The sequence below is a fragment of the Prevotella koreensis genome (assembly GCF_003977605.1).
Taxonomy (GTDB): Bacteria; Bacteroidota; Bacteroidia; order Bacteroidales; family Bacteroidaceae; genus Prevotella; species Prevotella koreensis.
In genome coordinates this window covers 1,307,881-1,365,551 of sequence record NZ_RYYU01000001.1, presented here as the reverse complement: position 1 = coordinate 1,365,551, position 57,671 = coordinate 1,307,881, and the positions used below count along the sequence as shown (strand labels likewise).

The 57,671-nt window shown below is 44.5% G+C and carries 43 protein-coding genes and 1 pseudogene (2 of these 44 only partly in view); 24 read left to right on the top strand and 20 right to left on the bottom strand.

The window, feature by feature from the left end:
- From EHV08_RS05795 to EHV08_RS05760, 8 genes are all read right to left on the bottom strand, one after another.
- On the bottom strand, positions 1 to 77 hold the start of the coding sequence (locus EHV08_RS05795; RefSeq protein ID WP_126678476.1) for a hypothetical protein. The gene continues 595 nt to the left of window position 1, outside the view; 77 of the gene's 672 nt are visible here — the first part of the coding sequence; it begins with the start codon at positions 75 to 77; the stop codon falls past the left edge of the window.
- A 32-nt stretch (positions 78 to 109) separates the two neighbouring features.
- Positions 110 to 3,646, bottom strand: coding sequence for a hypothetical protein (locus EHV08_RS05790; protein ID WP_126678475.1), 3,537 nt, complete (start codon positions 3,644 to 3,646; stop codon positions 110 to 112).
- 3 nt (positions 3,647 to 3,649) lie between these two features.
- On the bottom strand, positions 3,650 to 5,194 hold the full coding sequence (locus tag EHV08_RS05785) for a hypothetical protein (protein WP_126678474.1): 1,545 nt from the start codon (positions 5,192 to 5,194) through the stop codon (positions 3,650 to 3,652).
- A 142-nt stretch (positions 5,195 to 5,336) separates the two neighbouring features.
- The gene (locus EHV08_RS05780; protein ID WP_126678473.1) at positions 5,337 to 5,780 is read right to left on the bottom strand and encodes a hypothetical protein; all 444 of its coding nucleotides are present in this window, start codon (positions 5,778 to 5,780) and stop codon (positions 5,337 to 5,339) included.
- A 3-nt stretch (positions 5,781 to 5,783) separates the two neighbouring features.
- Positions 5,784 to 7,286, bottom strand: coding sequence for a hypothetical protein (locus EHV08_RS05775; RefSeq protein ID WP_203227056.1), 1,503 nt, complete (start codon positions 7,284 to 7,286; stop codon positions 5,784 to 5,786).
- Between the two features lie 450 nt (positions 7,287 to 7,736).
- On the bottom strand, positions 7,737 to 8,852 hold the full coding sequence (locus EHV08_RS05770; protein WP_126678472.1) for a hypothetical protein: 1,116 nt from the start codon (positions 8,850 to 8,852) through the stop codon (positions 7,737 to 7,739).
- A 73-nt stretch (positions 8,853 to 8,925) separates the two neighbouring features.
- The gene (locus EHV08_RS05765) at positions 8,926 to 11,610 is read right to left on the bottom strand and encodes a GEVED domain-containing protein (RefSeq protein WP_126678471.1); all 2,685 of its coding nucleotides are present in this window, start codon (positions 11,608 to 11,610) and stop codon (positions 8,926 to 8,928) included.
- 76 nt (positions 11,611 to 11,686) lie between these two features.
- The gene (locus EHV08_RS05760; RefSeq protein ID WP_126678470.1) at positions 11,687 to 13,102 is read right to left on the bottom strand and encodes a fibrobacter succinogenes major paralogous domain-containing protein; all 1,416 of its coding nucleotides are present in this window, start codon (positions 13,100 to 13,102) and stop codon (positions 11,687 to 11,689) included.
- A gap of 324 nt (positions 13,103 to 13,426) precedes the next feature.
- Between EHV08_RS05760 and EHV08_RS05755 the strand changes: the two genes are divergently transcribed.
- The 10 genes and pseudogenes from EHV08_RS05755 (at position 13,427) to EHV08_RS05715 (ending at position 25,243) form a co-directional block, all read left to right on the top strand.
- Positions 13,427 to 14,245 carry a pyridoxamine kinase gene (locus EHV08_RS05755; RefSeq protein WP_126678469.1) on the top strand — a complete coding sequence of 273 codons (819 nt, stop codon included), beginning with the start codon at positions 13,427 to 13,429 and terminating at the stop codon, positions 14,243 to 14,245.
- A gap of 757 nt (positions 14,246 to 15,002) precedes the next feature.
- On the top strand, positions 15,003 to 15,212 hold the full coding sequence (locus tag EHV08_RS05750; protein WP_126678468.1) for a hypothetical protein: 210 nt from the start codon (positions 15,003 to 15,005) through the stop codon (positions 15,210 to 15,212).
- A gap of 195 nt (positions 15,213 to 15,407) precedes the next feature.
- The gene (locus tag EHV08_RS05745) at positions 15,408 to 17,732 is read left to right on the top strand and encodes an outer membrane beta-barrel protein (RefSeq protein ID WP_126678467.1); all 2,325 of its coding nucleotides are present in this window, start codon (positions 15,408 to 15,410) and stop codon (positions 17,730 to 17,732) included.
- A gap of 443 nt (positions 17,733 to 18,175) precedes the next feature.
- Positions 18,176 to 19,231, top strand: a complete 1,056-nt coding sequence (locus EHV08_RS05740) for an IS5 family transposase (RefSeq protein WP_126678466.1) — start codon at positions 18,176 to 18,178, stop codon at positions 19,229 to 19,231.
- A gap of 147 nt (positions 19,232 to 19,378) precedes the next feature.
- Positions 19,379 to 19,546 carry a hypothetical protein gene (locus EHV08_RS11430; RefSeq protein WP_158676057.1) on the top strand — a complete coding sequence of 56 codons (168 nt, stop codon included), beginning with the start codon at positions 19,379 to 19,381 and terminating at the stop codon, positions 19,544 to 19,546.
- Between the two features lie 170 nt (positions 19,547 to 19,716).
- Complete coding sequence (locus tag EHV08_RS11655; protein WP_238988017.1) at positions 19,717 to 19,911, top strand: SPASM domain-containing protein; 195 nt, start codon at positions 19,717 to 19,719, stop codon at positions 19,909 to 19,911.
- Positions 19,912 to 19,924: 13 nt separating this feature from the next.
- Complete coding sequence (locus EHV08_RS05730; RefSeq protein ID WP_126678465.1) at positions 19,925 to 22,267, top strand: outer membrane beta-barrel family protein; 2,343 nt, start codon at positions 19,925 to 19,927, stop codon at positions 22,265 to 22,267.
- Positions 22,268 to 22,481: 214 nt separating this feature from the next.
- Positions 22,482 to 22,628 (top strand): annotated as a pseudogene (locus EHV08_RS11905) (IS982 family transposase); the annotation flags it as partial.
- Between the two features lie 159 nt (positions 22,629 to 22,787).
- Complete coding sequence (locus EHV08_RS05720; RefSeq protein ID WP_126678464.1) at positions 22,788 to 23,255, top strand: MaoC family dehydratase; 468 nt, start codon at positions 22,788 to 22,790, stop codon at positions 23,253 to 23,255.
- A 221-nt stretch (positions 23,256 to 23,476) separates the two neighbouring features.
- Positions 23,477 to 25,243, top strand: a complete 1,767-nt coding sequence (locus EHV08_RS05715) for a DUF2207 family protein (protein ID WP_126678463.1) — start codon at positions 23,477 to 23,479, stop codon at positions 25,241 to 25,243.
- An 11-nt stretch (positions 25,244 to 25,254) separates the two neighbouring features.
- Here the strand turns inward: EHV08_RS05715 and EHV08_RS05710 are convergent, their stop codons facing one another.
- Together EHV08_RS05710 and EHV08_RS05705 are read right to left on the bottom strand one after the other, a co-directional pair.
- A complete protein-coding gene (locus EHV08_RS05710; RefSeq protein WP_126678462.1) occupies positions 25,255 to 26,940 on the bottom strand; it encodes a LeoA/HP0731 family dynamin-like GTPase in 1,686 nt (561 codons plus the stop codon).
- Positions 26,927 to 28,741, bottom strand: coding sequence for a GTPase domain-containing protein (locus EHV08_RS05705; protein WP_158676056.1), 1,815 nt, complete (start codon positions 28,739 to 28,741; stop codon positions 26,927 to 26,929). The genes EHV08_RS05710 and EHV08_RS05705 overlap by 14 nt, the downstream gene beginning before the upstream one ends.
- Before the next feature lie 222 nt (positions 28,742 to 28,963).
- Between EHV08_RS05705 and EHV08_RS05700 the strand changes: the two genes are divergently transcribed.
- Entirely contained in the window at positions 28,964 to 32,302 is a 3,339-nt protein-coding gene (locus EHV08_RS05700) for a DEAD/DEAH box helicase (protein WP_126678460.1), read from the top strand.
- Between the two features lie 249 nt (positions 32,303 to 32,551).
- On the opposite strand, the gene EHV08_RS05695 is transcribed toward EHV08_RS05700, so the two are convergent.
- The 9 genes from EHV08_RS05695 to tsaB form a co-directional block, all read right to left on the bottom strand.
- Positions 32,552 to 33,433 (bottom strand): carbohydrate kinase family protein, encoded by an 882-nt coding sequence (locus tag EHV08_RS05695; RefSeq protein WP_126678459.1) that lies wholly within the window; start codon positions 33,431 to 33,433, stop codon positions 32,552 to 32,554.
- A 76-nt stretch (positions 33,434 to 33,509) separates the two neighbouring features.
- Positions 33,510 to 34,664, bottom strand: a complete 1,155-nt coding sequence (locus EHV08_RS05690) for an MFS transporter (RefSeq protein ID WP_126678458.1) — start codon at positions 34,662 to 34,664, stop codon at positions 33,510 to 33,512.
- 104 nt (positions 34,665 to 34,768) lie between these two features.
- On the bottom strand, positions 34,769 to 36,664 hold the full coding sequence (locus EHV08_RS05685) for a GH32 C-terminal domain-containing protein (protein ID WP_126678457.1): 1,896 nt from the start codon (positions 36,662 to 36,664) through the stop codon (positions 34,769 to 34,771).
- 531 nt (positions 36,665 to 37,195) lie between these two features.
- Positions 37,196 to 38,605 carry an RIP metalloprotease RseP gene (gene rseP, locus EHV08_RS05680; RefSeq protein WP_126678456.1) on the bottom strand — a complete coding sequence of 470 codons (1,410 nt, stop codon included), beginning with the start codon at positions 38,603 to 38,605 and terminating at the stop codon, positions 37,196 to 37,198.
- A 42-nt stretch (positions 38,606 to 38,647) separates the two neighbouring features.
- Complete coding sequence (locus tag EHV08_RS05675; RefSeq protein ID WP_126678455.1) at positions 38,648 to 39,802, bottom strand: 1-deoxy-D-xylulose-5-phosphate reductoisomerase; 1,155 nt, start codon at positions 39,800 to 39,802, stop codon at positions 38,648 to 38,650.
- A gap of 11 nt (positions 39,803 to 39,813) precedes the next feature.
- A complete protein-coding gene (rimM, locus tag EHV08_RS05670; RefSeq protein WP_126678454.1) occupies positions 39,814 to 40,335 on the bottom strand; it encodes a ribosome maturation factor RimM in 522 nt (173 codons plus the stop codon).
- Positions 40,336 to 40,338: 3 nt separating this feature from the next.
- Complete coding sequence (gene murA / locus EHV08_RS05665) at positions 40,339 to 41,685, bottom strand: UDP-N-acetylglucosamine 1-carboxyvinyltransferase (RefSeq protein ID WP_126678453.1); 1,347 nt, start codon at positions 41,683 to 41,685, stop codon at positions 40,339 to 40,341.
- Positions 41,686 to 41,700: 15 nt separating this feature from the next.
- Complete coding sequence (locus EHV08_RS05660; RefSeq protein WP_126678452.1) at positions 41,701 to 42,312, bottom strand: DUF4290 domain-containing protein; 612 nt, start codon at positions 42,310 to 42,312, stop codon at positions 41,701 to 41,703.
- Between the two features lie 49 nt (positions 42,313 to 42,361).
- Positions 42,362 to 43,051 carry a tRNA (adenosine(37)-N6)-threonylcarbamoyltransferase complex dimerization subunit type 1 TsaB gene (tsaB, locus tag EHV08_RS05655; protein ID WP_126678451.1) on the bottom strand — a complete coding sequence of 230 codons (690 nt, stop codon included), beginning with the start codon at positions 43,049 to 43,051 and terminating at the stop codon, positions 42,362 to 42,364.
- 90 nt (positions 43,052 to 43,141) lie between these two features.
- On the opposite strand from tsaB, the gene EHV08_RS05650 reads away from it, so the two are divergent.
- Positions 43,142 to 44,020: a YicC/YloC family endoribonuclease gene (locus tag EHV08_RS05650; protein ID WP_126678450.1), complete on the top strand. Its 879-nt coding sequence runs from the start codon at positions 43,142 to 43,144 to the stop codon at positions 44,018 to 44,020.
- An 80-nt stretch (positions 44,021 to 44,100) separates the two neighbouring features.
- Here the strand turns inward: EHV08_RS05650 and EHV08_RS05645 are convergent, their stop codons facing one another.
- A complete protein-coding gene (locus EHV08_RS05645; protein WP_126678449.1) occupies positions 44,101 to 45,249 on the bottom strand; it encodes a hypothetical protein in 1,149 nt (382 codons plus the stop codon).
- 203 nt (positions 45,250 to 45,452) lie between these two features.
- Between EHV08_RS05645 and gmk the strand changes: the two genes are divergently transcribed.
- The 12 genes from gmk to tsf form a co-directional block, all read left to right on the top strand.
- Positions 45,453 to 46,028, top strand: coding sequence for a guanylate kinase (gmk, locus tag EHV08_RS05640; RefSeq protein ID WP_126678448.1), 576 nt, complete (start codon positions 45,453 to 45,455; stop codon positions 46,026 to 46,028).
- Positions 46,029 to 46,030: 2 nt separating this feature from the next.
- On the top strand, positions 46,031 to 46,663 hold the full coding sequence (gene nadD / locus EHV08_RS05635) for a nicotinate (nicotinamide) nucleotide adenylyltransferase (RefSeq protein WP_126678447.1): 633 nt from the start codon (positions 46,031 to 46,033) through the stop codon (positions 46,661 to 46,663).
- A 115-nt stretch (positions 46,664 to 46,778) separates the two neighbouring features.
- Positions 46,779 to 47,507: a hypothetical protein gene (locus EHV08_RS05630; RefSeq protein WP_126678446.1), complete on the top strand. Its 729-nt coding sequence runs from the start codon at positions 46,779 to 46,781 to the stop codon at positions 47,505 to 47,507.
- A gap of 312 nt (positions 47,508 to 47,819) precedes the next feature.
- The gene (locus tag EHV08_RS05625) at positions 47,820 to 48,896 is read left to right on the top strand and encodes a BspA family leucine-rich repeat surface protein (protein ID WP_126678445.1); all 1,077 of its coding nucleotides are present in this window, start codon (positions 47,820 to 47,822) and stop codon (positions 48,894 to 48,896) included.
- A 117-nt stretch (positions 48,897 to 49,013) separates the two neighbouring features.
- Positions 49,014 to 50,264, top strand: coding sequence for a BspA family leucine-rich repeat surface protein (locus tag EHV08_RS05620; RefSeq protein ID WP_158676055.1), 1,251 nt, complete (start codon positions 49,014 to 49,016; stop codon positions 50,262 to 50,264).
- A 376-nt stretch (positions 50,265 to 50,640) separates the two neighbouring features.
- Positions 50,641 to 50,853, top strand: a complete 213-nt coding sequence (locus EHV08_RS05615; protein ID WP_126678443.1) for a hypothetical protein — start codon at positions 50,641 to 50,643, stop codon at positions 50,851 to 50,853.
- A complete protein-coding gene (locus EHV08_RS05610) occupies positions 50,846 to 52,264 on the top strand; it encodes a BspA family leucine-rich repeat surface protein (RefSeq protein ID WP_158676054.1) in 1,419 nt (472 codons plus the stop codon). The genes EHV08_RS05615 and EHV08_RS05610 overlap by 8 nt, the downstream gene beginning before the upstream one ends.
- Before the next feature lie 629 nt (positions 52,265 to 52,893).
- On the top strand, positions 52,894 to 54,681 hold the full coding sequence (locus EHV08_RS05605) for a hypothetical protein (RefSeq protein WP_126678441.1): 1,788 nt from the start codon (positions 52,894 to 52,896) through the stop codon (positions 54,679 to 54,681).
- A 779-nt stretch (positions 54,682 to 55,460) separates the two neighbouring features.
- On the top strand, positions 55,461 to 55,922 hold the full coding sequence (rplM, locus tag EHV08_RS05600) for a 50S ribosomal protein L13 (protein ID WP_126678440.1): 462 nt from the start codon (positions 55,461 to 55,463) through the stop codon (positions 55,920 to 55,922).
- Positions 55,923 to 55,935: 13 nt separating this feature from the next.
- Positions 55,936 to 56,322: a 30S ribosomal protein S9 gene (gene rpsI, locus EHV08_RS05595; protein WP_126678439.1), complete on the top strand. Its 387-nt coding sequence runs from the start codon at positions 55,936 to 55,938 to the stop codon at positions 56,320 to 56,322.
- 249 nt (positions 56,323 to 56,571) lie between these two features.
- Entirely contained in the window at positions 56,572 to 57,441 is an 870-nt protein-coding gene (gene rpsB, locus EHV08_RS05590) for a 30S ribosomal protein S2 (RefSeq protein ID WP_126678438.1), read from the top strand.
- A gap of 108 nt (positions 57,442 to 57,549) precedes the next feature.
- A protein-coding gene (tsf, locus tag EHV08_RS05585) for a translation elongation factor Ts (RefSeq protein ID WP_126678437.1) crosses the window boundary here: on the top strand, positions 57,550 to 57,671 show its 5' portion. 877 nt of this gene lie beyond the right edge of the window; only the first 122 of its 999 coding nucleotides appear in the window; the start codon lies at positions 57,550 to 57,552; its stop codon lies off the right edge, out of view.

Here is a 57,671-nt window from a genome sequence, read left to right as displayed (position 1 = left end):
GCAACCGAATATATAACGAAGAATGCCAGTACATAAACTCCTATTAAGAGTATGATGTTTTGACCGTCTTGCTCCATATAAATCTCCCTTTATATAATATAAAATAAAATTAATTCAAGTTCTCAATCAAGTTGTAACGTATAGAACCAACAATGGGATAGAAGAAGAGGGTGTCAGAGATCTCATCGTTATCATTCTTTTCCTCATTGTTTTTCTGTGCCGCTTCCCAGCCCTGTATGAGGTGATGTTCAAGGTCACGGTTGACGAGTTCGCGGAAAGTATTGATGCTCTTCATGTCCACGAGGAATCGGTCGGTGACGTGAATACGGTCGCAGAAGCCCAAGAAGAACTCATTGTATCGTCTCACTTCTTCCACCACTTCTGCCACAATGGTCTGTCTGCGGTTGACATCGGCCATGTCGGAGTAGGTTATTCTTTCACGATTTATTAGCGAGAAATTCGTGCGAATAGTATTATCGTAGTCGGCCAGTTCGCTGTTAATCTCCTTCACCTGCATCATTCCGCTCTTGTCGCGTACCTGATACAATCCGCCTTGACATGTAATCTGCTTCGGACGGGTCTTCTCTTTCACCACGGCGAACGCTCCGTTATCGTATTTCTCTTCGTAGATTTCCTCGATTATCGTCTGTGTGAGCAGGTCGAGTTCTTCTTGCGAGCCAACAATGTCGAGCACTTTCGACCCCGTACCGCTGAACATAACGTTGCGTGGTTTCTGCAATCCACGCTTTTTCATCATATTTGCCACGTAATATATCAGCGTGACATAGAAATATATGAACAGCAACTTGCGTGCAGAGTCGGTATTGAGCAGTTCGTTGTATGAGAATACCGGATTATTCTTCGTGGCCTTGTTGTTCTCTACCGAGAATAGGAAGGCGTTGATGTCCTCACTCTTGCGCTTGGCTGTGATGTCATCGAGGATACCATTCAGTTCGCCGTATTTGTCCTCATCGTTATCGAATAGGTTCTTGAAATAGGTCACATATTTCTTTAACATCGGGTTTGTATCGCCTTGCGGCACATCAGAATAAGCATCGCCGAAGATAGAGTTGGCGGCAAATCGGAACGATGTGAGCAATGTGGGGCGTGCGGAGTTCTCCTGAAATACGGCCACGTCGCTCGTTCCGCCACCTATGTCGATGCTTGCAACAGTTGATGCGGCAGCCTTGAAGCGGTCGGGATGGGTTTTGTAGAAGTAGTAAGGAGCGATAGATTCGGGCATCTGTATGAGATTATCATCGGTTGCCTCAATACCGAACACGCTCTTCATAATCTGTCCCCATGTTCTCTTTATATTCTCTATGTTGCCTTGCTGCATGCTGAGAGGGTAGAACCACACCAGCCTTGTCTTGCGCATGTCACCACCGTCAAGCAGCACTTTGGCTCTGATAAGCAGTGCCAGTTCGGTAAGGTAGCATGATATGCGCTTTTTGTTTGCCGGATCGGTGCTCCATTTGAGGTTCGCTTTTATCCGGTTTCCTATCCCGATGCTCTCTTTTTCGTATATGAACGGAATGTTGGCATCGCCCAATGCCTCTATGCGGTCAATGGTCATGGTGTCGAGACGCTCACATTCGGACAGCACTGTGCGCTGTGGGAAACCGTAATCTTCTCCCATTACCTTTGGTATGAACTCCTGTCTCATCACTATTTCGAACAGATATTTCGTCTGGTCGCTACCATTATACAGCGTTGCTATCAGTCGTTCGCGACTTTCGTTCTCTATTTTCAGAGGTTGTGGCAACTGCTCATCGCGCATGCTTTCTACGTGAGTGTTGGTAGTTCCGAAGTCAACGGCGAAAGTGAATGCCGATGTTCCGCCCTCGCCTTCTATCCACTGCGGTGTCACCAGTCCCTCGGCAATGCGCATTCCTCGGTCGTCGCTTACCACGATGTTCATCAAGTCGAAGTCGGTATCTATGCTGTAGAACGTAGATCCCATGTTCTTTATCCGTTTAAGGCTGCGTTGCCTTGTCACGGGCTCGTCTATACGTTGTTGCAGTCCGTTGCGATAGAACTCCAGCGAGAGGTCGCTCGCAGCGAGATTTCCCAGTGCACGGTCAATCAACTGCACATGATAGCGATTGAAGTCTGCACGTTTCACGAATGGGAAGATGGCGAGCGAGAACGAAACACTTACGAACTTACCATAATTATTCGTACTATCGTATGTCAGGTCGCCGTTCACCGCCTCAACATATGTGCGTTGCAGTGTGATGAAACTGTATGGACTTTTCTCCGTTTTTCGTACCCTTATGCGCAGTATCGCCTTCACCGCCTCCTGTCCGGCAATGCGCAGATGCTGCATTTCGAATATCGGCAGACCGGCAATCGTGCCCGTCATAAGGTCTTTCATCGTGAAATATTTGAAGAATACCGGCTTCAGGGGCAGCAGGAAACTGTTGTTGTCCACGTCACGACTATGTGCTTTTATGTTTCCATCGAAGAAACACTCGTTGTCAACGGGGAAGTCGAGTTTTATCATTGTCGGCCGGAAGAAGTCGTCATCGGTAAGCCAAGGATACTGATGGGTTGTCGATGGCAGAATACGTTTGTTGATGTCTTGCTCCCGAAACATTTCCGGTGTTATAACGGTGGAGTTCTCCCACGGATAGGTAACGTATATGAATGGGTCGCTTGCCAGTGTGTTAAGGTCGTTCTGCAATACCAACGGCCTGCGTGTTTCTGCCAAAGCGTCGGGTTGCGAGGGCACTATAACGAAGTCGCTCTCGGCAATCGCTGCGTTCACATCCTCCTGACGACAGCGGTAAAGCGGGAAACCAAGCACGTTGACACCATTCTCTATCGCAATGTAGTTGCGGTTAAGATACTCGCGAGCCTTCAATGCACTCTCTTGGTCGGATGCCTCAGGGTTGCCGATTTCGGTTATTATCTCGTTCCGGGTCTTAGCATAGTCGAGCCCCATACGCTCCAACATCTTGAAGTTCTCTATCAGATAATTGTTCACCTCGCTGCACATACGCTTCAGTTCGGGGAATGCAGTGAACATGGCATATACATATTTCACGAACTTCGGATTGCGTTCCCATAGGTTTCTCCACTCTCCGAAGAGCACCTTCCCTTGTTCCACCTGTATCTGTTCCATGCAGTTGGCATTGGGCGAAGCCATGAAAAGCGATGCCGGCGACGTGCTTCCCAACACCTGATTGCCATATACGATGAAATAGATGGACATGTTACGTGAGAAATTATATGCCGTGGCATCTTGCTCGATGAACATCTGCAGCGTCTCGCCAAGCAGTCTGTGGGCAGGGTCATTGAGCAGCATTTGCAGGTGTTGCATGTTCCATTCCACGAGTTGCAAGCCATACATGGACTTCATTTCATCGAAGTTATGGAACATCTGCGCAATGTCCAAGGCCTGCGAAACAAGTCTCATGTCCATGCGTGTTCCTAACAGTCGCGGGTCTTTCGCTATGTGTTCGAAGGCGTTTTTTACAAGGTCGAGTTGCGCGAACGGACTGGGTATCGCCGTCTTGGGATTCTCGGCTTGTCCGCCATTCGGGTCTTTTATTGCCTTGATGTCGTCCTCGTTATATTGTCCTGTCAGCGGAAACCAGTCCTCGCCGTTGCTTTTCCTGTTGTATGATAGTACGTTGTCCATGTCCTATACGATTGAGTTGTACTTCTTGTCGATGATCTTATCAGTCGCTCTGTCGAGCAAATCCATCAGTCTGAACATCACGTTGGCATTGCTGTAGCGTGCTTGTTGACTTGCCGCTTTCGACTCGTTGTTCAGTGTTTCCTGCATTGTCTTATACGAAATCTTGCTCTTTAGGAATCCTGTAACGGGAGCAATGTCCGAAAGACAGTCGTAGAGTTCGCGGGTATATAGATTGAAAGGAGCAAACTGTCGCTTGTTCATTGCCATTTCCTGCAGCCACTGTCGGTATGCCGTGAAGAAACTTCCTGTGAGCGAACTATATCCCGATGTGCTGAGGAACGAGCGTTGTATCTTTGGTGTGTCGTCGGTGTAGGCCATCTTTCCGATGTCTTCGCCGAAAGAATATGTGAGATACATGAACGCGAGGTGGAACTTTATCAACTGTCGGTTCACCACGAATCGTGTGCGTTCGCCAAAGTCCATCAACGAAAGAACCATCTTGTCGTTACGCAGTCCGTATTCCTTGAACGCTGCGTTTCGCACCCTGCCGTTGTCTGTTCGCAGTTTCTCATCGCTCATCGACAGGAAATCGAGGATAGCCGTAGCACCCACATATTCCACGAAGTGTGCATCGTTGCGCTGTCCGTTCTGTCCAGGGTCGTTCTTATAAGGATTGGAAACTACCTCGTCGCCGAGATAATAACAAGCATTAACGCTTGACCCCAACATTCCGTCTTTCGATCCGGTGAGATTCACTCGGTAGTAATCGAGAGCCGATTTCGTTTTGCTTATGAAGTCGGCAATCGTTATCTGACTGTTCTTGTCTTGCTCGATGTTGAAATAAGGCAGTACGGTAAGAGCACCAATCTTTGCATCGACGAGTGTCCCTTTGTTTGCCACGGTATGATTGTTCACAGCGTTGCGTATGTTCTTCACTATTATTGGATAGCCTGCAGCACCTGTTCCACCGAAGATACTGCTCACGATGAATACGCGGTCCCCGGCACTTAGCACGTTGGCAAACTGCTTGAACTCTTCCGAATCTTTAAACTGATTAAGTGCCACGCTGCCTATATTGGGACTTCCCACGAAGCCGATGTCCATCTTGGTTTTCAGTTGTTCGTTGCTGAAAAGCATGCTGCACAGGGCTTGGTTGGCACTGTCAAGGGTGTTGTAACTTATGAAGTCGCGGAATTCCTTTGACGCGATACTCTCCAGATTGAACACGAACGAGTCGTTGAGAACCGTATCGCGGTTCAGATCACTAAGCGTAGAAATCCTCGTAGCGAAGAAACCACGTTCCACCTTATCGCTACTCGCGTCACCATAGATGCTGTTACGTATGTCCTTATACCAGCGCAGCAGGTCATCGGTGCGTTTAAGATCTTCGTTGGCCTTGTGCGGATCCATTATTATCGGAACCACTTCGAGATTTTTTATTGCGTTCCCGTTCTCGTCTATCGGTCGTATGCCTGCCGCGAGTTGCATTATCAGTGGTTTCAGCACGCGCGACCCTGTGCCGCCCACGAGGAAAAGAAATAGTCTCATTGTTTCATTTTTAATTTTAACAGAGTTCGCGTTTACATGACAGTTTGTCCACTTATTTCATTTCTTATGACTATAAATGAGAGCATTGTCCGTACTCCTCAACTCCTAATACTCCTAAACTCCTTAATCCTCAACTCCCTCTTTACTGTGGTATCGGTGTATGTCTGCAGTTGCTGCTCCACCACCTCATGGCGTATGAAGCAACGATGAAGAGAACAACCTCCACCATTATGTTAAGGAATGAGAAATGTATCAGTTGCATGGTGTATTCGTAGTCATACTCATTGAACACGCTGTTCGGATAAACAAAGGTTGCCGTGGTAGCGAACAGCACGGTAATACCGAGGAATATCAGCCAGTGATACCAGCGTGCGAAGGCCACGGAGTTAATGGCATAATAGTAGATTGCAGCCACCGCCCATGCCAATATCGAGGTTATCAAGGCCACAGCGAGATACATGTTCTCTTCGTACATGGCCTGCGAGAACTCCGTCTCATAATACAGGATTTCGTATATTTGCATCGAGAAAACGATGTATAGGATTGTAATCACAAGTCCCGTAATAAGAAAAATACCGTTCTTCATTTCTTATCTTTTCATTTTTAGTTTCAAATCAAAGTAATAAGGTTCGCCGTCAGACAGTTTCTTGTAACTGTCATATATTCCCTGCAAAAGATATTTCAAACCGAATGTGGTGTTTGGGAAGTCGGCCGCAGCGAAGTTTGTGTCATCTTCCGACGAACTCTCGGCAATCCATTCGGGCAGTCGGTTGAGCAGTCTGATGCTCACTTCTTGGTCTTGTTTCATGGCACTCATCTTCAGAGTGATTATATGTGTGGCTTTATCGAGATATTTCTTGTTGTTTGAGTTGCGGTCATCCGAACCTATTACGCGAATCGATTTTATCTCTATCGGGTCGTCGCTTTTCACCAAGTAGTTCTTCGGATTCGTGAGATAGTCGTTCTCTATGAGCATCGAACCGAGGTTTACGGCCACCTCTATCTGCAAGTCGTCAGAGTTACGGTCGGCCTTCACGTCCTCTATGCTCGTTATGCGCTCCGTCTGCCCTTTGGTGGGGCGGAATTCTCCGCGACTCTCCTTGCCTCGCAGCATCACCGTGTAGAAAGGCTTATAAGCATCACTGGCATCGAAAAGGTATTTGTGCTCAAAGCCTTCAAGTTCGCCGAACCTCGCGAATGCCGCATATTGCGGGTCGTTGGTGAGACGTGCTATGTCGTCGTTGTCGCCCACGATGAGCACGTAATATGGTCGTTTACCGTGATATTCTTTGCCGTTCGATGGAGTGTTGTACGGATAGTAGTTTCCCGAATATGTGCCCGACATTTTCATTATAAGCATCGACTTGCGCCTTGCTTTTTCCTTGAAGACGGCATTTGCCACTCCCTCGGCCTCGTTCAGCACCTTCTGTTTGTTCACTGTGGCAAGGTCGCGGGTCGAATATATCATGTCAGAGACAAGTATGCTCAGTTCGTTTGACTCGTTCTTGTTGAGTATCGAGTCGAGTATAAGGCCGAAATCGGTATATTTCGGATCGCCGATTCCCTCTGTTGTCTTGAATATATTGTTGTCTTTGACGAATTCCTTGTACGACTTTGGGTATTTATAAACAGCATCGTTCACTACGAATATTGTGTTGTCATCGTTCTCCGAAGGCAGCGAGTTGAGCATCTTCACGATGGCTTTCTTGAACTCTCCCGCGGTCTGTGGCGAGTCGTAATTCACCATACTGCCCGAACGTTCAAGGTAGAATTTCACCGTGAGGAATTTCTTGTCCGCCTTACCCCAGAATGTTATTTCTTTCTGGTCTTTCCCTTTCGAGAACAATTTCCTTATATATTCCTTAACTGCTTCCTCGTCTGGCTTGCCGTCTTTATAAAATTCCTTCATGTGAGCCTTGTTGGCATCCATGAAGTCTATAATCTTCCGCCAGTCGTCACTGTCTATGGTGGCATCGTCTTCGGCCAGTTCTCGCACGAGCGAAGCCAGTTCTTTCTTACTGCTGTCGGTACAAGCCGTTACCAAAGGCAACATTATCGCCACGGCAAGGGCAATATTGAAAATTCTTCTCATTATGGTTTTCAATTTGGTTCGCATCAGAATATAATATGTATTCAAATTGCAAAAATACAAATTTTTACGTTCCAAATCAATATTATCAATGCTATTTTTTGTTAAACATCTGCTTTGAATCATATTCCACGTTCATGTTCCACAGCCCTGTTTATCAGTTTTCCTGCTTTCGTTTTACTTCTTTTTCTATACCTGTCAGACTCTCATCTTGATGCTTATTCTAATTATGTTGAAAATCCCGAGAAGACAAGACTCGCTTTATAAAATCCTATCCGCAATGAGTGTTTATCGGCATTGCGGATAGAACTTTCTGCTCTTTATATTTTTAGCGGACATAAAAATATTTGTCCATACAAATCTTACACTGAGTAGCGATATGCGCAAATAAAAGTCTGCAACCGTTTGTATGCTGCTTAATACGGTTGCAGACGTAAAAAAACGAGAAGAATATCAATTCGTGTTCAGAACTCTATAGGTTTTATTACCTATTTTGACGATGTATATACCTCTGCCAGGAAGCGTGATATTGCCTGTTCCTTCACCGACAAGCATACCTGTTGCATTGTAAACCTTGACAGGTAACATAACTCCTTCAAGATGGAGAATTCCACCCTCGATGTATATTCCTTTGTCTTGAGTTAGGCATTCAATGCCACTTGGGTCTTCGTCGAGATGAACTCGTTGCGAGTCATAACTCACCTTTCCATCCTTGTAACTTGCCACACTGAATGCGTATTTCTCTGTTGGAGCAAGTTCGGTAGTGTTGATGTAGAGTTTGGCGGCTGTAGGGTCATTTGCAAAGTTTGCGTCGGAATATATGGCAGTTGCTTCTTCTCCTGATTTAAGTTCCTGCCATACGCGCAGGTCGTCGAAAAAGTAATAAAGTGCTTCTCCATTGCCGGCGTCGCAACCTTCGAAATAAATATCGCAGTGTTCAATTCCGCCTTCAAGCGTGAACTCATGCTCTACCCATTCCGTTGTAACGGGTACGGTATGGGAATTGATGGCCACATTGGGAATTACATCGGTATTTCTGATCTGAACTATCAGGCTCTTTGCCCTATTGTCCCCTTTGATTTTGAACTTTACCTTTACTTTTCCGTCGCCATTCCGCAAGTCGAGTATCGGAGAGACTAAGCTTCCGTTGACAATAGCGTGATACCAGGCATTGTTAAGCCCCAGTACTCCATTGGCATAGACGGCATTCATTGTTCGCCATCCACATCGATTTGTCACTTTCAGCACGTCCATCTTTATTTCTCCCTGTGTCGTCCCGTTGTCGTCGGGATTGTCGGTTGTATAGTCGGAAACAATGAAACTGAAATCGGTGTTGATGTAATCGAATGCCTCTCCGTTGGTTTCTGCCTTGCAAGTGACAAAAGTCTTCACGAGATAGCCAGCTACATTTGAGACAGGATTCCAATTTGCATTGAATCCATATTCGGTAATGTCTGATGCTGCGCGAGGTGTTGGTACAGGCAGTTCCGGATCTATTATGTATTGAGCAGTAAGGTTCGTACTATACATGCCCAATAAAAATGTAAGAATTAGACTAAATTTTTTCATAAGTAATGTTTTTTGAGGTTTAGGCGAGAGGGGAAATCTTATAGCAGCAATAAGTTCCCCACTCTCTATTTTTTTATTTTATCATGAATTTCCCAGATGTAGAACTGTTATCTTTATAGACGGCCTTCACGATGTATATGCCTTGCTGCAATCGGCTTATATCAATACTTCTTGCATCATATTCTATAGCGAGCATGGTGCCACACATGTCGAATATAGCCATATAGCTGATGGGCTTTGATGAAGTTGAAGTGAGTTGACGGCCGGGTGTTATGCTGAACATCGGTGTGTCGATTCCTTTGAGCATAGTAATGTGTGAAGAATCCGTCGAACGTAGATAAACGGGAAGTTTGAACAACGAGGCCAGTGGGTCGTTAGTTGTTATCTTAATGCTTGCTTCATAGAGATTGTCTTTCAAACCATAGGTATTGATGTGCAACTTCACGTTATTGTTTTGTCCGGCTGCGAGTGTCAATTCTTGTTTGTCGAGATTGAGCCAACTGACAGCAGGCGTACGCTGTCCGGTGACATTGCCTCGTATAAGGATATTGCAGTCTGTTCCCAAATCGGCCAGCGACCACCAATAGTTGCTGTTTTCTATGGAAATCATGTCGCCGAAACCTATACTTGCCGGTCCTTGATCGACTCCCACAAGATAATTGATACCTTTGCAACCTTCCAGTGCTACGCCGATCCATAAATCTTGGTCGGCTATATTGACAGGATGTTCGAGTACGATGTGATTCCAAGAGTTGGGCTGTGGAACGAATTGTTGTTTCACTATAGGTTCACCATTTGTATTCTGGGTTCTCCCTTTCCAAACTACAACGAACGACTTTCTTGCCGCTGATGCGATATAGACATCAATGCTCGAAAGTTGCATACCTGAGATGTTTGCCAGTGCAGTGCCGGGGAAATGTTGTGCAAACGATACATATACATTGTCTGCTCCGACATTGCTGCTATAATCGCCTCCGTAACTGAGTACGATATTCGTATCTTCGGTTGGTTCCTTTGGATATCCGACAGTTTGGCATCCCTGTCTGCCGACCGAAAGCACAGGTTTTTGAGTCTGCGTAGGATTGCATGTCGGAGATTTATATACGGGCCTGGTATCAGGTGAGAAAGGCAGTCGATAGAGTACGGAAATATTTGCGTGCAACGTTTCCGAACCGTCATTTTTCATATTCAGAGTATGCTCGCTTGTCTCACCGACGTTCATCTCAACATCTAATTCCTTGCTCCCTAACGATAGTGCAGGGGTAAAAGCAGGACGGACTACGGTCAGAGTATAATCTTCCGTCTCACCATAGTAATAGTTACCGCATGGTGAAGTATCCGTATTGCTCAATACTATTCTCATACACTTGTCACCTGGCTCGGCATATATCTCTTCGGGTATCTTTATGTCAATTGTGTTTTGAGTGACATAACCGATGAATTCGCCCACGTCATCAAACAGTCCGTTACCATTCCAATCCACCCATACTTTGACAAAGTAACCATTTCCGGCAATCCGGTCTATCGTCATGGTAAGCTTTTCGGAGGGCTTTATCTCGGTTTTCAGATTACGGAAGTCGGAATATTGCGACCATTCGGAAGGGTTGTCTATCGTTCCCACCGTGACCCGCTTTATGTACTTGTATTTCTTGTCGTAAAGACTCTGTGAACTACATACGTCCTCAATGTTTGTTGTAGAGAACGCTATTGTTTGCGGAGCGAAGAGTTCATCGCCTGGGGTAATGTTCCGTAACGTATAGTGATGTGTGCCGATAGCCGAGCAGTCTATGCGATTTTTGAATGTGTATTTATATGTATCGCCTTGTCGAATAGTTGCATCAACAGTTTCTGTATGCAGCAAGCGTTCGTTTTCATATAGTTCGAGCATAGCATCCGATATGTCCGTCGTGCCATAATTCCGCAACTCTACCTGAACTTTGGCAAACTTTCCGCGTTCGGTCTGAGACGGACTCAACATTCGGGTGAACTTCAGTCCCTTTTGGGCGAGAGGCTCGTTCTGACTGCCCAGAAAGCAATAATTGAACCCGCCGTTGAACCATTTAATCGGTTGTCCTTCCTGCTCGTAGGAGATTAGCCCGGGATGCGAGATTGATGAATCGTGAATCGTGCAGAATGAACTTTGCGGATGGTCTCCCATATCAACAGCGCATACACTGACGAAGCCGCTTTCCATCCTCACTTTTTCTTTCAGGTTCATCTTGAAAGCGTAGATAGGACCGACCGGTTCGCGTCCCTCCACGCCCCAAGTAGCACCGGTTTTCTCTCCTATAACGTCAATCTCTTCTCTGTATATCAAGTTCCCTGGAAGGCCCGTTGGTGCAATCTCCCAAAAAGCAACCTCGAGACGTATCGGTTCCAACATGTTTCCTTCTGAGTCAAGATGGAGTCTTTCGGTAGAAAGTTGAAAACTTCCGTCGGCAAAGATACCGAATACCTGCACACCATGAATGAGAAACCGATTGTCGGAAAACGTTTGATAGTCTCTCGTTTTTCCGTTGACATATCCCTGATCTGATCGGTTGATGCCTTTCATTCGCGCGTTAGGGTCGAAGGCTTCAGAGTGGATGGTGTTTTCCGGACAAAGAAGATCTCCTGTTACAGACGATTTAAGAATGGTTGATGAACGACCAATCGTTATCCTGCGTGATACGGGATTGTCATTTTTTGCTGTAAGCTGACTGGCAGACAATAGAAGTAAGCCTGCCAAAATAAGTGTATATAGTTTTTTTATTTCCATACGAATAAGTTCTTGGATTTAGAAATAATATTAGTGAAAATCCCTACAATATTCGGAAATTTATCCACAAACGTGTTTAATCGGCTACGCAACGAATAGAATGCGCAAAGGCTCGGTTACCCATTGCCTTTACCGTCAGGAATCTCGGATCGAGTTGGAAAGCGAGACGGAAAGCTATAGGCGAGTTGTCCATTCCGAAGAAAGGATCAGTAACATATTCTGCGGTGGACGACCATACAAATACACCTCCTCTACCGATTATATTGCATCCCGAGTCAAACTCTCTACCGCTACCCGAAGCAGGCCACCAAGCCGTGTTTCCCTCAAATGTATAGGTGGCACCGCTCAAATCTTCTTTTGTAACCAACTTCTCCAAAGGCTCCTCCCAGTCCGAGGTCTGCGGAACATGGTATCCGGCCGGACTCGGGTCATAATCCGTCTTCACTGCACCCCACAACTTAAGATCAATCGTATTGTTCCAGTCGCACGATTTCGGGTCACAGAAAAACATTGTTGGTTGGGCGATTGCCTCGTCTATATTTACGGCATGATACTCGAATTTCCATTCAAGTCCATATTTGGGATTGAGTATAGTCCACTTGCGCGACTCATTGAAAGCATCTGCTTTATTCCATTCAGTTTCTTCATATCCGCCAAAGAACGGAACTATGCGACCCCATTGCCACAGCAGACCCCATGTCTTCTTTCCGTCGGCCGGATCTGCGCTGAGCGCACCAAGGTTACGATCCATGAAGACCTTTCCGTTTTCATATTTCATTGTCTTCGGTATTTCCGTACACCAAATATGCCATACCCAGACGATTTTTCCCGTTGTATCGAAAGCTGCCAAAATGATGCTCCCTCTCTCACCTGTTGCATCGAGAAGCACGCGCTCTCCATCGAACGAAACATTTTTCAATAATTTTTGTTCATTGCTCTCACCTACCTTTGTCGACCATATCCAGTCTACCTTGTCGATGTTTGCAATCGGCTTTCCGCTAACGTGCAGTGGCACGAAACTATACTTTCCTGCTTCAGGGACGATATAGCAGTTCGCTCCTTCGCCCAAATCCTTCGCCGGAATCTCAGTAGTTTTGAATTCGGCACGATACGCCTTTGGCGTAGAAAGCTCATCTTTCATGAATACTACAGCCGTATAATCCATATTCGCAGCAAGCGTATCTGGTGTGAAAACAGACGCTCCCTTACTGGGTGTAATCATTGTGTTAGGGGACGAAAGCAATCTGATAATCCCTGCATCGTCCAAACCCTTTAACATCTCGGAACGCACGACTTTACAGAAATAGTAAATGTCTGTGTTCGATGGTGTAACAGTTACCTTGGCACTGTTCGACGTAACGTCTGTTACATTGATGGTAAAATTAATCGGCACCTGTGGTATTTCGGGCGAATCGTTGTCGCTACAGCCCACAACCATAAAACCGATAATTAAACTGATGACTAACAAAAGAATTTTCTTGTGGTTTTCCATAAGATAAAAAATTTAAAGATTAGATACTAAGAAAGATTAGATATTTTATAATAATGTGCGATTATCTTTTTTGTATTATTAGATAGTTTCATCACGAAACCGCTGCAAATATATAAAAATATTTTCTATGCCACAAATTTTTTGCGCATAAATTTCGTTTTTTTTATTCGTTTGTATTCTCGATTGTAGTGACTCCCCTGCAAAATAAGCACCTTGTCAGAGATCTTCGATTAGTTTTGTATAAGTTAATATTTGTCTGATCTTTTCGTTTAACTCGTTATATTTTTGTAATTTTGCAGCGCTTTTTAAGCCAATGAATACATAATGACAAAGAAACAGATACTTCTCATCAATGACCTTGCCGGCTACGGAAAAGTGGCCACGGCGGCCATGCTGCCCATACTCTCATATATGGGATTGCCGGTTTATAATCTCCCCACTGCACTTGTCAGCAACACTCTCGACTACGGAAAGTTCAACATAATGGAGACCACCGACTATATGGAGGGCGTGTTCCCTGTGTGGAAACAACTTGGTTTCTCTTTCGATGCCATTGCCACGGGCTTCATTTGCAGTGTCAGACAGGCACGAATGGTGGCATCCTATTGTCGCGAACAGGCAGCATCGGGTACCACAATCTTCGTTGACCCAATCATGGGTGATGAAGGGAAACTGTATAACGGAGTGACACCGGAACGCGTAGAGTGTATGAGAGAAATGGTTGAGGTGGCTCATCTCATATTCCCCAACCACACCGAGGCGGCATATCTCACCGATACACCGTATAAAGAAGAGGGTGTCACGCCGCAGGAGGCGCGCCAATTACTCGATGCTCTACTCGCAATAGGCACTCGTTCGGCATTGATAACGAGCATAAAGGTTGACGGACAGCCGTCGGTGGTGGGCTACAACCATGCCGATAACGAGTATTTCTGCCTGCCATACAACGAAATTCCTGTGCATTTCCCAGGTACCGGCGATATGTTCTCTGCAATTCTCATCGGTCATCTGCTTAATGACAAATCGCTGAAACAGAGCACTCGCGAGGCAATGGATGCACTGTCACGACTGATAGAGGCCAATAGGGAGAACGAAGACAAAAACAGAGGAATACCGGTAGAGAAGTATCTCAACCTACTGTAATCCCTTTACCCCTTTCAACTCCACCAAATATTAACGACAAATTCATGTCTCATTTACGGACATTTACGTTCAAATCTTCAACGTAAATGTCCGTAAATGCTTTAAAACAAGGATTGTTACGCCAGTGCGGGGTAAGAAAGTTGTTTAAAAGTTGGTAATCATCGCTTATTATGCTTGTAATTATTTATAAATCAGCAATATAAAGTTCTAACAAGTTTCATTAATCACCAAATTTACAGACACTTATAATTCATCGATCTCACGTTAAGATAAGAAGTCGCGCATACTCTGCACTCATTTCCCATTAACAATGACATAAGTAATCGTATATAAGCCTTCATGGAGCATTACGCCACCAACTTGAATGTAATTTGGGCGAAATTGGTCAGCAAAATCGCCCATTTTAGTCAGCAATTTCGCCCAAATTGCTTTCCGAAACATGGCAAAACGTAAAACAGTCATAGATATTGAAAAGAAATATAAATAAAAAATTGTTCGTATGTATTTATTCGTGAATTCCAATTAGAAGTGCAACATTTTGCAGTGAGACGCAAGTTTTCAAACTATGAAAACACCGCGGAGGTTTGTCATGCGGCCGGAGACGCTATGCCTCCAAAGAGCATGCCCGGGTTTAACGACGAATAAAGAAAGAGATAGAAACATTTGTTCCTCTCCCCAAGATTAATTAATTTTGTATTGCACCACTAGTAATGAGCGACCAAGAGATGGGTTTGGTGAAAGCATTGATAAATTGGAAGTGGATATCATAGTAGGAAAAGACAGAAAAGGAGTAATCGTCACATTTGTTGACAAATACAGTTCACTGCTTCTAATGAGAAAACTTGAGACGGAGAAAAAGGCAGCCCCATTGGCACAAACTGTAATAAAAATGACGAAAGAGGCAAATATACCGGTCAGAAGCATTACAACGGACAACGGAACAGGGTATGCCGGACATCAGGAATAAGGCAGATTCAGGATAAAATAAATGGAATACCAAGAATAAAGATAGAATTTAGGACACCAAATGAAGTCTTTTCAGAATATTTTCTTTAATTTTGCACTTGCTTCTTGAATCAGCCTATACATATCCTATTTTATAAAATAATATTACAAACAAAACGCAATATAAAATCGAACAAAATTGTTATTGAATACGCCCATGCATTATAAAGTTATTTTTTTGCTTTTCTCTACAATGGTATCAACATCGTCTCTTTGGGGACAAAATATATCCGGAAAAATTGTGGGTGATAGCAATACATCTATCGAATATGCAAGTGTTATTTGTGTATCACTTTCAGATACAGCTAAAGTTATCACCTCTACCTATAGCAAGGATGATGGGACCTTTATTTTAGACTGTTCTTCACACAAGAACGAAACTTTGCGCTTGAAGATTAGTTCTGTGGGGTTTCATGCTTTTCAAATTGATGTTCCCTCTGATTACGTTTTTGAGAATCCAATAGTTCTGAAAGAGAATGCAATAGCATTGCAGGAAGTTACCGTTTCCGCATACAAGAGAGCTATTACTATGACGGAAGGAAAGCTTGGTATTGATGTGGGCAAACTAACCTTAGGTATTACCGATAATGTTATGGATGTACTCAAGAGAACTCCTGGTATTGTGATTTCACCTGAAGGCATAAAGGTTCAAGGAAATGACCCACTTGTTGTCATTGACGGAGTAAAACAAAGAATGCCGATGAGTACCCTTCTTAACTATTTGAAATCAATTCCTGCATCCCAATTGAAAAAAATCTATATAAAAAGTGTGGCAACAGCAGAAAATAGACTCTCCGGAGAAAATGCGACTATTGAAATCCTGACAAAAGAAAGAGTGAAAAGTGGTTTTAATATAAGCAATACGACACACGGAACACTTCTGCGTAATGAGGCATACAAGTGGGGAGATTATATCGATCTACGAGGTAAATATGGAGACTTGTCGGGAAGTGCATCTTTGGGATATGCGAAATCTTCTCTTCTCACAAGAACAAAGGATTTATGCTCTTATGAACAAGTTGATAAATTACTGAATCAGAAAGAGACACGAAACAAAGATGCCTATTTTGGGGTACTGAATCTTACTTGGACACCTAAAGCTTTAAATGGAAGTTTGAATTATTTTGCATCTTACTATGTAGATGATTTGCATCACAAAAGTCAAGAAACATACAAAACGGGGGAGATTTTAGATAAATCAACATCTCGTTGTATAAGGGATTGGACAGATTTGCTTTCTACTAATATAGAGTACCTGTCAGCAGACACGTTGAAGCATCAATTTAAAGTTTCATATGGTTTGCTTACTGGTGGCGACAACTATAGTCAAATCTCAAATAACAGCTTGGGAAATTCTCTTATGATTGATAAAAAAATGGGAGGATATAGACATATAGTAGAAGCCCAATATAAAATGAAACTCCCGAACTTTGTATATACTATCGGTAGCCAGTCTTATTTCTCTAAAATGAGTGAAACAGTTATATCTCAAAAAGAAACTGACTTTACTGTATGGGAAACCATCATGGGGCTATATATGTCAGGGAGATTTAGATTTCACCAAAATTTGTCGCTGTATTTGGGACTACGAGCAGAGTATGAGCATTATAAATATATAACAACGAATATATCAAAAAATAGAGAATGGAACTTTGCTCCATATCTAACCATGGATTGGAAAATAAGTAATAATTTCAGCACTTCTTTATACCTTACAATGAAGAACAACCGTCCGGGATATTTCTCCATGCTTCCCGGTATTACTTATTATAGCGACAATGAGTATAGTCTTGGAAATCCTTACCTAAAATCTTCCATGCAGTACGACTTTAAAATACAAAACCTACTCTTTAAATATGTTGTTGTTTCATTAGGAGCACGTTTAAACTCCAACACATTCGGAACGACCTATAATTTAGATAACAATGGAATAAGATATACTCAACCGAAGAATTATGCCGACCTATTATATCTCTATGGGGATATTTCTGTACCATTTTCTTTCATGCAAGGAAAACTTAACGGATCGTTGTATCTTTACCTAAGAAATCTCAGTTATCATGATGTGATAAAAGAAATCAAATCGTCAGAATCCAATCCAAAGGCCAATTGGTATGGAAGTGGTAATTTGTATGTTTCCTATCAAATAACAGACAATTTTGGCTTTTACATTAATCCTTTCTTCAAAACACGAAACAATTTATTGCAAGTAAAAAAGAAAGGCTCAATGAGCATAGATATGGGTATGCAATATACCTTGCTAAAAAATAAAAATTTAGCCTTTGCGCTCACAGTAGAAGATCTTTTCAATCAACTAAAACTCGAATCTTTATATAATTATGGCCAAGACATTCAGGTTATAAACACTATTGCCCCGAATACTCAGTGTGTTCGTTTGTCTATAACTTATAATATTGGTCATGACAGTAAAAGTATTCGTGTAAATAAAAATGAGAATGACACTTCTAGATTTATGAAATAAGGACATTAATGGAGAAAATAGATTATACATTATTGAGAAATTATATTGAAAGTATTAATAGTCTTTATACTTGCGAATATAATTCTTCATTTAATAGTTTACATGAAGGAATAGGAACATGCATGCTATTAAATTATTATCTTGGATGTTTGTTTGAAGACGATTCGTTATTGATAAAATCTCATCAACTTTACGAATGGTCAATCGCTAAAACAAACGAAGGAAATATTAAAAATTTACACTCTTTTGCGGAAGGGCTACCAGGGGTTTGTTGGCAGATTTCATATTATTCAAAACTTATTCATGAACCTATAGAATATGATAATACCATAGATGAACTAGTAGCTATATCTGCCCTAAATTCAATTAAGCATAATAATGAGACCTCTGCAAAACTCTTCATTTTCTTTGCTCATATCAAATATTTTTTGTACCTTTATGGCATGAAACAAAAGATATCCTCTCCAAGTTTTGCTGATATATTTCTTGGCCAAAGAAAGGTTAAGCAGACATTCTTTTCCCAAATAAACACAGTTATTGATTGGGCACCTATTCGTGCTATAATCGAAGCAGCTTACACCAAAGGCTATAAGTCTACCGGTCGTCCCGGCTATGACAGTCTTGTTTTATTCAAGATAGAATTGCTTCGCACCCGGTACGGTCTGAGTGACGGAGAGGTTGAAGATCAGGTTAACGACCGGCTTTCCTTTAGCCGTTTTGCAGGTCTCGGAATGGAAGATACTGTTCCTGACAGTACTACCGTGTGTCGTTTTCGTAATGTCTTGGTTGAGGCGGATTTATATGACACGCTCCTTGACGAGTTTAACAGGCAATTGGAAGTTAAAGGTGTCATTGTCAAGCATGGCGCAATTGTTGATGCAAGCATTACGAACACCCCCCGTCGTCCCCGCGGATGTAAGAGTTATGAGGTCGTTGAGGATAGAAAAGATGATGATAACACGGAGGCTTCGGAAAAAGCAATGGTCAAAGAAATCGTCAAGCCGAATGTGGATGCGGAAGCCCGTTGGATAAAGAAGATGGGAAAACTCCATTTCAGTTACAAACGTCACACGTTAACGGATGAAAATGGGATGGTACTTGCCGAAGAAACAACAGCAGCCGATGAAAGTGATATTAAACACTTGGAAACTCCTTTGAAGAAAGCCAAACTACCACGAAAGGCACTTGTCTATGCGGATAAAGGATACGATTCTACAGAGAATAAGGAAACACTCAAACGTATGGGACTCAAAAGCCGCATCATGCATAAGGGAACAAGAGGACATGAGATTAGCGAAAGACAGAAGGGGGTCAATATCGCTATAAGTAAGATACGCTACAAAGTAGAGCGTACCTTTGGTTCTATGCACAGATGGTTTGGTGCAGGAATAGCAAGGTATGTCGGACTCTCAAAAACACATGCACAGCATATAATGGAGTCAATTGCCTACAACTTATACAGGACACCGGGGATTATTGTGTGCAATTTTATCAAATAAGAGGAAACACACCCATAAAAGAGTGTGTTTACACTAAAGTTGCCTCATAAAGACATCCGTTGTTTATAAATATTCACTCATTTAAAGTTATAGAGATGAAAGTTGAGTGAGTGAAAGGTTTTGCAGAGGTCTCAAACTGTAATAAAAATGACGAAAGAGGCAAATATACCGGTCAGAAGCATTACAACGGACAACGGAACAGGGTATGCCGAACATCAGGAAATAAGGCAGGTTCAGGATAAAATAAATGGAATATCAAGAATAAAGATAGAATTTAGGACACCAAATGAAGTCTTTTCAGAATATTTTCTTTAATTTTGCAATTGCTTCTTGAATCTTCCGTGTGTAGCAACTTGCTCTACTGCTTACGTTGTAGAACCATTTGGAGGACTATACAAGTGTTGTAATGATATGGGAGATGAAAAAATGATTGTAGGCAAGATTGCTAATGAAAAGTTAATAAGACAGACCTCTACAATCAATATATGGTAGAAGGGCAATGGACTTCTGATGACGAATGCAAGAAATGCTTTTTCCTACCAATATGTAGTGGTGGATGTGCTTGGCAACGAATTAGAAATAAATTTCATGGAGGCTTGTATAACTTTTGTAGTATTTATAAAGAGGGTGGAATAGACAAGTTCTTAAAGGTCTATTATAATAAAAATCCTCTGAGTTAAAAAACAAATAACTATGAGAACTTTTCTTTTACTGATATTTGTCCATATCTGCATTGTTGCATTTCCTCAAGCATTCTGTATAAAGGGGACAGTAATTTCTGAAGACCAAAACCCGATAGAGTTTGCAAATGTTGCTCTGTCTGATAGGGACGGTAACATCCTTAAAGGAACCATTACTGATAGTTTAGGATTTTTTTGTCTTAGTTTGGATGGTTATAGTCAAATGAAAAATATTTTTCTGAAAGTTTCTCATATTGGTTACGAGAGTCATAAGCAATTAGTTGATAAAGAGGATTTTGGTATAATATTACTGTATCCTGTTAGCAAAGAGTTGAAAGAAGTTGTTGTAACTGGAAAGAAATCTCCATATACAATGAAAGCAGGTACGCTTACCGCCAATATACAAAACAGTATTTTGAAAGATGCAGGAAGCGCAATGGATGTTCTTAAACAATTACCATTAGTAAATATTAAAAATGACATTATCAATATATTTGGGAAAGGAAATGCACTGGTATATATTAATAATAAAGAACTTCATGGTGTAGAAGAACTGCTTAAACTATCTTCGAAAAGAATAAAAAAAATAGAGATTATTACCACGCCGGGGGCACAGTATTCTTCCTCAGTAGGTGCTGTTGTAAAAATATTTACAACAGAGTCTGCCGAAGGCTTTTCTGGGATAATTCACACAAGAGTGTACAGAGGAAAAGGGTGGAGTGAATCGCTTTTAGCCAATGCAGCATATTCAACAAAGAAATTTTCTTTTTTTGCAGACTATTCTATGCAAGATATTAGAAAGGAACAAACTCAACAGACTGAAGTGTCTATAAATGGGTTGTCTCCAAATCTTATTTATTCAAATAATGAACTAACCTTAAGAAGGCAATCCCATAATCTTGGCATCGCTGCAGAATATCGTGCATCAGAAGATCATCTGTTAGGAGTAAAATACAGTCATTCCTTTTTAACTGATGGACACTATAAAGTATATGGAGCAATAACGGCTTATTCCGACTCAAAAAGAAGTGCTGATTACAATCAAAAATCCAATTACTATCCTGATGGAAATGGTGGAAATATAAATGTATTTTACAAAGGTAAAGTTTCAGAATGGAGTATAGACCTTAACTCGGACTATATGTTTGGACATACAAAAACTTTTGCCTCTTATGACAATACTGAGTTTATCAGCAACAAACATAATATTGTCAATAGTAATAGTGAAAATAACTATCGTTTAGGAGCAATCAAATTGGAACTATCACGGAAAATCAGGAATTCTACAATTCTATTCGGAACCGACTATGCGAAAACTCGAAATCAATCATTTTATAGTAATGATAATAATAGTGATTTACAAAACGATTTGCCACAGACCTCTACCTTAAATAATCAAGACTTATTTGCGCTATTTCTTAATTACAAGTATAGTATATATCATTTTGATGTTGAAATGGGCTTGAGGTTTGAATTTATCAATCAACGTTATTATATAAATGAAAGACAACAAGAAGACCAGACAAAAAAATATAGTAATCTTTTTCCCACACTCGTTATCTCACGCTCACTTTTTGATGAAAAAGTGAATATGTCGTTAAGTTATAGAAGGGTTGTAAACAGACCATCATATTACCAATTGAGAGGTGACATTCAGTATAATTCTCCATATTCTTATGAAGTTGGAAATCCTTTACTGAAGAGTACTTATGTTGATGATATAAACTATACCGTGTCATATTCAAATTTGAATTTTATGACTTCCTATAAATCATACCATAACAAAACTTTGTTTACAATAGATCAATATGAGAATAAAGCCATAACCATGTCAGGTTTCACAAACGTGGATGGTTTTAAAAAGCTCAGCATTGTTTCAATCTGGGATCCTACGTTCTTTAAGGTCTGGAATCCTGAACTGGAAGTTGGATTTGAAAAGCAATTTTTTAAACTCAGAAATAAAAGTGTCGTGAATACTTACAATCGCCCTTATTTCTACGTCAGCTTATATAATATATTGAAGCTGCCCCTGGATTATTCTTTTGTCGTTCAAGCAAAATATTGGACATCATACAATTCTGGAGTTTCATATGAATACAGTGGAATGTTTGTTGATGCATTTATTCAAAAATATTTTATGGATAAAAAGATGGTTATAAAAATAGGAGCGGAGAATATTTTTAATACAAGTAAAGAAAAATGGGAAATGATGTATAATAGTATAAACTATAAAAAAATAGCCTATAACGATAATAGATTTATCTACATTTCGTTTACATATAATTTTCATAATACAAAAAAATATGCAGGAAAGGGAACCAAAAATTCTGAACAACGTCGCTTGAATACCCTCTAAAATGATAATATTTAGAAAACAATCAGACTCTATGGATTGTTGGGTTGCCTGCGTTGTTATGATTACGCCAGTTCGGGATAAGAAGGTTGTTTTAAAAGTTTGTAATCTTACTTGTTTTTCGTGACTTTATAGTTGTAAATTAATCAATTACAAACATTATAAGCGATGACTACCACCGACATAATTTTTCACTTCTTTCAAGGAAACTCCAGAGATTTTTTGTGTTATAGATGAGTTTTGCAAGAATTTAGATGCAGAGTTGAGTAAAAATCTTCAGATTGCCCCCACCGGTAAGGGATATAGGCATTTTCGACATCGTAAGGGACGTATGTCTGAAAATGAGATTATGACCATTTCTTTAGAACAAATCTGATGTATTGCCGGTATATATCGAAAATACAAAACTGTTGGTGTTGTTTTAAAAAAACTTATCCCGAACTTGCGTATTATTATGGGAAATAATATTGAATATCAGAAAAAAATGTTATTTTTGCATCAGAAAACAAAAATAAAAATTACAATGGCAAAACTTATAGTAAAATCTTACGACGAATTCGCATCTTATTTAGGGAAAGAACTTGGAACTTCCGAATGGCTTGAAATAGGTCAGGAGCGCATCAATATGTTTGCTGATGCCACGCTCGACCACCAATGGATACATGTGGATGAGGAACGAGCAGCAAAGGAAAGTCCTTATAAATCTACGATTGCCCACGGTTATCTCACGTTGTCATTGCTGCCACACCTTTGGGAGAAAGTGATAGAGGTGCAGAACATAAAACTACTCGTAAACTATGGCATGGACAAGATGCGCTTCGGACAGCCTGTGAAGACCGGATCGCGAATAAGACTGAAGGCATCTCTGCACAATATAAACAATCTTCGTGGTGTGTGCAAGACCGAGGTGGCGTTCAAAATAGAGATAGAGAACGAACGAAAACCGGCCATAGAGGGCATTGCCACATTCCTTTATTATTTCAACAACTGATACATTGGTATCGGATATACCTGCACATAACTTTAAATGATAGTGTCATCTATGACATCGTTACTATTGGAAACTTATCCCGGAATAGAAACGGAGCATGATATGTTTACCGATGCGTGGCTTTTTTTTCTTAATAACCCAAATGTTGTACTGATAATCTTGCATGTCGTGGTTATCATGGTGGCATTCTTTGCATATAAATTGTTTAAGTATTAAAGAGTATGCAGAAAAGAAACCGCCGGATATTGTTACTCATGTTGCTGGTATGCGCTCTTGCGTTGCCGGTAATGGCAGGGCGCACGGTAAGTGTCAACATTGATGTTGAACTGCTTGACAACGGAGATGCCCTCGTCCGCGAGAAACGAGTGGCAGAAATAAATGAATTTGGTACGGAAGGATATATCTCGATATTCAACCTTAGGCGCGGTATGTCTATCACAGACCTTTCTGTGAGCGACGAGACAGGGGAGAAATATGAATTTGAAAAAGTGTGGAATACCGAGCGTACACGCGACGAAAAGAAAAACCGATGTGGCTATAACTATACCGAGAATGGTGTGGAACTGTGCTGGGGAATAGGTGATGAAGGTGAGAGAACCTACTACATAAACTATCGTATCGTTGGACTGGTAATGGGTTACTACGAGAGTGACGGATTCAATCACTGTTTTTTCTCTACCGATGCGAACGGAACTGACGAGGTAAAGGTGAAGATATTCCGCAAGGGAGTTCTTTTCAAACGCTTCGAGCCTAAGGTGTGGATGTTCAGATGTTACGGCGACATCAATGTTGTTGATGGACTGGTGGATGCTCATACCACGGAAAGAATTTCAGGTGATGAAATGGTGGTGGTGATGTTGGAGTTCCCGAAAGGGGAGTTTCATCCGGATGTCAATGTCACAGGCAGTTTCAAGACAAATGTAAAGGACATCGCCATTGCGGGAAGTACATACGAGATGGCGGAACTTGAGAACAACACCTCGCTCTTTGAACATATCTCCAGAGATTCGGAAATATGGTTATTGGCTCTCGGTGGTATTATTTCGCTTTGCTTGACCATATTTGTCAGTGGCGCAATCGTATTTGACGAATTGAAACGAAAACTCAGACTCAAAAAGTTGTTAGGTGGCAGTAAGAAGAATATTATGTGGCGGCGTGATATTCCTTTGAATGGTGATTTGCTGAAATCGCGCGATGTCTATTCTGTCATAGAAGAATCTTCCATTACTGATAATGATGTCATTTCTGCATATACTCTGCGACTGATGTTGCAGAAAGATGTTGTGATAAGGCGACTTAATAATGCCGATGGGAGTGGGTATAAATATGTTTTGCTGATCAACCAACCTGTCGCCAAAGCACCGAAGGAAACTCTTGACCGTAACGAAAAGATGGCATTGTGTCTGCACCAACTTTTCTATGAGGCAGCCGGTGAAGACCATATCCTTGAAATTAATGAGATACAACTCTATTTCAAGAGATACCCTGTGGAATATCGTGAGAAAGTACGTGAGATTTATTCTCTATTACATGAAAGTAATAATATTAATCTTTTCACCTTGACGTGTGAAGAAGTGCGTAGCGTGATGGGATTCGACAGATTCCTGCGTGAGTTCACTCTCCTTAGCGAGCGCGATTTGATAGAAACAATGCTTTGGAAAGAGTATATGGTATTTGCCACAATGTTCGGTGTGGCAGGGCGCGTGAGAAAGGAGTTGCGCAAGTTGCTTCCGAAGGTAAGTATCCAAGATTACGAACTCTATAACTCAATCTCCGAAACTCCGATGTATCTCAATGCCGCAACGTCTATCTATGCCGGAATGAAGTATGTGAGAGAATATAAAACTTATGAAGAGAGAATGAGGGAAAAAGAAGAAAAGCGTAGAAGGGCAGAAGAGCAGCGCAGGCGTTCGAGCGGCGGTGGTGGCAGTTCGTCGTATAGCGGTGGTGGTGGTTACTCCGGTGGTGGTGGCAGCGGTTTCAGGTAAGACTTACGAACTCACCTGACAATCTCTGCGTCTGCGATGTCATGCTCCATCCATTGTCTGATGCGGTCGCGGTAGTTTCCCAAACTGTCGCTTTGTTGTTGCATCTGTTGCAGTTCTTCCTCGCGAGTGCCAATCAGTCGCAGCATCTCGGGGTAACTTGGAGCGAAAGTACTATAATAACTCTCATCGCTGTCGAACATCTTGAATATTCCGGAGAATATCTCGTTGACACTCTCGCGTAGCGTATGTTGCAGTTCGGCTACTCTTTCATTGCGCTGTTTCGCCTCGTACCAATCGTATAGTTCCATTGCAACACCGAGTGCAACTCCGGCGTTTCCTATCCATCTGCCTGCTTTGGTCTCAAACTTTGCCGCCCGTCCTACGGTACTTCTGAATGTTTGTGAGAACAGGTTGTAGGCATGACTCACCACGTCGAGTTTCGACTTCACTTCGCGCAGCACTTTCTGCGACTCTTTCAGGCCGTTGCCCAATATGTCGTTCTGTGCAGTGAATCGGCTCTCGAACTCTATTTCTTTGCGTTCGAGAGAGGTGTTGTTGGCCTCGGCACATTCCGACAAAATTTGATTGATGTTTCTGTTCAGTATATAGCACGTTACCTTTCCGTGTTCCATACCGATTTGTTCTTCAACCACCTGCACGAGTTGGTCGGCCGATTCGGCATGCCGAATTTCACTCAACACTCGTAGTTTCAAGTCGTTCATGCGGTCGGTCATAGTGCCCCGACTGCTGTTCAGTTCCTGTCGGAGTATCGCACATTCGTTCTTCATGTCGGCAATTTCCTCACGACACCGCATCAACGGGTCGGCCATGCGTCGGTTTGTAATGTCGATGTCGTTGCCTATGCCTGCCAGTACGTCGCGCACCACCGCAATTCCGGAGCCTTCGGCCAGTTCGGCAGCGGTGGTCTGTCCCACTAATCGTTCCACTTCCTGTCTCAATAATGATATGTGGGAGCGTCGTTCATATTCCTCTCTGCGTTCCAGCCAATATTCAAGTCCACGCCCTTTCGGGTCGGCCGCGATGCACACTATGCGCAATCCTTCTCTCTCATCGTCGGTAAGTGTGAGCGTGTCATCGAGACGTTGAACAAAGGTGGCGCGCTTCACAGCAGCGTGTTCGTTGTAGTCCTCCTCGTCTGTCATGTCTGTTCCTGCCTCATCCATTTTGTTTATTGCGAATATCGTAACCGGAAGTTTCCCGAAGTCACGCAACACCAGTCGCAGGCTATCCCTGTGAGAGTCTTTCAATGGCAGTACGGCATCGCAGACATATATCACTGCCTCGGCTTCGGAGATGTATTTACGAGTGAGTTCGGAACATCTTATCTGTTGTCCGTCAATCTCTTTCTCCTTTGTCCCGAACAGTCCCGGAGTGTCCACAATCTCATAGTCGTGCCCCAAAGAGTCGAGATGATATACCGTCAGTTCGTCTGACGACTCTTCCACGTCAATCTTCATCGACTCGTGCAGCCTCCCCATCATTCCTGCCACGGCACTCGTCTTTCCGTCGCTGAACGAGCCAAGCATCACGATGCGTGTCTTTCCGGCAGTTGCATTTTGTATCGCAGAGTCAACCTTTTCGGCCACCTCGCCGAGTTCGAGTCCCAGTTTCTGTCCTTGTTCCACGATGCTCTTCAGTTTTTGAAGACGCTCTATGCTGTTCTCATATCGTGCCATATTCCTTTGATTTTATATCTTCTATGAATTTTGTGATAGCCCTTTGGGTATCTTCTATTATACGCTCGATGGTCTGAAGGTTGTTCATTTCATGCTCTATTGCCTCTGTCATTCGGTCTCTGTTCTCGGCAATACGTTCGTTTATTCCCTTTGTCAGATTCCGGAGTCTTATATTGCTGTCAATCCTTGCTTTCTCAATCTGCCTGCGTGCCACCTGCTTGGCCTTGCTTCTGCGCTCGTCTCCGAAGATTGTCTTGCGTGCTATGTGCGACAGACCACCGAGCATTGCTCCTACCGCCGTTGCTACTCCGGGAGCGATAAAAGTGAAGAAACTACCGATGGAAGCCCCTCCCGCCACTGAAACAGCAAAGCCGCCAACGTCGCCGATGCTAAGATTCAATGCCTCCTCTATGCGCTTTGTGCTTACGAAGAACGAGCCCAACCGTTTCTGTGGGTCGGCAATGTTGAGTTGTTCGGCAAGTGGGATATAATCAATCTGCTGTTTCCGTAGGTTGATGTAGTCGTTCATCTCGCCGATATTGCGTGCCACCACGTCGTTCATACCGTTCTCTATACGCCCCGGTACGACAGCCTCCAACTGCTCTATGGCGAATTTCCGTTGCGCATCATTAAGCATTTTGTTGTCTATTGTGGCGCACACCTTATCTTTCAAAGCATTGTATTCCTTGTCGTTAACCTGCTTTATGTCGCGTTCGATGGCAGTCTGCGTTTTAGTTGCTGCAGCCCTTATGTCGCTTTGTAGGGTGTGCAGCAGTAGTCGTGTGCGGCGCGTTGCCTCCTGTTGTTGTTGCAGTTCTTCGGCTATTCCGTGGTAGGCGGTTCGGGCAAGCGAAATCATCTTCTGTTTGTTGGCCTCGACAATCTCTTCGAGGAAGTGGTCGGCCATGTTGTCGATAAGTTCGGTGAGCGCGAACATTCGGCTGAATCGGAACAGAGTGTTGCTGTCGCCGAACAGTTTTTTCAGTTTTGCTTGAGTGCGCAGCAGGTCGTTACGGCTCTCTGCGAAGTCGGCAACGGAGCACATTGCGAGCAGTCCTTGCAGTGAAATGTTACCTTTGTATCGCTCGCCGAGAATATCGCTGAACGTTCCGGTGATTAGAGTTTCGGTCTTTACGGTTTTCTCTGTCATCAGCGTTTCACGCTCTTCCGGTTCGTCATAGTCGCCCGCTCCACCTCTTATATTATATATCGAATACACGCTCACCCAATCTTTCAGGTAACGTTTTATCTTCTCTGCCGTTGCCGTGTCTGGCTGTTTGTTGTGTCCCTGCACGTAGAAAATGCTGTGAGCCTTGTCGAGTGCCCGCTTAATATCTTCGGAATAGTCCTCCTCCCGGCCCTCTATTCCCGGCACATCTATCAGCGTGAAAGGCTTGCCGTTAATCTTCAGGTGGTATTCGCAGTACACTTTCGTGAAGTCGGCACTACCGTCGCCCACAATCATTCCGTCATGTGCCGAACCGGTTCGTACACGTTCCATTTCGCGTGTTTCCTCGTTTGTGAGAATACGCATTGTCTCTATAATGGTGCTTTTGCCCGCGTTGGTTTCTCCGAAGAATGCAATGACGAGTTGATCCCACACCGTTGAGCCTATTGTTTGCTCTGCCTGTGTGTTATATCCGCTTATCAGTCTTTCCATTGTTGAGGCAAGAGCATCGCGCGTCTGAGTCAGCACGGCATCACGCCCGCTTGCCCCACGCATATCGGCGGCCGCCTGTTGCAGTTCTGCCACTATGCGTCGGTATTCGCGTTCCACTCTGGCTCGTGCGTTCTCGTTCATTGTTCCAATAGATTTTGCAAGGGCAAAAATAGGCATTACTTATGAGACTGCAAAATGTTTCGTCCCTTTTTTATCTACGTGTCGCAATGCCGTTGCCGCCTGCGAAGCGCGTACAACTTCGGCTTTTATGGATTATTAACCTCGGGTGTTTGGTGAAACGGCAGTCGTTTCGTAATTTTGTAATTTACTATACACTCAGATTACGAAACGAATAATATATAAATGACCTCCGAGGAATTGTTTGACAGGGCGGCCGAAATAGCCCATGCCGTGCACAGCGCGAACACTACTGACGAGTATTCACGCCTCTGTCCGAAACTGCTCAGACACATGCACGAGACGCTTGTCATGGCATCTGCCGCGGGTGTTGCCGACACCGAACAGGCTTACGGCAATCTGTTCTCGCAGGTTGGTTACTTATGCAAACGACACAGGGTGGCTGTGAGCGATGTCGTTGATATACAGGCGATGCGCCGCCACAGCAACAAGGCAGAGACAATCACGCCGGAGCAGTTGCTTTATGATGTGCGCTCTCTCTGTATCTTCGTTTCGGCTGTGTTCTCATGCCCTATTCCGGCATCGATAATAGGACTGGTACCACAGACCACACAGGAGAAACTCTCGCGCCGAGAGGAGGCGAAACGCGAACGATACCATTACGTCAGATGTATCGTTGACAGCATTGCAGACACATCTTTCACGGCCGTTGCCGACAATATTGGTGATGCTGCGAGAATCGAGGTGGACATTTCGGCAGAGCATTTGAAATATCTCCAACCGATACTTCGCGTCGGCATGCAGGTAAATCTGATTGACAGCCGTGCATCGGAAACCGACAGTGAAGAGATGCATTGCCTTGAACCGTCACTCATTGTCATCGAGCCCGACTTCCTTATAGACATCAGTACGATAGCATCTTGCTTCAAGAGTTACGGTCGCAGTCCGCTGAACTACATCGTGAAGCGCTTAGGAGCACCGGCAAACACACAGCCGATACTGCTCGGAAACCTTGCAAGCGCAGTGCTCGACAATACCATAAACGCCCCGGAGACAACCATCAACGACACCATACGTCAGAATTTCCGCGACAAGGCATTGGCTTTCAGTACCTGTGAAAACTTTAATGCCGCGACATTCGTCAGCGATGCGCGGAGGCAGGCTACGAATATCGCGGCGGCGATAAAGGTGATGAAGCATGATAAGGTAGCACCGTTACACACCGACAAGGCTTTGATAGAGCCATCGTTCGTGTGCGAGAAACTCGGCATTTCGGGTCGCGTCGATCTGATGAGTGCCGATATGTCGGTGCTGGTGGAACAGAAGTCGGGAAAGAACTGGAACATAGAGACGCATCGCAGTGGCAGGTATGGTGTGCAGTTGGAGGAAAACTATGTGCAGATGCTGCTCTATTACGGTGTGTTGAAATATAATTTCCAACTCTCCGGGAATAGGATAAACATGCACTTGCTATACTCAAAATATCCACCGAAGGACGGACTGGTGTCTATGAATTTCTATCAAGGACTGTTCCGGGACGCAATAAAGATGCGCAACCGCATGGTGACACTCGACATGTTGGTGGCAGAGCGCGGTTTTGCAACGATAATGCCGATGCTGAAACCGGATATTTTGAACGAGAATAAATGTACAGACACCCTATATCTGCGATTCCAAAAGCCGCAACTGCACGCCATGCTCGACCCGCTGCACACGCTGTCGGAACTCGAACACGAATATTTCTGTAGGATGATGACATTCCTTTTTCGCGAGCAAAGGGTGGCAAGACTCGGACTGCAAGAGGGCATCGGCTCATCGGCTGCCGACCTTTGGAACATGCCTCTTGCCGAAAAGCGAGAGACGGGGAATATATATACGGACCTGAAAATAACTGCGAAAGAGAAGAGTGAGGCATATCGTGGGTTCGACCTCATAACGCTTGCCGTGCCAAGTCAGGGTGATGATTTCCTTCCTAACTTCAGAAGGGGCGACGCGGTGTATCTTTATGAATACAAGGATGTGCCCGATGTGAGGCGTAGCATACTTTATAAGGGCTTTATAAAAGACCTTTCCGTAAATGAGGTTACGGTGGCTTTGGCCGACGGTCAGCAGAATGATGCAGTGCTTGTGCCACACTCTGATGCGGCTTACGCCGTGGAACATTCAGCCGGCGACCTGTCGCAAGGCAGTAAGATACATTCACTGCATAACTTCATAACGGCTCCGAAATCTTTCCGTGACTTGTTGCTGGCGCAGAGAGAACCGCTTGCGGACAGCAACGTGAAAGACGATGACATAACTGCTCGGGCACTGTCGTCAAAAGACTATTTCCTACTCGTAGGCCCGCCGGGAACGGGCAAGACATCAAGGGCATTGCGCAGTCTTGTGCAGGGAGAATTGGCTGCCGGCAGCGATACATCGTTGCTGCTAATGTCGTACACCAACCGAGCCGTAGATGAGATATGCTCGATGCTGAAAGATGCCGCAATAGACTATCTCAGGATTGGCTCGCCCTACCGCTGCGACCCGCGTTTTCACGACCGACTGTTTGCAAATGCCATAGGTGATGATGCCACATTGGCGAGCATGAAGCAACTGCTTGCAGGTACTCGTGTCATTGTGGGCACTACCACCACTATCTTGTCGCACGAGGAACTGTTCTCACTGAAACGTTTTTCGCTCGCCATTATAGATGAGGCAAGTCAGATACCTGAACCTGATATTGTTGGACTGGTGGGTTGGCATGATGCCGGTGGCAATATGGGAGTGGGCAGATTTATTCTAATAGGCGACCATAAACAACTGCCGGCGGTTGTGCAACAGAGTCGTACAGACAGTAGGGTGGAGGAGGAATGCTTGCGAAACATCTGTCTTGATGATTGTCGTAACAGTCTGTTCGAACGGTTGTTGCGAATAGAAAGGCAAGCCGGGCGAGAACGTTTTATCGGTGTACTGAACAGACAGGGGCGCATGCACCCCGACATAGCACACTTCCCTTGTAATATGTTCTATGCTCGCGAGAAGATATTGGAAGTGCCGTTGGAACACCAACTTGAACCATCAGATCGCTGTCGGCGCGTAGTTTTCATTCCCTCGGCCGACTGTCGTGAGCCGGGACGGTCTGACAAGGTTAATACAAGCGAGGCAGTAATAGTGGCGGAGCAACTGAAACGGATATATGATGAGCACCGCGAGGATTTCAATCCACAACAGACTGTAGGTGTGATAGTGCCCTATCGCAACCAGATAGCCGTGATACGGCGCGAGATAGAGTTGCTCGGCATTGAGCCACTGAATCGGATTTCCATAGATACCGTGGAACGTTATCAGGGTTCGCAGCGCGACATAATAATCTATTCTTTCACTATACAGAACCCATACCAACTCGATTTCCTCACAGCCAACTGCTTCGAGGAGGACGGCGTAATAATAGACCGAAAACTGAACGTAGCCCTGACAAGGGCGAGAAAACAACTTATAATAACCGGCAACCGCCGCATCATTAGCCGTAATGATATATTCAGACGGTTAGTGGAGAGTATTGAGGATGGATGTGTCGGATGAAATCAACAGACAAGATTGAGGATAAAGGAATCGTCATAGAGACAAATCAAGTAGATGAAGCCTATAAGCGTGTTGGAGATAAAAGTAGAAAGTTGCTTTTTGAAGAACGAACATTGTTAATGAAGGCATAATGGACATTTGGTGGGCTTAAACCTCTCGAATGTCCATTACGCCCAACTATTAGAATGAATGTACGGTTTTGTTTCTTCCCAAACCAGAAATTAATACGGCATTGGGAAGTAGCAATCATTATTTGATTCTATCAATCAGTTTCTTAGGGAGTTTTGGCATAGCACCGTTCTGCGTGCAGACATAGGCACTTACATCTACCGCCAGTTTGTGGGCTTCCGTAATTGGCATACCCGCCAATATGGCTGAAGCAAATGCTCCGGTAAAGGAATCACCGGCACCAACCGTATCAGCAACCTCCACCGTCGGTGTTTCCCTGAACGACTGGAGGTTTGGAGCAAACACGTAAGAGCCGTTCACACCACAGGTCAGTACGAGCATATCCAGATTGTACTTTCCTAAGAGCAGCCAGCACTTGTTCTCAATGTCAAGTCCCGGATAACCGAATAGACGACCTATGGTAACGAGTTCTTCATCATTAATCTTGAGGATATTGGCATGCTTGAGCGAATTAGTGATAATCTCCTTTGAATAGAAATTCTGACGTAGGTTAATATCGAATATCTTCAAACAGCCCTTGGGTGTGGCTTCAAGGAATTTCTGTATTGTCTGACGGCTTACGCTGCTACGCTGTGCCAGTGAACCAAAACACACGGCACGACAGTTCTTGGCAACGGTCTCAATTTCCGGAGTAAACGGAATATTATCCCATGCCACTCCTTCCTTTATATCATAGGTAGGCACACCCTCTATGTCGAGTTCAACCTGTACCGTTCCTGTCATATAATCCACTTCCGGCATGAGGTATTTTACTCCTTTTTTATCGAATTCATCAAGGGTTTCCTGTCCCAACGGATCATTTCCAACTGCACTGACAGCAAGCGAGTCATGACCGAACTGACCTGCATGATAAGCGAAGTTTGCAGGTGCGCCACCGAGTTTCTTCCCTTCCGGAAGACAATCCCATAATGCCTCTCCGAGGCCAACGATTACTTGTTTCATATATTTTTTGTTTTCAGTTATTTTCATAGAGGACTTATTTGACCAATACGGCAACAGAGCCAACTGGTAAATAGTCCTATTTCATCCTTGGAATATAAGAGAAAAGATAGAGCACGCCTATTGTCATAACCAAAACGGCACCAACCTGTCCGAAGGCATCGCCGGCAAAGCCCATCAAAAGAGGGAAGATGGTACCGCCGAAAAGACCCATAATCATAAGTCCGCTCACCTCATTTTGCTTATCAGGCACACTCTGCAAAGCACGTGCGAAGACCATAGAGAACACATTGCTGTTGCCATAACCGACAAGGGCAATCGCTACAAAAAGAATTGCTTTTGACGTTCCAACTGCCAGTCCGAACATTGAAAGTGCCATCATTAAAACAGAGATAATGAAGAACACTTTGTTGTTCATCACCCGCAGGAAAAATGAGCCTGTCAGACATCCGATGGTACGGAAGATAAAATAGAGTGAAGTTGCAAAGGCAGCATCGTTTAATGACATATTGAATCGTTCCATCAGAATCTTTGGTGCCGTGGTGTTCGTGCCAACATCTATACCCACATGACACATAATACCAAGGAAACTAAGAAGGACAATGGGTTTACCCAACAGACTGAAACATTCGGCAAATGAACTTGGCTTGCCCTCAATCGGTTCTTCTTCGATAGACGTAGAGAAGAGCAGCAGCGTGGCAAGGACTCCGATAATAAGATAAACAGGAAAGAGAACGCGCCATCCGAGACCAAAGGCCGGAATGCTTGCCTGCGCTCCCCATATAGCAATATAAGGTGCCATAAAAGAGGCTATGGCCTTGACAAACTGCCCGAAGGTAAGTGTTGAAGCCAAGTTCCCTCCTTTCATTACCGTTGAGACCAGTGGGTTCAACGATGTCTGCATCAAAGCATTGCCAATACCGAGCAGTGAGAACGAAACGAGCATCAAACCGTATGACTCACCGAATATCGGCAAGAGAAGGGATAACAGAGTAACGACAAGACTGATAAGCACAGTATTTTTACGGCCAATCCTGTTCATCAGCATCCCTGTCGGCACGGAGAAGATCAGGAACCAGAAGAAAACAAGAGACGGAAAGACATTGGCTGTGGAATCTGACAGATGCAAATCGTTCTTTACGTAATTGGAAGCAATGCCTACCAAGTCAACGAAGCCCATTGCGAAGAAGCAAAGCATTACGGGCAATAGCGCGAGTTTGTTTGTTTTCGACATAATGTATAAATTATTAGTTTGACCATTTTAATCTTCTTGATAACGGTTGCAAAGATATGTCTTTACAACGAAACAGACTTTCATATTCGGTTCATTCACCGCAACTACAGCCCTAATTCGCTCACCTTGATATTCTTGAAGGCAGTTTTGTTTCCGTCAGAATAGAACTTGATGGATGTATATGGCTGTGTAGGGAAGACAAGGTTTGTCATTGCGATGCGACCGCCATTTACAAAGATTTCAATCGAACACTTGTCAACAAAGATGTCCAAGTGATAGGTATCGGCATCACAGAGGGTCAGAGGAGCCCACGTTCCGAGGGCAAAATCATTCTTATAATTTACTGAATTCAACTTACGGAAAGGCTCCTTAATCTCCGGATGCTCGTGAAGATCGAATTCCTTTTCAATATTGTGGGGCTCGGCCTGCTCACCGAAATTGACCTTACCGCTTTCAGTACGATCCATAATAAGTCTGCCTTTCTTCATATCGAAATAGATGTCAACCTTCTCACCTTTATTGTTATAAAGTATGATTCCGGTCTTGGTCGCCTGTCCCGGCATCACGTTCATCTCCAGTTCAAAGGCATTCTCCTTGTTGGAAGAGACATTTGCAACATCCTTTTCGTGAGAGATGAGCAGGTCGGGCAGACTATTGCTATTCCTTCTCAACAAGCCGACTTCAGGTGCAACATTGGACGACATATATATTTCTCCATCCTTCCCTGTAAAGAGTTTGAACTCACGTGGGAGAGTATTGGCACCACGATACTGACGGATTGGGGTGACATTGGCATACTGCCAGTTGCTCATCCACGCGATACCCAGCACACGATCTTTAACGCCGGAGAAGGTCACTGTTGCATAATGATCCTTGCCATAGTCAAGAAACTTGGCAACAGATGGCTTACTGTCGAAGACAAAGTTATTTCCATCAAAGTCACCTACAAAGTACTCTGTAGCACTACCACCGAAGAGACAGCCCGGATTAATGTTCACAATCATTACCCATTTCTTCTTATTCGTATCGCCATCGACAGGAAGTTCGAAGAAGTCGGGACATTCAAACTGGTTCGGTTGTACACCATAGCCTTCACCGAAAGCACTTACATAAGTCCAATCCTTCAAATTGGGTGATGAGTAGAAACGCATCTCTTTGTCGGCAGACACTATCATATACCACTTCTTCAGCGGTGCATACCAGAACACTTTCGGGTCACGGAAGTCTTTGAGTCCGTCGAAAGGAGTCAGCACAGGATTCTTTTCATACTTATGGAAGGTATAGCCTCCATCAGTACTGTATGCCATACATTGTATCTGGCCATTCTCATCGCTGGCTGACGTATATAGTGCAACGATGGTATTCTTGCCATATCCCGCCGTACCATCAGTATCTATAACAGCACTTCCGGAGAAGATATGCCCCATCGGGTCGCGTGCTATCGTAGGGTTGACCTCTTCCCAATGTACAAGGTCGCGACTGACGGCATGCCCCCAGTGCATATTACCCCACTTTGACCCATATGGATTATACTGATAACAGAGGTGATAGACACCATCTTTGTAGAACATACCGTTAGGATCGTTCATCCATCCATACGAAGGTGTGTGATGGTATGAAGGGCGGTAGAAATCGGTGTTGGTAACATCCCACACGTTTGAAAGTTTCATCTCTCCTTCCTTGAGAGTCAGGGCATCGGACTTCAGGTTGAGAATCTTGATGACCGATGTCTTACCCATATTGAGTTTGAAAGGCACATAGTAGTCGGTCTTGTCTTGTGCCAATCTTATATACATCCATGTATCTGTTGGCTTTCCTTCGTCAAGTTTCACCTGTGCCTCATCTTTATCTTCCTGAACAGGCAGGATAAGGAACTTTGGTGACTTGTCAATCTTTACAATTGTGGTATCACCAACTCGCGTGATATTCATTTTCTGTGCCGTAGCAGACAGTGAAAGCCCTGTCAATGCAGCACAAAGGATGACATTTCTTTTTTTCATAGGTGTTTATGGTTAAGGCCATTTCCAGTCTCAACGCGGACTTTTCGGAGCAAGCCTGATAATGTTTATATATTGTTTATGAACTCATCCACGGGGCACTCAGCCTGTAGGCAGGCTGTAGTAAGATGCTGAATCACTTTTTACCATTGCTTAAGAATGTATTCGGCCAAGTCCAAATGCAGAACTGTCAACCATCTTTAGTGTACGTAGTCAGAAAAAAGTGCACAACTGCAAATATAGTTATTTAGTTTGATATTTCATCATTTTATTTTCATAAATTCTATTATTGGTTGATTTTTGTTTTATTACTGCCCGCTAAACCATTTTAGTTTTTACCCTCAATCTGTCATTAAGGAAGCATACCGGTAATAACAAATCTAAGCAAATGCGTCCTAATGACCTATTGGTAAAAGATTAGGGCTGAACTCCTATCTTGGAATTCAGCCCTTTTAGTTACCTCTGTCTTGACCACAAAACAATATAACCATGGACAAAGGTGTACATTTTACCTGCCAGTAATAATTTATATATTTACAAATATCCCAGCCAGCGCAGAATGTCGTTGAGATTGGCTACTACCATGAGAAGTATCAGCAGTCCGAAACCGATGTATTCTGCGTAAATTAGGAATTTCTCTGAAGGTTTGCGGCGTGTTATCATCTCATAGAGCAAGAACAATACGTGACCTCCATCAAGTGCCGGAATGGGCAGAATGTTCATGAAAGCGAGGATTATAGACAGGAATGCCGTCATCAGCCAGAACGAATGCCAGTCCCATGTCGGTGGGAACAGACTTCCGATTGCTCCGAATCCGCCAAGCGATTTTGCTCCTTCTGCCGAGAAAATGTATCGCATGTCACCAACATAACCTTTGAGAGTGTTCCAACCGTATGCAATACCTGCCGGTATGCTCTCAAAGAAGCCGTATTCCACTTTTATCGGTTTGTAGTATTTGTTGATGCTTGTTTGTCCCACGCCGAGCAGCAATTCGGGTGTCATCGTCAGATTTGCAACGAGCGTGTCTTGCTGCGATGTTCCCTTCAGTACGCTTACTGTTACGTTACGCACTTTCATTGAATCGGCACTCGTCTCCGCTGCGGTAAGCATATCTGTAAGCACTCCCCTCTCAAAGTTGAACTCGTTCCAAGAATCTATAGCCTTTCCGTTTATTGCAATCAGACGGTCGCCTTTACTAATCCCTGCTTTCTCGGCAGGAGAGCCGGGCATTACACTGTCTATTTCTGCCGGAATGAACGGACGTGCGAACACCGGTTCGCTCTTCAGCATTGTCAAAAGACTAATGTCTCCCGGTGTTTTGATGTCAATTTTCTTGCTTCCTATAATATTTCCTGCGGAGTCAGTGGTGTTTCTTATCACGGTGACGGTGTGTGCATCGGCAATGTTACGATATACGTCAACGTTGAATTTGCCGAACTCTTTTCCGTCGTATGCCACGAGAATATCATGGTCTTGAAATCCGAGTTTCTTTGCCTCGGTGTTGAATTTCCAACCCATTGTGAGGTCTTTTGTCTCGAAATAAGAGTCACCCCATGTGAAGAGTACCATAGCATAGATGAACAATGCAAGAATAAAGTTCACGAGTACTCCTCCGAGCATTATCAGTAGTCTCTGCCATGCCGGCTTCGTTCTGAACTCCCACGGCTGTGCCGGCTGACTCATCTGCTCTGTATCGAAACTCTCATCAATCATTCCCGAAATCTTACAATAGCCTCCAAGCGGCAGCCACCCGATGCCATACGTGGTTTGAGAGTTCTTTGGTTTGAACTTGAAAAGGTGGAACCAAGGGTCGAAGAAAAGAAAGAATTTCTCTACCCTAACGCCGAAAAGTTTTGAAAAGAAGAAATGTCCTCCCTCATGGAGTAGCACCAAGAGTGATATTGCCAGCACGAACTGCAGCAATCTGATCAAAAAAACTTCCATATATTAAAATGATGTGTTACGTTGTTATTTTATTTTTATGTTTTACAAAAGGTCTGTTGCGATGCGCCTTGCCTCACGGTCGGTCTCGATATAAACATCGTAGTCTGGCGAAGCACTGAATGTCGCGCGTTCCATGGTGCGCTCTATTATCTCCGCAATCTGCGGGAACGAACAGCGGTCTTCGAGGAAAGCGCGGTTCACTATCTCGTTTGCGGCATTAACGATGCACGGCATATTTCCTCCGCGACGTATCGCCTCGAAAGCGAGGGCGAGGCAACGGAATTTCTTCATGTCGGGTTCGAAGAACTCAAGTGGTTGTTTGAAGAGGTCGAGACGATTGCCGGTGAGCGTCAGTCTGTCGGGGAACGAGAACGCGTATTGTATAGGCAGACGCATGTCAGGCACACCGAGTTGTGCTTTTACCGAACCATCGCAGAACTGCACCGCACTGTGAACTATAGACTGCGGATGTACAAGCACTTCGATGTTGTCAGCCTCTACGCCGAAGAGCCATTTCGCCTCAATCACCTCAAAGCCTTTGTTCATCATCGTAGCAGAGTCTATCGTTATCTTTGCTCCCATGTCCCATGTGGGGTGTTTCAGAGCATCGGCTTTCGTCACACCTGCTATCTGCTCGCTTGTCATTAGTCTGAACGGTCCTCCCGAAGCCGTTAGGAGAATCTTGTCGATGGGATTGTCGCCTTCGCCCACGATGCACTGGAATATTGCCGAGTGTTCACTATCAACCGGAAGTATCGGTGCGTGGTTCTCGATAGCAAGCCTTGTTATCAGTTCGCCGGCAACCACGAGTGTCTCTTTGTTTGCGAGGCATATTTTTTTCTTTGCCTTAATGGCGCGGATTGTGGGTGAAAGACCTGCAAATCCGACCATTGCCGTGAGTACCATGTCTATTGGTTCGGCCTCCACTATCTCGTCTATGGCACGCGCTCCGGCATACACTTTCACTTCCGGCATGTCGCTAAGCATTGCCTGCAGTTCGTCATATCTCGCTTCGTTGGCAATGACCACCGCCGCAGGGCAAAACCGCCGTGCCTGTTCGGCAAGTTCTTTTACACGGTTGTTAGCCGTGAGACAATACACCTCATACAGGTCGCTGTGCTCCTCTATCACTTGCAGTGCCTGAGTACCGATACTTCCTGTCGAGCCTAATATCGCTATCTGTTTCTTGGTTTCCATTTTCTTTATGTCTATAAGTCAAGCAGACCCTCCGGCAGAGCCATTGTTATGGTGTGGTTGTCGGGGTCGATTTCCTTTATCAGTTCCGGCGATGCCGGTATCAGCATGTTGCTTCCTTCGCCGGTTGTCACCTCGAAGAGTGTATTCACCGTCGTATCGTCTATGCCACAGACGGTTCCTATCACCTTTTTATATATATAGTCCTTAATTTCAAATCCCACCAATTCGTTCAGTGAGAAATCGTCATCGCTGCTGTCGGAGAGATGTCTTGGGAAGAACACCTCGCAGTTTGTCAACCCTCGTGCCTGCTCCTGAGTGTCGATGTCGCAGAACTTCACTATTGCCGTTTCGTCCGAGCGGAAGCGGTATTCCTCGAAGAAGAACGGCACGAGTATGCCTTCTGTCTTCAGTATGATGTATTCTGCATCTACGCGATCGAACACATCATCGTTGAACATCATCGTCACCTCGCCCTTCACTCCGTGCGGTTTGCCGATTTTTCCTATTCGATATACCTCTTCTTCTCTTATCATCTCTTAGTTCTCCACTCGCGTTATTCGTGCTCCGAGAGCGTTGAGGCGCACCTCTATGTTCTCGTATCCGCGGTCTATCTGTCCGATGTTGTCTATTATACTGGTGCCTCCGGCCGTGAGAGCGGCTATAAGCAAAGCAATTCCTGCACGTATGTCAGGACTTGTCATTCGTCCTGCTCTCAACCGTTTCGTGCGGTCATGTCCCACTACCACGGCACGGTGTGGGTCGCAAAGTATTATCTGCGCTCCCATATCAATCAGTTTGTCCACGAAAAACAGTCGGCTCTCGAACATCTTTTGATGTATGAGCACCGAACCGCGTGCCTGAGTTGCCACAACGAGCAGCACCGAGATAAGGTCGGGAGTGAGTCCCGGCCACGGCGCGTCGGCAAGAGTCATTATCGAACCGTCGATAAACGAGTCCACCACATAATGTTCCTGTCGTGGTATAATGAGGTCATCGCCCTCAACGAGAATCTCCACTCCCAAACGACGGAAAGCATCCGGTATGATTCCGAGATTGCGCAGAGACACGTCTTTGATGCGTATGCCGTCACCAATCATCGCTGCCATTCCTATGAACGAGCCGACTTCAATCATGTCGGGCAGTATTCTGTGTTCCGCACCGCCGAGCGAATCCACGCCTTCTATTGTCAGAAGATTGCTTCCGATGCCTGAAATCCGTGCTCCCATGTTGTTGAGCATGGTGCATAGTTGCTGTATGTATGGCTCGCAAGCGGCATTGTAGATTGTTGTTGTGCCTTCGGCGAGTGTAGCGGCCATTATTATATTTGCCGTACCCGTCACGCTGGCCTCGTCAATCAACATGTATGTTCCGTGCAGAGAGTTGCACCGTTGTTTCTTGTTTCCATTGTCATCGGGCAATGCCTGTATCTCATAAACGTTCTGTTTGTCGTTGAATTCGAAGTGTGCACCGAGGTTTTTGAATCCGAGGAAGTGCGTGTCGAGTCTGCGACGACCTATCTTGTCGCCTCCGGGTTCTGCCACAACAGCCTTTCCGAAGCGTGACAGCAACGGTCCTATCATGAGCACCGACCCTCTCAGCGCAGCACATTTATGCACAAACACGTCACTGCCCAGAAAATCAAGGTTCAAATTTGCGGCACAGAAAGAGTAGTCACTCTCTCCCTGTTTCTCCACCTCTACTCCGATGTCGCGCAGCAGTTGAATGAGGTTGTTGACATCAAGAATGTTCGGCACGTTGCTGATTCTCACCGTCTCGACAGTCAGCAGTGATGCGCAAATCACCTGCAGAGCCTCGTTCTTTGCCCCCTGCGGTATGATGGTTCCGCTGAGCGTGTGGCCTCCTTCGATTATGAATGATTGCATGGTTTTCGGTTTTTGTTACTTCCTTTTTCTTTTCTTTGCCAGTTGTCCTTGTGGAATTTGCTTCGTAGGATAGGGAGTATTGAACTTGAATGTGGCGAGGTCAAGTTGTATCACGCCATCTGTGAAGCGTGCGAGATCGCTCGCAATCTTCTCATCGTCAATAGAGCCTTGACTCCATTGCATAAGATTTTGCTTCATTTGGTTTGCTGTGAGTCTTGTCAGTTCGTCCCGTTCTTTTCCCTCCGGCATGCTCTTCAGTTTGTCGAAAATCTCGAACATCATCTTCCCGTAGTGCCTTACCGGTATCTGTTCCATAGGATAAGGCATAGGTTCGGGCTTTGCGGCAATTTTTAGTGCCGAAGAAACGTCGAAAGGATAGTCGATGTCGAGTTTGAAGTCGCTCATAATAGCGAGGTGATCCCACAGTTTTCGTTCGTGGTCGATGCTCTCCCTGCTCTTCAATGTCATCTGTCCCATCACCTTTATAATGGCGTTGGCACAACGTTGGCGTTCCTGTTTTGTTTTCAGAGTCATGGCATGGTTCACCATATTCTGCACTTCGCGTCCATACTCCGGCATCACAAGTTTCTCGCGTTGCGTGTTATAGTCAAGTCCTTCAATGTTCATATACTAATTCTTAATTCCTTTTTTCTTTTTTATAAATTCTGTTCTCCTATCAGATTAGTTTCTTGGGCATCTTTGCCACAAAGTCCTTCAGATAGAATGGTACGTAGTAAGCCAGATCTTCATATTCCTCCTGTACCCATTTTCGTTCTGCAAGCGGGAACATATATTTTGCCAAAGGCTCTATTCCCTCTATCAGTCGGGCGTTGGGATGATTAATCGTTTCCATGCACTTTGCCGCTCCATTGCCGAAGAAATAAACCGGTCGGCGGTCGAGATATTCCCGATAGGTGTCGGCATCCACAACGTCGGCACGTGTCTCGCGTTGCTCTTTCAGTGCTCGGTTGTATATAGCGGAATATACTTCCATGCGGCGCGCGTCAATCATCGGACACAGCAGAGTATCCTCTTCTATCTCGTGATTCAGCAGAACCGGCACGCACATCACTTCAAGCGTTGGTACCGCGAGCAGTGGAACGTTTCTTCCGTAGCACACACCCTTTGCCATAGATACGCCTATGCGCAACCCTGTATATGAGCCCGGGCCGCAACTAACGGCTACTGCGCCAAGAGGAATGGCATGGTTGTCGGTGAACGACAGTGCCTCGTCAATATAAACGCCAAGACTCACGGCATGGTTGGGACCGCCATGGTCTTCCTGTTTGAAAATGCATTGCCCGTTCTCGCTCATGGCAACAGAACATACGTCAGTGCTTGTCTCAATACTTAAAATACACGCCATAATCCTATTGTGGTATTAATAATTTTGCAAATTTACTCATTTTCCAAGAAAAAATATTACTTTTGCAAAAAATTAACGCGAAAGAATGATATGATACAGTCAATGACAGGTTACGGCAAGGCCGTTGTTGCTTATAAGGATAAGAAGATTAATGTTGAGATAAAGTCACTGAACTCTAAGACTCTCGACCTCTCCACACGCATTGCACCCATATATCGGGAGAAAGAAATGGAGATGAGACAGGTGGTGGCGGCGGCACTCGTGCGTGGAAAGATTGACCTTAACGTGTGGGTGGAGAAAGAGGCCGGCATGGATGCCACACCGATAAATGCTGCTCTCGTGGGCAATTATTTCAGTCAGATAAAAGAAATTGCCGACAAGGTTGGTTTTCCTTTGTCGCCGGAGACATTGCTCCCCACATTGATGCGCCTGCCCGATGTGCTGGCCAAGATCGAGATAGAAACTCTCGGCGAGGAGGAGTGGGCGGCCGTTGAGAAAGCATTGACCGAGGCTCTAAATGCCATAATGGAGTTCCGCAGACAGGAAGGGGCTGCACTTCAGAAGAAATTCAGTGAGAAACTCGATAATATTGCAGCCTTGTTGGCAAGCATAGAGCCGTATGAAACATCAAGAGTGGAGAAAATACGCCAACGCATTGTTGAAGGACTGAAGGCTATTCCTGAAGTGGAATATGACAAGAACCGCCTGGAACAGGAACTCATTTACTACATCGAGAAACTCGACATCAGCGAAGAGAAGCAGCGTCTTACCAACCACTTGCGTTATTTCCGTGAGACAATGGAGCAGAGCGACTGCCAAGGTAAGAAACTCGGGTTCATTGCTCAGGAAATGGGACGTGAAATAAATACCACCGGTTCGAAGAGTAATCTTGCAGAGATGCAGAACATCGTGGTGCAGATGAAAGACGAACTGGAACAGATAAAGGAGCAGGTGCTCAACGCATTATAATCCTCTCATGCTTCAGTAAACTTACCGATACGGCGGCTTCACATTAATGAAGCCGCCGTATTCCGTATTTTTTACGCGTCTCATTGTTTCTTAGGGACGATGATAACCTTTTTTGCACAGTCCATTCCGTTGGCTCCGGGGAGATCCATGTGTTTGCCGTTTGTCCATAACACACCACCGAAGTCAATGTTACCGCAGGCATAAACGTTGCCTTCATCCACTACGATGGATGAAACGTAGCCAAGTCCTTTTCCTTGATCGATCTTCATTTCCTTGCCGTTTTTCCATATTCTGGCTAAACTTTCGGTCTCAATGTCCTTACCCTCAACACGCTTGTTTTCGCTTCCTCCAACATAAACGTCATTGCCATTGATGGCGATGCAGTGTGCTATTGGAAGATCTCCTCCCCTCACTAATGTTTCCACGGGTTTGCCGTTCTTCCAAAGCGTAAGGTCGCTGGTGTTCGGGGAGTCGGAGTTACATACCATTGTGGTATATATGTCGTTGCCTGAAACACCAATTGTCGTGAATCCATACATTGTCACTCTGCCACCGGGGGCGGTATATGTGGTCAGTTTTCCATTCTTCCATATTGCTCCCACTCCTTTCGTATTGTCGTCATTATATACTCTTCCGCAAGCATATACGTCACCATTGTGGGCAAAAGCACTGTGCAGGTCGCAGTTGGAATATCCTTCCATATCCAATGTTTTCTTTTTTCCGTTATTGTCCCACATAACGGGGATTGAGATAATGTATCTTTGGCTACCGGCCTTTTCGGTACAGCCAACGACAGCGACATCCCCTCCGATGTCAACCAGTTTAGGAGTGTTTACTTCCGAACCACCGTCAAGTTCCCTGAATCTGCCGTCTTTCCAAATAAAGAAAGTACTTTCATTTTTAAGTTTGTTGTAGGCCACTCCGAGATAAACGAGTTTCCCGTTTATGGCAACCATGTCCCATACCGTAAACATATCGTAGCCATCGGGTGTGCCAATCTCGTCAGAGATGTTTTTTGCGATGCCGTTTTTCCAATATACACTTTTATATATTCGTCCCTCAGGGAATTCGGCATTCTCGTCTATAAATGTGGTGTCTTGCACATATCCCAATACGTAGATGTCTTTACCTGCACCTTCATCTTTCCTGTTTTCCCCAACATTTGTCTTTGTCTTTGTCGTGCACGCCATGGCAATTATGGCAGTAAGGATAATAATAATTCTTTTCATAATCGTGTTGTTTTATTAAAGTGTCTTTTGCAAAGGTAGGTAAAAAAGATTTGGAATGCAAATTTTTAAGTTAAAAAAAATGAATGTCAAAGCACGCGAATTTAACGCAAATATCATTGCAGCATAGCGTATTAAACTTTCAGATAGGTGAAAAGTGGCCGAAAAGTTGTTGTCGTTCAACAGATTTTTCGTATCTTCGCGCCATGAAAGAGAGCAAACTTATAATTTTCTCGGCTCCCAGCGGCAGTGGCAAGAGCACCATAGTAAACTGGCTTATGACCGAGCATCCGGAACTGTCGTTGGCTTTCAGCATCTCTTGCACAAGTCGCAAGCCACGCGGAGCGGAGCAGCACGGCGTGGAGTATTTCTTCATTACGCCCGAAGAGTTCCGGCAACGTATTGCCGATGATGAGTTCCTTGAATACGAGGAAGTGTATGAAAACCGATTCTACGGCACGTTGAAATCGCAGGTGGAACGTCAGTCGGAGGCCGGACAGAATGTGGTGTTCGATGTTGATGTGAAAGGTGGTTGCGCCATAAAGCAATTCTACGGCTCGCGTGCGTTGGGCATATTCATACAACCGCCATCGATAGAAGTGCTTCGTGAGCGACTCGAACATCGCGCAACCGATTCTCAGGAGGTAATAGAACAGCGCCTGCAACGCGCCGAGTTCGAACTCTCCTTTGCCGATAAGTTTGACAGAACGGTGATAAACGATGATTTGGAGAAGGCAAAACACGAGACCTTGGCGATAGTACGTGAGTTCCTTAATATATAATAATGTGGAAAGAAACAGACCCTTCTATTAAAAATCTCTTTCCCGAAAGGAAAGGGTCGAAGACACTTTGTGGCATTTTCGGTGGCTCTTTCAATCCGATACACAATGGTCATGTGGCTCTTGCAAAGGAGATTTTGCGCAAGGTTGGGCTTGACGAGGTGTGGTTTCTGGTTTCCCCGCAGAATCCGTTGAAACCACAAGGAACGTTGCTCGATGATGACCTGAGACTCGAAATGGTACGGTTGGCTCTGTCCTACGAATCCCAACTTGTGGCAAGCGACTATGAGTTCGGACTCCCACGCCCGTCCTACACTTACGACACGCTGCGCCAACTCTCGGCCGACTATCCGCAGCACTGTTTCGTACTGCTGATAGGAGCTGACAACTGGCATCTCTTTGGCGAATGGCGAAACGGCTCGGAGATCCTCGCTAACTATCCCATCGTAATCTATCCCCGCGAGGGCTACGCCATCAATGCCTTGTCACTGCCACCCGCCGTCCGCCTCGTCGATACCCCTCTGTACAATATTAGCAGCACCGCCTTGCGCCGCATGATAGCCGAAGGCAAGGACATCAGCCGTCATGTTCCATCTCGAGTAGCGACATTCATTGTGCAAAATCATCTTTACAGATAACTCCTTTGGTCATGTCTGATAATGATACGAGCGATTTGGATTGCTCGTAGGTTACCAAATATTATGATGAACTTTTATCCCTAACTCGCGTAATCATAGCAAAGCAGTCATAAAAATGAAAAGAAAAATGGCGGAACAATTACAACGAGGCCTCCAAAATGAGGGCTTGCCAACCACCGAAATAAGTGAGTGCAATGAACAACATCTTGCTACGTGTTCGCGTGAAATAAGTTTTACGGCAACTGAGTCAAAACAGAATGGCAAGCAAGGAAAGAATACACGAGGCGGAAACAGGCGCAGAAGCAAATCACAAAGACCAAGACAGAGTTTGCCGGAACGCATACGCGAACAAGGATGTTGCTTGGTTTACGGCATTATTGGTTTATTAATTTTTCTTGGTTTGTTTTTTCTGTTAGGCGATACCTGTGAGGGTTATACGGGCATAATGCGCTTGTTGTGCATCGCGTTTGTAGTTGGTTTAACTGCTGTTGGTGGCTATAAAACCCTCTTTTCAAAGAAAGATAAATGGCACGAGCGCCTTTTGGGGGCAGTGTTTATGGTTGGGGGCGGTGTGTTTGTGTCGTTTATAGTTGGAATGGTGGCGATGGATCTCTTTGTTAATGACTTGTGTGTGTATCAAGGTGAGGTGAATGTTGAGACGCATAAGCCTAAATGGAAAGGGATTTTTGCCACGTATGAAATATCGTGGGAAGGCGACAACACCTATTGGTGGACAACACACAACATCAGTCACAGCACCATGAAACGGATGGTTTATCATAATCATGCTCGCGTAACGTATTGGAAATACACTGGCATAGTGAAGCAAGTGGAGCCGATTTAGGTAGCAGCAATATTTAAGACAATATTTGATAAAAACAGTTTTTTATCAAGTTCGGTATTAAAATTCATGATAAACTCGTTGGTAATACAGAAAAAATCCATAACTTTGTCCTCGGTAATTATAGTGAGTTATGTTTGTATTTTAGTGATTTACAATACTATATATATACAACAAATTCCGTAGGTTATCCAACTTTATTATGAGTTTTTATCCTGAACTCGCATTAAAATAAACTCGCACGCCCGAGCCCGATATGAGGCGTTCCTATCCCGACACACATGGGGTGGGACAGCAGGAGGGTATCAAATACTTATGAAAAAGATACGAACATTGTTTTTACACACACTCCTCACCGCAATTGTGGCGACAGTGATGCTTGCCCTGCCGCAACACGCGCAGGCTCAGACTAAGGAGGCATACGTTGTAAAAAGTGCCGACGGCAAGACTCTTACCTTCTATTACGACACACTGAAGGCTTCGCGTCAAGGCATAGTGTGGGGCATCGACAGTATGCAGACAGATAAAAACGGCACCTTTCCGATTTGGGCAGGCACTTTTGCGAATCCTGACTATACTCTCGATAAGGTGGATTTCGACCTTTCTTTCAAAGACTTCCGCCCCAAGACCACATCCGGTTGGTTTTTTAATTGCAATGCCTTGAAACAAATCGTGGGTATGGAGAACTTAAACACCTCGGAAGTAACCGATATGAGTGGGATGTTCTGCGGTAGTTCATCCCTGACCGAACTCGATTTAACCAACTTCGATACAAGTAACGTAACCGATATGCGCTGTATGTTCTTAGGCTGTTCATCTCTGCCCGTGCTCGATGTTACCAAGTTTGACACAAGTAACGTAACCAACATGGTTGGTATGTTCAAAAACTGCTCATCGCTGACCGAACTCGACATAACCAAGTTCGACACAAGTAACGTTACGGATATGACCTGGATGTTCTCCGGTTGCTCATCGTTGCCCATGCTCGATGTTACCAAATTCGACACAAGCAACGTAACCAACATGGTTGATATGTTCAAAAACTGCTCATCGCTGCTCGTGCTCGATGTTACCAAGTTTGACACAAGTAACGTAACCAATATGTTTGGCATGTTCTTCGACTGCTCATCGCTACCCGTACTCGATGTTACCAATTTCGACACAAGAATGGTAACTAACATGTTCGGCATGTTCGGTGGCTGCTCGGCTCTGACCGAACTCGACTTGACGAGTTTCGACACAAGCAACGTAACCGACATGCACTACATGTTCTTCGGCTGTTCATCGCTGACCGAACTCGATTTAACCAACTTCAACACAAGTAAAGTAACCGACATGAGCGACATGTTCTACGGTTGCTCATCCCTGACCAAAATCTACAGTAACGAATAACATATAGGCAAACTTAAGGAAAAACTTATGCACATAATAAATCCAAACGCCCGAGCCCTCTATGGGGCGTTCCCACTCCCCACACGGCGGTGGGACAGCAGGGGGCATCAAATGCTTATGAATAAGAGACGAACTTCAATTTTACGCACTCTCCTTACCACCATTGTGACGACAGTGATGCTTGCCATGCCGCAGCACGCACAGGCGCAGAGCAAGGAGGCATACGTTGTAAAAAGTGCCGACGGCAAGACTCTTACTTTCTATTACGACACACTGAAGGCTTCGCGTCAAGGCACTGTGTGGGGCATTGACAGTGTGCAGACAGTTAAAAACGGCACCTTTCCGATTTGGGCAGGCACTTTTGAGAATCCGGACTCAACGCTCGCGAAGGTAGTTTTCGACCTTTCTTTCAAATATTTCCGACCCAAGACCACATCCTGTTGGTTTTTTAATTGCAATGCCTTGAAACAAATCATGGGTATGGAGAATCTCAATACCTCGGAAGTAACCGATATGAATAGGATGTTCAGAATGTGCTCCTCGCTGACCGAACTCGATTTGAGAAGTTTCGATACAAGGAACGTAACCAATATGAGGGAGATGTTCGCCGACTGTTTGTCTTTGACCAAGTTAGACTTAACAAAGTTCGACACAAGTAACGTAACCGATATGAGCGAGATGTTCATCTGTTGCTTGGATCTGCCAAGTCTTGATTTGAGGAGTTTCGACACAAGTAACGTAACCACCATGAGCGGTATGTTCTCCTATTGCAAATCCCTGGCCGAACTCGACTTAGGCAAGTTCGATACAAGGAATGTAATCAAAATGGATGAAATGTTCTCCAACTGCAATTTGCTGACCGAACTCGACTTGAGGAGTTTCGACACAAGGAACGTAACAAAGATGAATGGTATGTTCTTCGGATGCTTGGCTCTTACCCGACTCGACTTAACTCGGTTTGACACAAGGAACGTAACCAACATGAGTCACATGTTCTTCTACTGCTTGGCTCTGCCTGTGCTTGATGTAACAAAGTTCGACACAAGGAACGTAACCGACATGTTCTGCATGTTCGGTAGTTGCATGTCTCTGACCCATCTCGACGTAAGCAAGTTCGACACAAGGAACGTAACCAGAATGGATGAAATGTTCTCCAGTTGCTCTTCCCTGACCGAACTCGACCTAAGGAGTTTCGACACAAGGAACGTAACCAATATAGAGGGCATGTTTTCCGCCTGCTTGTCACTGACCAAAATCTACAGCAAAGACGAGCGTATAGGCAAAGTAAAGAAAAAGTTCAAGCAAATGAGAGGGAAGCCGGTCACAACTCCAGAGGAACTGCGAACATACTTACGAAACAACTACTGACTTTCTTTCTAAACAAATGCAATCATGCTTCCTAAGGAACGACTGAAGAACTTCCTAAGCAGTATTGAAACCTAATTGGTTAACGCGGCAAAAGCCGCATAAGTATAACCTTAAAAAATATATATTATGTTAATATACAATGCCCGATTGAGGATAATGCACGATGAATAGCAGGGTAGGGGGTGCTTCCTGACATATTTTATTTGCATAGTATATTTTTTCGAAATAGTTTTTAACTTTCAGGAAAAACATTTATCTTTGCGAATGCTTTATCTTTACTATACGATAAAGGATATAAGAATGAAAAAGGTATATAAGATACTCCAACCGAGGTTACTACTTATACCGCCATGGCTTTCAAGGAATAGCGTCGGGCATGGAGAACCTCAATACCTTGGAAGTAACCGTCATGGCCTGGATGTTCTTCGTCTGCTTCTCCCTGACAACAATCTATAGCAACGGCGAGCGTATAAACAAACTCAAGAAAAAAGGTACAAATAATCAACCCAAACGCCCGAGCCCTCTATGGGGCGTTCCCATTCCCCACACGGCAGTGGGACTGCGGGGGGCATCAAATGCTTATGAATAAGAGACGAACTTCAATTTTACGCACTCTCCTCACCACCATTGTGGCGACAGTGATGCTTGCCCTGCCGCAGCACGCGCAGGCTCAAACTAAGGAGGCATACGCTGTGAAAAGCACCGACGGCAAGACTCTTAACTTCTATTACGACACACTGAAGGCTTCGCGTCAAGGTACTGTGTGGGGCATTGACAGTGTGCATACAGATAAAAGTGACTCCTTCCCGGGTTGGGCTGGAACTCGGACGACTTATGACTATACACTCGAAAAGGTGGAATTCGACAGTTCGTTCAAGGACTTCCGCCCCAAGACAACATCTTATTGGTTCTTTAATCGTAAAGCTTTGAGAGAAATCACTGGCATAGAGAACCTCAACACCTCGGAAGTAACCGACATGCAACGTATGTTCTTCGGCTGCTCATTGCTGAACGAACTCGACTTAACCCGATTCGACACCAGAAACGTAACAGACATGAGTTGGATGTTCCAAGACTGCTCATTGCTGGCCAAACTCGACTTAACTTGGTTCGACACAAGCAACGTGACCAACATGGGTTGGATGTTCAAAGGCTGCTCATACTTGAAAGAACTTGACTTAACCCGATTCGACACAAGTAACGTTACCAACATGACTGGGATGTTCTTCGGCTGCTCATCTCTGACCAAACTTGATTTAACCCGTTTCGACACAAGTAACGTGACCTGCATGAACTTTATGTTCTACTTATGCTCATCGCTGCACAGTCTCGACTTAACTCGGTTCGACACAAGTAACGTAACCGGCATGCGTGATATGTTCTCCGACTGCTCATCGCTGACTGAACTCGACTTAACCCGGTTCGATACAAGGAATGTAACCGACATGGGGTGGATGTTCAGAGGCTGCTCATCTCTGACCGGTCTTGACTTAACCCGATTCGACACAGGGAATGTGACCAACATGAGTAGTATGTTTTCCGGTTGCATGTCTCTGCCCCGTCTCGACTTAACCCGATTCGATACAAGGAACGTAACCGATATGAAATTGATGTTCTTGAGTTGCTCATCGCTGACCGAACTCGACTTAACCCGGTTCGACACAAGAAACGTAACCAACATGGAGGGAATGTTTACCTGTTGCTCGTCTCTGACCAAGTTAGACGTAAGCAAGTTCGATACAAGGAACGTGACCAACATGACCTGCATGTTTGCCGAGTGCTCTGCTCTGACCGAACTCGACTTGAGGAGTTTCGATACAAGTAACGTAACCGACATGGAGGGCATGTTCTTCGCCTGCCAGTCACTGACCAAAATCTACAGCAAAGACGAGCGTATAGGCAAACTAAAGAAAAAGTTTAAGCAAACGAGAGGGGAACTGATTCTACCTCCGAAGGCATTGCAAACATACTTCCGAGAAATCTACGAACGTGATTTCTAAGCAACTGCAAACATACTTCTTAAGCAGTCTTTAAGCCCAATCGGTTCGTTAGACTGCTACTTCTTTATCTCCTATTGCTTCTGTGGCTTCTTGGCATATTTTATTTGCATAGTATATTTTTTCTGAAATAGTTTTTAACTTTCAGGAAAAACATTTACCTTTGCGAATGTTTTTATCTTTACTTTACGATAAAGAATATAAGAATGAAAAAGGTATATAATAAGACACTTCAACCGAGATTCGTGCTTATACCGCCATGGCTTTCAAGGCATAGCGTCGGGCAGACGCTACACATAATTTCCTTGCCTGTCTTCTTGCAGTACCGACTGTTTAAAAAGTCCGTTGTAAGGAGTTTGCCGGAGACTAAAAACGATTAAACAACTTCTCCCTATTTCTTTCCGGAGGGAGGGAAGAGGAGTTACGAATGAAGAAAAACCGCCAGTTGCAACTTTTTTTATTTGGCATATACTATGAAATTATTGCAGTTGACATTAACTCTGATTTCACAATTACAATCTTCTCTGAGAGATTAAGGAGAAATATGAAAAACATCTATAAACAATTTAAAGCCACTTCTTGTCCCGCTCCTCCTCCCCTCAGAAGGAAGTAGAGATAGGAGATTTTACCTTATGAGAAAAATTTTTCTAATTGCCATTGCAGCACTTTCTGCAAATGTACAAGCAATCTATTCACAGGAAACCGGAACCATAGCACCTAAACCGGCATATACTTGTGATTTTGAGAACACGGCAACAACTGATTTTACCGACCAAGTCATCACCATCAATGGCAAGCGTTGGCGATTTCATAATGCTCGTATTACCGACTCGTCTATAAATGGTATCCCACAGGGAAAGCGTGCAGCCGAAATCCTTTCAGGTACAAAAGACGGTGAGCCGGCTTGTATCGAACTCCTCGACACTATCCGTGGCGGTTCTCTCGCGTTCTGCTTTGGCCACTCAGGAATGGACCGTACCATAAGTCGCAGCAGCGAAGCATGGTTTATCGAGGTTACCAACGACGACGGAGAGCATTGGATGTCGAAACCACTAATATTCGATGATACCGACGTAACACCTATGTCGTCTTTCGACTCGCCTTATTACGGAGAATCTTTCCGCTTCAGAATCCGCTTTACAGACAAACGTGGGTATGGCAGCAACTGGCGTATATTGATAGACAATATCTTTGTAACGCAAGGAGAAAACATTGAAGTGCCTTGGTACATACAGCCGGGACGCATCTTCGATGGCTTCGAAACCTCTCAAGACAGCATCTCTTTCACTCCGTTGATGAGCGGCTCGACATTCTTCTTCGGCGAAAAGGGAAGCCCATACGCCGATACTTATATACAAACACGTGTCGATGAGAATGAGCCGGCCAACTATTACATCATGCCGGAGGGGATTAAGTTTGTGGCAAAAAACCTAACCGAAGGCAAACATAGTTTCAATGTGAAGTTTATGCGTTCTGCCGACGACCAGCCTTGGGACGGACCTCTGCAAACAAACTTCGATTTCTATGTGCGTCCGGTCAGCGGTACGATTAAAGGCATAGCAGCATTACGAAATGCAGAAGTTGGTAAGTTCTATGACTTGGTGCCAAATGGTAACGATAGCATCTTCGTAAACTGGATAAAGAAGACGCGTGCACAGAAGTGGCTCTTTGACGGCAAGTCAGGAATTTTGGTAGATGATCCGAACTATCTCGACTTCTCTCCAACACTGTCACCAAACGACCAGATTGTGAAAAAGATGCGCGGTCAACTTCTCATGCTCGATAATAACCTTGTATTCCGTCTCGACAGCAAACCCGAAATAGAAGATGTACCTAACTCTAACTTCCATTTCCGCAACTATGTTTGCGATAACCTGAGCATCATTACAGGCAAACCTGATAATTATATAGCCTATCCGCTCGCGCTTACAGGTGTGAAACTCGTTCAGACATTCAACGAAATAGACCATGCTCCTAATGGGCGAATCGAGATAGAAGACTCTAAAGGTAATAGGCTGATACTTCAAAACATCTACCCGGACAACTTCAAAACCTCTCAATTCCTTGAGGCCGGTACAAACCACTTCATTATATTTGGTATGGTAGGTAGGTCGTATATCGATGGTAAGATTTGTTTCTACCCACTTGCCGCGTTGCCTGACCATGACGCAGATGCTGCAGGTATTACTAAAACCACATCGGGTACTCCGTCATTGTCGGTAAATCATGCTTCCGGCAATCTCTCAATGCAAAGTTCTGCTGCTTGTACAGTAGATATTACCGACCTCAATGGTAGTTTGGTTGCTCGTTTGGAACTTGCGGCAAACAACGCAACAACAGTTTCGCTCGGTCGCGGTCTCTTCATGGCCACTGCCCGTTTTGCTGATGGTAGCAAATCTACCGTGAAGTTTGTAAACTAACTTGCTTCTTCTTTTTAACCCGAATTGGTCAAGGGCTCTAATTACCGATTGGGGGTTAACATAGATAACCTATTCGGAATTGCACACTAAAGCCTTAATGCAGAGACTTTGGTGTGCAATTACTTTTTCATTATACTGATGAGATAAGTCTTGATGAATTTCTTATAATAATATAGCGAACTCTTTTTGAATGATATTATCCCGAACTCACGTATTATCTGCAAAGCAAATTGGGCGATTTTGCAAAACAAATTGGGCGAAATTGTTTTGCAAAATCGCCCAATTTGGTCGGCAATTTCGCCCAAATTGCTTTGCCGAGAAATATAATCCAAAAGCAAATAGAGGGGAAAGTGGGAGAAATTTTGGTTTTTATCATAGAAAACGTGTGATTATTTCTTTTTTTATCATCGAAAAAATGTGTTTTGGCAGGAATGCAATCAATATCAATTCACACACTTCGTTGTCAAGGAAAGATATTTTTGGCGGCGATAGTGTTAAATAAATAAAAAAGAGAGTGTTCGTTTCTGTTACGCGCATTATTATCGGAATAAAAGAATTAACTTTGCACTCACAAATTTTCGAGGGGCCTTAGAACCCCCAGAGCCGTTGTGTAAATAGCAGTCACCTCGTTTAGTGCGTATGGTCATTGCGGTTTGTGAATCGGCGGTTCACTGGCAGGCGGAGAGTCTGCTCGCTCCCAGGTGCGTGAAGCCAGGCGCAATCGGATGGCGACATATCCGGCAAATTATAAAACGTTTTAAGTAATATTTTCAAATTACATGAACACTTTAAGTTACAAGACTATTTCCGTTAATAGGGAAACAGCGCAGAAAGAGTGGGTTGTTGTCGATGCCACCGATCAGGTAGTTGGCCGTCTCTGCTCTAAGGTAGCGAAGTTGATTCGCGGTAAGTACAAGCCATCTTTCACTCCTCATGTTGATTGTGGCGACAATGTTATTATCATCAATGCCGAGAAGGTAATCTTCACCGGTAAGAAAGAAACCGACAAGTTGTACACTCGCTATACGGGTTACCCCGGTGGCCAGCGTTTCAACACCCCCGCACAGTTGCGTCTTCGCAAGGACGGTGTTGATCGTATTCTCCGCCATGCAGTGAAAGGTATGCTTCCGAAGGGCCGTCTGGGTCGTGCTTTGCTCGACAATCTCTATGTTTATGAGGGAACAGAGCATCCACACGAGGCACAGAAGCCAAAGGCAATTGATATTAATCAGTACAAATAAAGAATAAGGAAAAATGGAAGTAATTAATGCAATAGGTCGCCGTAAGAGTGCTGTGGCACGTGTTTATGTTAGCGAAGGAACAGGCAAAATCACGATAAACAAGAAAGATATCGATACATATTTCCCCTCTGCAATACTTCAGTACGTGGTTAGGCAGCCGCTGAACCTCCTCGACGTGGCAGAGAAATATGACATCAAGGTAAACCTCGACGGTGGCGGTTTCACAGGTCAGAGTCAGGCTCTGCGCCTTGCCATCGCACGTGCGCTGGTGAAGATTAACGCCGACGATAAGAAGGCACTGAAAGATCAGGGATTCCTCACACGCGACAGCCGTGCTGTTGAGCGTAAGAAGCCGGGTCAGCCAAAGGCTCGTCGTCGCTTCCAGTTCAGCAAGCGTTAAACCTCTTTCTTGGCGAGAGTGTGCTCGCGTATTTTCGGGCTATCTGTTCTGTGTGGCATCTATGTGTCTTATGGGCAGTTCGGAAGTCGTGGAGAAGCACACTGTATGCTCGCCGAGGATAAAAGTTGCTGAATGTTTAGTATCTAAACTTGCGAGACTTGGGACTGCTTTCCCGATTACTCGCAGGTTGGTTCTAATCGAAATACAGAATTCAAAAGAAAGTAAACAACAAACAAAATTTAAGCAAAAATGGCAAGAACAAACTTTGAACAACTGCTTGAGGCAGGTTGCCACTTCGGGCACCTCAAGCGTAAATGGAATCCGGCAATGGCTCCTTACATTTTCATGGAGCGTAACGGTATTCATATCATAGACCTGAACAAGACAGTAGTGATGATTGACGAGGCTGCCGATGCACTGCGTCAACTTGCAAAGTCAGGAAAGAAAATCCTCTTCGTGGCTACCAAGAAGCAGGCAAAAGACATCGTGGCAGACAAGGCTTCGGGCGTTAATATGCCTTATGTCATCGAGCGTTGGCCGGGCGGTATGCTCACCAACTTCCCCACAATCCGCAAGGCTGTGAAGAAGATGGCCACAATCGACAAGATGATCAACGACGGAACATTCTCAAACCTCTCAAAGCGTGAGATGCTGCAGGTGACCCGTCAGCGTGCGAAACTTGAGAAGAACCTCGGTTCTATCGCCGACCTCACACGTCTGCCTTCTGCACTTTTCGTTATCGACGTAATGAAAGAGCACATCGCAGTGAGCGAGGCTGTGCGTCTGGGTATCCCTGTGTTCGCAATCGTTGACACCAACAGCAACCCGAAAGACATCGACTTTATCATCCCGGCAAACGACGATGCCAAGGACTCTATCGAGGTTATTCTCAGTGCTTGCTGCGAAGCAATCAATGAAGGTCTCTCAGAGCGTAAGGCAGAGCGTGCAGACGAAAAGGCTGCAAAGGAGCAGGAAGAGGTGGCAGAGGATGCAAAACCACGTCGTCAGCGTCGTCAGCGCAAGGAAGAGAAGGTAGAGGAAGCCGCTAAAGAGGCACCGGTAGCAGAGGAAACTCCTGCTGCAGAGGCTGCAGTTGAAGAGGCTCCCGCAGCAGAATAAGTCACGGCTTACAAGGCTGTTCGCCCTTAATCCTCATTGGTTTGGCACAGACCGAACCGATGAGGGAATATTTAAAATCAAATATTTAACATTTAACGTATATAAGAAATGGCTATTTCAATAGACGATATAAAGAAACTCCGCACCATGACCGGAGCCGGTCTGGCTGACGTGAAGAAAGCGCTGACCGAGGCCGAAGGCGACTTCGACAAGGCAAAGGAACTGCTCCG

Coding starts and splice junctions, on each gene's coding strand:
- EHV08_RS05730 (WP_126678465.1), top strand. CDS start 19,925: ATGAGAACTTTTCTTTTACTGATATTTGTCCATATCTGCATTGTTGCA.
- rseP (WP_126678456.1), bottom strand. CDS start 38,605: ATGGAAGTTTTTTTGATCAGATTGCTGCAGTTCGTGCTGGCAATATCA.
- EHV08_RS05755 (WP_126678469.1), top strand. CDS start 13,427: ATGACAAAGAAACAGATACTTCTCATCAATGACCTTGCCGGCTACGGA.
- EHV08_RS05760 (WP_126678470.1), bottom strand. CDS start 13,102: ATGGAAAACCACAAGAAAATTCTTTTGTTAGTCATCAGTTTAATTATC.
- rplM (WP_126678440.1), top strand. CDS start 55,461: ATGAACACTTTAAGTTACAAGACTATTTCCGTTAATAGGGAAACAGCG.
- EHV08_RS05685 (WP_126678457.1), bottom strand. CDS start 36,664: ATGAAAAAAAGAAATGTCATCCTTTGTGCTGCATTGACAGGGCTTTCA.
- EHV08_RS11655 (WP_238988017.1), top strand. CDS start 19,717: ATGGTAGAAGGGCAATGGACTTCTGATGACGAATGCAAGAAATGCTTT.
- tsaB (WP_126678451.1), bottom strand. CDS start 43,051: ATGGCGTGTATTTTAAGTATTGAGACAAGCACTGACGTATGTTCTGTT.
- EHV08_RS05790 (WP_126678475.1), bottom strand. CDS start 3,646: ATGGACAACGTACTATCATACAACAGGAAAAGCAACGGCGAGGACTGG.
- EHV08_RS05620 (WP_158676055.1), top strand. CDS start 49,014: ATGAATAAGAGACGAACTTCAATTTTACGCACTCTCCTTACCACCATT.
- EHV08_RS05765 (WP_126678471.1), bottom strand. CDS start 11,610: ATGGAAATAAAAAAACTATATACACTTATTTTGGCAGGCTTACTTCTA.
- EHV08_RS05660 (WP_126678452.1), bottom strand. CDS start 42,312: ATGAACATTGAAGGACTTGACTATAACACGCAACGCGAGAAACTTGTG.
- EHV08_RS05605 (WP_126678441.1), top strand. CDS start 52,894: ATGAGAAAAATTTTTCTAATTGCCATTGCAGCACTTTCTGCAAATGTA.
- murA (WP_126678453.1), bottom strand. CDS start 41,685: ATGCAATCATTCATAATCGAAGGAGGCCACACGCTCAGCGGAACCATC.
- gmk (WP_126678448.1), top strand. CDS start 45,453: ATGAAAGAGAGCAAACTTATAATTTTCTCGGCTCCCAGCGGCAGTGGC.
- EHV08_RS05650 (WP_126678450.1), top strand. CDS start 43,142: ATGATACAGTCAATGACAGGTTACGGCAAGGCCGTTGTTGCTTATAAG.
- EHV08_RS05675 (WP_126678455.1), bottom strand. CDS start 39,802: ATGGAAACCAAGAAACAGATAGCGATATTAGGCTCGACAGGAAGTATC.
- EHV08_RS05720 (WP_126678464.1), top strand. CDS start 22,788: ATGGCAAAACTTATAGTAAAATCTTACGACGAATTCGCATCTTATTTA.
- nadD (WP_126678447.1), top strand. CDS start 46,031: ATGTGGAAAGAAACAGACCCTTCTATTAAAAATCTCTTTCCCGAAAGG.
- EHV08_RS05695 (WP_126678459.1), bottom strand. CDS start 33,433: ATGAAACAAGTAATCGTTGGCCTCGGAGAGGCATTATGGGATTGTCTT.
- EHV08_RS05705 (WP_158676056.1), bottom strand. CDS start 28,741: ATGAACGAGAACGCACGAGCCAGAGTGGAACGCGAATACCGACGCATA.
- EHV08_RS05615 (WP_126678443.1), top strand. CDS start 50,641: ATGGAGAACCTCAATACCTTGGAAGTAACCGTCATGGCCTGGATGTTC.
- EHV08_RS05770 (WP_126678472.1), bottom strand. CDS start 8,852: ATGAAAAAATTTAGTCTAATTCTTACATTTTTATTGGGCATGTATAGT.
- EHV08_RS05625 (WP_126678445.1), top strand. CDS start 47,820: ATGAAAAAGATACGAACATTGTTTTTACACACACTCCTCACCGCAATT.
- rpsB (WP_126678438.1), top strand. CDS start 56,572: ATGGCAAGAACAAACTTTGAACAACTGCTTGAGGCAGGTTGCCACTTC.
- EHV08_RS05715 (WP_126678463.1), top strand. CDS start 23,477: ATGCAGAAAAGAAACCGCCGGATATTGTTACTCATGTTGCTGGTATGC.
- EHV08_RS05630 (WP_126678446.1), top strand. CDS start 46,779: ATGAAAAGAAAAATGGCGGAACAATTACAACGAGGCCTCCAAAATGAG.
- EHV08_RS05740 (WP_126678466.1), top strand. CDS start 18,176: ATGAAACAAAAGATATCCTCTCCAAGTTTTGCTGATATATTTCTTGGC.
- rpsI (WP_126678439.1), top strand. CDS start 55,936: ATGGAAGTAATTAATGCAATAGGTCGCCGTAAGAGTGCTGTGGCACGT.
- EHV08_RS05690 (WP_126678458.1), bottom strand. CDS start 34,664: ATGTCGAAAACAAACAAACTCGCGCTATTGCCCGTAATGCTTTGCTTC.
- EHV08_RS05780 (WP_126678473.1), bottom strand. CDS start 5,780: ATGAAGAACGGTATTTTTCTTATTACGGGACTTGTGATTACAATCCTA.
- EHV08_RS05745 (WP_126678467.1), top strand. CDS start 15,408: ATGCATTATAAAGTTATTTTTTTGCTTTTCTCTACAATGGTATCAACA.
- EHV08_RS05645 (WP_126678449.1), bottom strand. CDS start 45,249: ATGAAAAGAATTATTATTATCCTTACTGCCATAATTGCCATGGCGTGC.
- EHV08_RS05710 (WP_126678462.1), bottom strand. CDS start 26,940: ATGGCACGATATGAGAACAGCATAGAGCGTCTTCAAAAACTGAAGAGC.
- EHV08_RS05610 (WP_158676054.1), top strand. CDS start 50,846: ATGAATAAGAGACGAACTTCAATTTTACGCACTCTCCTCACCACCATT.
- EHV08_RS11430 (WP_158676057.1), top strand. CDS start 19,379: ATGACGAAAGAGGCAAATATACCGGTCAGAAGCATTACAACGGACAAC.
- EHV08_RS05785 (WP_126678474.1), bottom strand. CDS start 5,194: ATGAGACTATTTCTTTTCCTCGTGGGCGGCACAGGGTCGCGCGTGCTG.
- EHV08_RS05775 (WP_203227056.1), bottom strand. CDS start 7,286: ATGAGAAGAATTTTCAATATTGCCCTTGCCGTGGCGATAATGTTGCCT.
- EHV08_RS05700 (WP_126678460.1), top strand. CDS start 28,964: ATGACCTCCGAGGAATTGTTTGACAGGGCGGCCGAAATAGCCCATGCC.
- rimM (WP_126678454.1), bottom strand. CDS start 40,335: ATGATAAGAGAAGAAGAGGTATATCGAATAGGAAAAATCGGCAAACCG.